The 57,367-nt window shown below is 70.3% G+C and carries 54 protein-coding genes and 1 other RNA gene (1 of these 55 cut by a window edge); 18 read left to right on the top strand and 37 right to left on the bottom strand.

Annotated elements, in window-relative coordinates; translation table 11 throughout:
- Both IT355_17630 and IT355_17625 read left to right on the top strand, forming a co-directional pair.
- Positions 1-2,315: the 3' portion of a hypothetical protein gene (locus IT355_17630; protein MCC7055098.1), read on the top strand. It extends 889 nt beyond the left edge of the window; 2,315 of the gene's 3,204 nt are visible here — the last part of the coding sequence; its start codon lies off the left edge, out of view; the stop codon is at positions 2,313-2,315.
- Between the two features lie 12 nt (positions 2,316-2,327).
- Positions 2,328-2,492 carry a hypothetical protein gene (locus tag IT355_17625; protein MCC7055097.1) on the top strand — a complete coding sequence of 55 codons (165 nt, stop codon included), beginning with the start codon at positions 2,328-2,330 and terminating at the stop codon, positions 2,490-2,492.
- Between the two features lie 103 nt (positions 2,493-2,595).
- Here IT355_17625 and IT355_17620 read toward each other — a convergent pair whose 3' ends face one another.
- Positions 2,596-3,174, bottom strand: a complete 579-nt coding sequence (locus tag IT355_17620; GenBank protein ID MCC7055096.1) for a Uma2 family endonuclease — start codon at positions 3,172-3,174, stop codon at positions 2,596-2,598.
- Between the two features lie 521 nt (positions 3,175-3,695).
- Here IT355_17620 and IT355_17615 point away from each other — a divergent pair.
- From IT355_17615 to IT355_17600, 4 genes are all read left to right on the top strand, one after another.
- On the top strand, positions 3,696-4,247 hold the full coding sequence (locus IT355_17615; protein MCC7055095.1) for a sigma-70 family RNA polymerase sigma factor: 552 nt from the start codon (positions 3,696-3,698) through the stop codon (positions 4,245-4,247).
- A gap of 13 nt (positions 4,248-4,260) precedes the next feature.
- Positions 4,261-7,452, top strand: coding sequence for a protein kinase (locus IT355_17610; GenBank protein ID MCC7055094.1), 3,192 nt, complete (start codon positions 4,261-4,263; stop codon positions 7,450-7,452).
- Between the two features lie 143 nt (positions 7,453-7,595).
- Positions 7,596-8,312 (top strand): PEP-CTERM sorting domain-containing protein, encoded by a 717-nt coding sequence (locus IT355_17605; protein ID MCC7055093.1) that lies wholly within the window; start codon positions 7,596-7,598, stop codon positions 8,310-8,312.
- A 218-nt stretch (positions 8,313-8,530) separates the two neighbouring features.
- The gene (locus tag IT355_17600; protein MCC7055092.1) at positions 8,531-9,907 is read left to right on the top strand and encodes an amidohydrolase family protein; all 1,377 of its coding nucleotides are present in this window, start codon (positions 8,531-8,533) and stop codon (positions 9,905-9,907) included.
- Here IT355_17600 and IT355_17595 read toward each other — a convergent pair.
- Together IT355_17595 and IT355_17590 are read right to left on the bottom strand one after the other, a co-directional pair.
- Positions 9,871-10,647: a response regulator transcription factor gene (locus tag IT355_17595; protein MCC7055091.1), complete on the bottom strand. Its 777-nt coding sequence runs from the start codon at positions 10,645-10,647 to the stop codon at positions 9,871-9,873. The genes IT355_17600 and IT355_17595 overlap by 37 nt on opposite strands.
- Positions 10,644-11,708, bottom strand: a complete 1,065-nt coding sequence (locus tag IT355_17590; protein MCC7055090.1) for a histidine kinase — start codon at positions 11,706-11,708, stop codon at positions 10,644-10,646. The genes IT355_17595 and IT355_17590 overlap by 4 nt, the downstream gene beginning before the upstream one ends.
- 220 nt (positions 11,709-11,928) lie before the next feature.
- Here IT355_17590 and IT355_17585 point away from each other — a divergent pair, with 220 nt between their 5' ends.
- Complete coding sequence (locus IT355_17585; GenBank protein ID MCC7055089.1) at positions 11,929-12,363, top strand: CBS domain-containing protein; 435 nt, start codon at positions 11,929-11,931, stop codon at positions 12,361-12,363.
- A gap of 33 nt (positions 12,364-12,396) precedes the next feature.
- Here IT355_17585 and IT355_17580 read toward each other — a convergent pair whose 3' ends face one another.
- The 15 genes from IT355_17580 to IT355_17510 form a co-directional block, all read right to left on the bottom strand.
- Positions 12,397-12,927 (bottom strand): HD domain-containing protein, encoded by a 531-nt coding sequence (locus IT355_17580; protein ID MCC7055088.1) that lies wholly within the window; start codon positions 12,925-12,927, stop codon positions 12,397-12,399.
- A 122-nt stretch (positions 12,928-13,049) separates the two neighbouring features.
- A complete protein-coding gene (locus IT355_17575; protein ID MCC7055087.1) occupies positions 13,050-14,192 on the bottom strand; it encodes a J domain-containing protein in 1,143 nt (380 codons plus the stop codon).
- A gap of 44 nt (positions 14,193-14,236) precedes the next feature.
- Positions 14,237-14,776, bottom strand: coding sequence for a nucleotide exchange factor GrpE (locus IT355_17570; protein MCC7055086.1), 540 nt, complete (start codon positions 14,774-14,776; stop codon positions 14,237-14,239).
- A 459-nt stretch (positions 14,777-15,235) separates the two neighbouring features.
- Positions 15,236-16,492 (bottom strand): competence/damage-inducible protein A, encoded by a 1,257-nt coding sequence (locus IT355_17565; protein ID MCC7055085.1) that lies wholly within the window; start codon positions 16,490-16,492, stop codon positions 15,236-15,238.
- A 480-nt stretch (positions 16,493-16,972) separates the two neighbouring features.
- Positions 16,973-17,662 (bottom strand): CDP-alcohol phosphatidyltransferase family protein, encoded by a 690-nt coding sequence (locus IT355_17560; GenBank protein MCC7055084.1) that lies wholly within the window; start codon positions 17,660-17,662, stop codon positions 16,973-16,975.
- Between the two features lie 19 nt (positions 17,663-17,681).
- Positions 17,682-18,368 (bottom strand): gliding-motility protein MglA, encoded by a 687-nt coding sequence (locus IT355_17555; GenBank protein ID MCC7055083.1) that lies wholly within the window; start codon positions 18,366-18,368, stop codon positions 17,682-17,684.
- 15 nt (positions 18,369-18,383) lie between these two features.
- Positions 18,384-18,866: a roadblock/LC7 domain-containing protein gene (locus IT355_17550; GenBank protein ID MCC7055082.1), complete on the bottom strand. Its 483-nt coding sequence runs from the start codon at positions 18,864-18,866 to the stop codon at positions 18,384-18,386.
- Positions 18,867-18,874: 8 nt separating this feature from the next.
- A complete protein-coding gene (locus IT355_17545; protein MCC7055081.1) occupies positions 18,875-19,174 on the bottom strand; it encodes a hypothetical protein in 300 nt (99 codons plus the stop codon).
- Entirely contained in the window at positions 19,171-19,761 is a 591-nt protein-coding gene (recR, locus tag IT355_17540; protein MCC7055080.1) for a recombination protein RecR, read from the bottom strand. Before recR ends, IT355_17545 begins: the two co-directional genes overlap by 4 nt.
- Positions 19,762-19,764: 3 nt before the next feature.
- On the bottom strand, positions 19,765-20,076 hold the full coding sequence (locus IT355_17535; protein ID MCC7055079.1) for a YbaB/EbfC family nucleoid-associated protein: 312 nt from the start codon (positions 20,074-20,076) through the stop codon (positions 19,765-19,767).
- Between the two features lie 61 nt (positions 20,077-20,137).
- The gene (dnaX, locus tag IT355_17530) at positions 20,138-21,949 is read right to left on the bottom strand and encodes a DNA polymerase III subunit gamma/tau (protein MCC7055078.1); all 1,812 of its coding nucleotides are present in this window, start codon (positions 21,947-21,949) and stop codon (positions 20,138-20,140) included.
- A 146-nt stretch (positions 21,950-22,095) separates the two neighbouring features.
- Positions 22,096-22,191: signal recognition particle sRNA small type (ffs, locus tag IT355_17525), an RNA gene on the bottom strand.
- Positions 22,192-22,578: 387 nt separating this feature from the next.
- The gene (locus IT355_17520; GenBank protein ID MCC7055077.1) at positions 22,579-23,601 is read right to left on the bottom strand and encodes a hypothetical protein; all 1,023 of its coding nucleotides are present in this window, start codon (positions 23,599-23,601) and stop codon (positions 22,579-22,581) included.
- Positions 23,598-24,566 (bottom strand): YihY/virulence factor BrkB family protein, encoded by a 969-nt coding sequence (locus tag IT355_17515; protein MCC7055076.1) that lies wholly within the window; start codon positions 24,564-24,566, stop codon positions 23,598-23,600. The genes IT355_17520 and IT355_17515 overlap by 4 nt, the downstream gene beginning before the upstream one ends.
- A gap of 34 nt (positions 24,567-24,600) precedes the next feature.
- The gene (locus tag IT355_17510) at positions 24,601-24,963 is read right to left on the bottom strand and encodes a cupin domain-containing protein (GenBank protein MCC7055075.1); all 363 of its coding nucleotides are present in this window, start codon (positions 24,961-24,963) and stop codon (positions 24,601-24,603) included.
- A gap of 177 nt (positions 24,964-25,140) precedes the next feature.
- Here IT355_17510 and IT355_17505 point away from each other — a divergent pair, with 177 nt between their 5' ends.
- The 5 genes from IT355_17505 to IT355_17485 are packed head-to-tail and all read left to right on the top strand — an operon-like array spanning position 25,141 to position 29,444.
- Positions 25,141-26,187 carry an NAD(P)-dependent alcohol dehydrogenase gene (locus tag IT355_17505; GenBank protein ID MCC7055074.1) on the top strand — a complete coding sequence of 349 codons (1,047 nt, stop codon included), beginning with the start codon at positions 25,141-25,143 and terminating at the stop codon, positions 26,185-26,187.
- A 34-nt stretch (positions 26,188-26,221) separates the two neighbouring features.
- Positions 26,222-26,599 (top strand): DoxX family protein, encoded by a 378-nt coding sequence (locus IT355_17500; GenBank protein ID MCC7055073.1) that lies wholly within the window; start codon positions 26,222-26,224, stop codon positions 26,597-26,599.
- 48 nt (positions 26,600-26,647) lie between these two features.
- Positions 26,648-27,304, top strand: a complete 657-nt coding sequence (locus tag IT355_17495; GenBank protein ID MCC7055072.1) for a thioredoxin family protein — start codon at positions 26,648-26,650, stop codon at positions 27,302-27,304.
- A gap of 39 nt (positions 27,305-27,343) precedes the next feature.
- Positions 27,344-28,273: a hypothetical protein gene (locus IT355_17490; GenBank protein MCC7055071.1), complete on the top strand. Its 930-nt coding sequence runs from the start codon at positions 27,344-27,346 to the stop codon at positions 28,271-28,273.
- 58 nt (positions 28,274-28,331) lie between these two features.
- The gene (locus IT355_17485) at positions 28,332-29,444 is read left to right on the top strand and encodes a zinc ribbon domain-containing protein (GenBank protein MCC7055070.1); all 1,113 of its coding nucleotides are present in this window, start codon (positions 28,332-28,334) and stop codon (positions 29,442-29,444) included.
- Between the two features lie 236 nt (positions 29,445-29,680).
- On the opposite strand, the gene IT355_17480 is transcribed toward IT355_17485, so the two are convergent.
- The 11 genes from IT355_17480 to IT355_17430 all read right to left on the bottom strand — a co-directional run bounded on the left by IT355_17480 (position 29,681) and on the right by IT355_17430 (position 42,408).
- A complete protein-coding gene (locus IT355_17480; protein ID MCC7055069.1) occupies positions 29,681-30,103 on the bottom strand; it encodes a YtxH domain-containing protein in 423 nt (140 codons plus the stop codon).
- A 38-nt stretch (positions 30,104-30,141) separates the two neighbouring features.
- On the bottom strand, positions 30,142-31,608 hold the full coding sequence (locus IT355_17475) for a sigma-54-dependent Fis family transcriptional regulator (GenBank protein MCC7055068.1): 1,467 nt from the start codon (positions 31,606-31,608) through the stop codon (positions 30,142-30,144).
- Positions 31,609-31,623: 15 nt separating this feature from the next.
- A complete protein-coding gene (locus IT355_17470; GenBank protein ID MCC7055067.1) occupies positions 31,624-32,265 on the bottom strand; it encodes a hypothetical protein in 642 nt (213 codons plus the stop codon).
- Positions 32,258-33,667, bottom strand: a complete 1,410-nt coding sequence (locus IT355_17465; protein ID MCC7055066.1) for a class II fructose-bisphosphate aldolase — start codon at positions 33,665-33,667, stop codon at positions 32,258-32,260. The genes IT355_17470 and IT355_17465 overlap by 8 nt, the downstream gene beginning before the upstream one ends.
- 119 nt (positions 33,668-33,786) lie before the next feature.
- Positions 33,787-35,172 (bottom strand): glucose-6-phosphate isomerase, encoded by a 1,386-nt coding sequence (locus IT355_17460; GenBank protein ID MCC7055065.1) that lies wholly within the window; start codon positions 35,170-35,172, stop codon positions 33,787-33,789.
- Positions 35,173-35,201: 29 nt separating this feature from the next.
- The gene (locus IT355_17455) at positions 35,202-35,981 is read right to left on the bottom strand and encodes an MBL fold metallo-hydrolase (GenBank protein MCC7055064.1); all 780 of its coding nucleotides are present in this window, start codon (positions 35,979-35,981) and stop codon (positions 35,202-35,204) included.
- Positions 35,978-37,393, bottom strand: a complete 1,416-nt coding sequence (gene pyk, locus IT355_17450) for a pyruvate kinase (protein ID MCC7055063.1) — start codon at positions 37,391-37,393, stop codon at positions 35,978-35,980. The genes IT355_17455 and pyk overlap by 4 nt, the downstream gene beginning before the upstream one ends.
- Positions 37,394-37,503: 110 nt before the next feature.
- Positions 37,504-37,860 (bottom strand): hypothetical protein, encoded by a 357-nt coding sequence (locus IT355_17445; GenBank protein MCC7055062.1) that lies wholly within the window; start codon positions 37,858-37,860, stop codon positions 37,504-37,506.
- Positions 37,861-37,932: 72 nt separating this feature from the next.
- The gene (locus IT355_17440) at positions 37,933-40,422 is read right to left on the bottom strand and encodes a penicillin acylase family protein (protein ID MCC7055061.1); all 2,490 of its coding nucleotides are present in this window, start codon (positions 40,420-40,422) and stop codon (positions 37,933-37,935) included.
- An 84-nt stretch (positions 40,423-40,506) separates the two neighbouring features.
- Positions 40,507-41,652, bottom strand: a complete 1,146-nt coding sequence (gene tal / locus IT355_17435) for a transaldolase (GenBank protein MCC7055060.1) — start codon at positions 41,650-41,652, stop codon at positions 40,507-40,509.
- Positions 41,653-41,811: 159 nt separating this feature from the next.
- Positions 41,812-42,408: a DUF2911 domain-containing protein gene (locus IT355_17430; GenBank protein MCC7055059.1), complete on the bottom strand. Its 597-nt coding sequence runs from the start codon at positions 42,406-42,408 to the stop codon at positions 41,812-41,814.
- Positions 42,409-42,539: 131 nt separating this feature from the next.
- Here IT355_17430 and IT355_17425 point away from each other — a divergent pair, with 131 nt between their 5' ends.
- From IT355_17425 to IT355_17415, 3 genes are read left to right on the top strand one after another with little or no spacing between them, the layout of a single operon-like run.
- Complete coding sequence (locus tag IT355_17425; GenBank protein ID MCC7055058.1) at positions 42,540-43,718, top strand: glycosyltransferase; 1,179 nt, start codon at positions 42,540-42,542, stop codon at positions 43,716-43,718.
- Complete coding sequence (locus IT355_17420; GenBank protein MCC7055057.1) at positions 43,718-44,104, top strand: CrcB family protein; 387 nt, start codon at positions 43,718-43,720, stop codon at positions 44,102-44,104. The genes IT355_17425 and IT355_17420 overlap by 1 nt, the downstream gene beginning before the upstream one ends.
- 25 nt (positions 44,105-44,129) lie before the next feature.
- Positions 44,130-44,615, top strand: coding sequence for a DUF411 domain-containing protein (locus IT355_17415; GenBank protein MCC7055056.1), 486 nt, complete (start codon positions 44,130-44,132; stop codon positions 44,613-44,615).
- Positions 44,616-44,860: 245 nt separating this feature from the next.
- On the opposite strand, the gene IT355_17410 is transcribed toward IT355_17415, so the two are convergent.
- Entirely contained in the window at positions 44,861-46,090 is a 1,230-nt protein-coding gene (locus tag IT355_17410; GenBank protein ID MCC7055055.1) for a DUF1343 domain-containing protein, read from the bottom strand.
- A 298-nt stretch (positions 46,091-46,388) separates the two neighbouring features.
- On the opposite strand from IT355_17410, the gene IT355_17405 reads away from it, so the two are divergent.
- Positions 46,389-46,832, top strand: coding sequence for a hypothetical protein (locus tag IT355_17405; protein ID MCC7055054.1), 444 nt, complete (start codon positions 46,389-46,391; stop codon positions 46,830-46,832).
- 15 nt (positions 46,833-46,847) lie between these two features.
- Here IT355_17405 and rfaD read toward each other — a convergent pair whose 3' ends face one another.
- Positions 46,848-47,846, bottom strand: coding sequence for an ADP-glyceromanno-heptose 6-epimerase (rfaD, locus tag IT355_17400; GenBank protein ID MCC7055053.1), 999 nt, complete (start codon positions 47,844-47,846; stop codon positions 46,848-46,850).
- 235 nt (positions 47,847-48,081) lie between these two features.
- Here rfaD and IT355_17395 point away from each other — a divergent pair, with 235 nt between their 5' ends.
- Entirely contained in the window at positions 48,082-49,413 is a 1,332-nt protein-coding gene (locus tag IT355_17395) for a hypothetical protein (GenBank protein MCC7055052.1), read from the top strand.
- Between the two features lie 28 nt (positions 49,414-49,441).
- Here IT355_17395 and IT355_17390 read toward each other — a convergent pair whose 3' ends face one another.
- Positions 49,442-50,089 carry a hypothetical protein gene (locus tag IT355_17390; protein ID MCC7055051.1) on the bottom strand — a complete coding sequence of 216 codons (648 nt, stop codon included), beginning with the start codon at positions 50,087-50,089 and terminating at the stop codon, positions 49,442-49,444.
- Positions 50,090-50,890, bottom strand: coding sequence for a DUF4097 family beta strand repeat protein (locus IT355_17385; protein ID MCC7055050.1), 801 nt, complete (start codon positions 50,888-50,890; stop codon positions 50,090-50,092).
- A gap of 170 nt (positions 50,891-51,060) precedes the next feature.
- On the opposite strand from IT355_17385, the gene IT355_17380 reads away from it, so the two are divergent.
- Positions 51,061-51,228 carry a hypothetical protein gene (locus tag IT355_17380; GenBank protein MCC7055049.1) on the top strand — a complete coding sequence of 56 codons (168 nt, stop codon included), beginning with the start codon at positions 51,061-51,063 and terminating at the stop codon, positions 51,226-51,228.
- Between the two features lie 40 nt (positions 51,229-51,268).
- On the opposite strand, the gene IT355_17375 is transcribed toward IT355_17380, so the two are convergent.
- From IT355_17375 to IT355_17360, 4 genes are all read right to left on the bottom strand, one after another.
- Positions 51,269-52,297 (bottom strand): hypothetical protein, encoded by a 1,029-nt coding sequence (locus IT355_17375; protein MCC7055048.1) that lies wholly within the window; start codon positions 52,295-52,297, stop codon positions 51,269-51,271.
- Positions 52,298-52,359: 62 nt separating this feature from the next.
- On the bottom strand, positions 52,360-55,107 hold the full coding sequence (locus IT355_17370; GenBank protein ID MCC7055047.1) for an amino acid adenylation domain-containing protein: 2,748 nt from the start codon (positions 55,105-55,107) through the stop codon (positions 52,360-52,362).
- A 207-nt stretch (positions 55,108-55,314) separates the two neighbouring features.
- Positions 55,315-56,601, bottom strand: coding sequence for a nucleoside permease (locus tag IT355_17365; protein ID MCC7055046.1), 1,287 nt, complete (start codon positions 56,599-56,601; stop codon positions 55,315-55,317).
- A complete protein-coding gene (locus IT355_17360; GenBank protein ID MCC7055045.1) occupies positions 56,598-57,350 on the bottom strand; it encodes a DUF1080 domain-containing protein in 753 nt (250 codons plus the stop codon). Before IT355_17360 ends, IT355_17365 begins: the two co-directional genes overlap by 4 nt.
- Positions 57,351-57,367: the final 17 nt, after the last annotated feature.

The raw sequence follows: 57,367 nt of genomic DNA, 5'->3' as shown, positions 1-57,367 counted from the left end.
TCGACCAGGCGCACAACGCCACGCGCCAACGCACCTTCGCCTTCACCGCGACCACCGCGGCCCACTTCCGCGTCGTCTTCGAACGCGCCGAGTCGCCGACACTCGGTCCACCCGCGCTCCGTGTCGCCGAGCTGGCGCTGGTGCCGGGCGCACGCGTGGACCTGTTCGAGGACCGCGCCGGCTTCGGCGTGCTGGCCGATGCCGACGCCGTCCATACGCCGCGCGTCGCCGCCGCGGACGCCGTCGCATCAGCCCGCGTGATCGACGTGAGCGACCATCTGCGCGCTGACGGCACCCTCGACTGGTCACCCCCGAGCGGCGACTGGATCATCCTGCGCACGGGCTGGTCGCTCACCGGCGAGAAGAACCATCCCGCCACGCCAGAGGGGACGGGACCCGAGGTGGACAAGTTCGACCCACTCGCGGTCCGTGCACATCTCGATGCCTACATGAAGCCGGTCACCCAGGCGCTCGATGGGCTGATTGGCGCGAAGGGGCTGCGCTACCTGCTCACCGACAGCTGGGAGGCGGGCCAGGAGAACTGGACCGCGCGCATGCTCGCCGAGTTTCGCGCGCGACGCGGCTACGACGCCACGCGCTTCCTCCCTGTGCTGGCCGGCCGCGTGGTGGACAACGCCGAGCGCAGTGACGCCTTTCTCTGGGACTTCCGTCGCACGCTCGCCGACCTCGTCGCCGAGAATCACTACGGCACGATCACCGCGTTCGCCCGCGAGCATGGGCTTGGCTACTACGGCGAGGCGACGGGAGCCGCGTGGCCGACTGTCGCGGACGGGATGCAGGCGAAGAGCCGCACCGACATCCCGATGGGGGAGTTCTGGGCGATGCCCTTCGGAGGCTTGCCTGCCGCCTTCCAGGGGGCACCGTCGATGGAGTTCCCCGCCGACATCATCGAGACGCGTTCGACGGCGCACGTGTACGGCAAGCCGCTCGTCGCCGCCGAGGCGCTGACGTCATCGCTGCCGCAATGGTCGCAGACGCCGTTGAAACTCAAGTGGGTGGTGGACAAGTACCTGGCGATGGGCGTGAACCGCCTCGTGCTGCACGCATCGCCACACCAGCCCGACGACACCCACAAGCCCGGCCTCACGCTCGGCCCCTTCTCGCAGGTGTTCACCCGGCACGAGACCTGGGGGGAGATGGCGCGCCCGTGGATCGACTACCTCGCGCGGAGCTCGTTCCTGCTGCAGCAGGGCGCGCCGGTCGCCGATGTGCTCTACTTCTATGGCGAGGGGGCGCCGTCGGGCGTGCCGTATCGCGATGCGCGCGACCCGGCCGACCTGCGCGAACACGGCTTTGACTACGTGAATGCCGACGCACTCCTTCGGCTCGCGCATGGGGAGGGAGGGCGCATCAACTTTCCCGGCGGCGCCAGCTATCGGGTGCTCGTCCTGCCGCGCGGGCTGGATCGGATGACGCTGCCGCTCATCACGAAGCTGCGCGAGCTCGTGATGGCGGGCGCGATCGTCGCAGGACCGAAGCCGCTCGCGTCGCCGTCACTCACCTCCGACAGCAAGGCGGTGCGCGCTATCGCCGATGCCATGTGGCCAAACGGCTCGGCACCGCGCGCCGTGGGACGGGGGCGTGTGTACCGCACCACCGACGTCGCCGAAGTACTACGGAGCGAACTCGTTGCCGCGGACTTCGCATACGACACCATCGCCACGCGCGCCAACCTGCGGTTCGCCCACCGACGCGTGCCGGACGGCGACATCTACTTCGTGACCAACCAGGGCGACCAGGACATCGCCACCTCGATTGCGTTCCGCACTACCGGTCGCACCCCTGAACTGTGGGATGCGGTGAGCGGTCGCACGCTCCCCACCGCGTTCCGCATGGACGGCGGCGTCACGCACGTGGAGGTCGCGTTGTCTCAGTACGCCTCGACCTTTGTGGTCTTCCGGCAGCCCACCACCGCGACGGCGTCCACGCTCGAACCCGCGCGCGAGCGTACGCTCGCCACGATCGACGGGGACTGGACGCTGCGCTTTCCGGCCGATGCCGGCACACCTGCCTCCATCACGACGACGAGCGGCTCCTGGACCGAACGCAGCGAGCCGGAGATCCGCTACTTCTCCGGTGTCGCGACGTACGAGCGCACGCTCGAAGTACCCGCCGAGTGGCTCTCGAGTGGCGAGCGGATCGTGCTCGACCTCGGGCGCATCGGCGACGTGGCCGACGTGCGTGTGAACGGCAAGGTGGCCGGCACGACGTGGGCGCCGCCGTACCGGGTGGACGTCTCGGCGGTGCTCGCGGCGGGGAGCAACCGGTTGGAAGTGGTCGTGGCCAACACCTGACAGAACCGCTTCGTGGGCGACCTGCAGCCCGGCGCGACGAAGCGTGCATGGACCAACGCGCCGAACGGTGGCGGCTTCACCTCGGCGAACGAACTCACGGCCGGGACACCGCTCTTGCCCTCCGGGCTTCTCGGGCCGGTGCGGCTGCTGTCCGTGCGTGATTCGGCGCGCCGCTGAGCGAAACAGTGCAAACCGGTGACAGTGCACTCATTGCAGCCGAATGATCCGCGGTCCAACCGAATCAGTGCAATGCGTGCACTGTCACCGAAACCCCACCGCGTCACCCGTCCGGACTGTCCCGCAATCCACCCGGCCGAGCCAGGAGACGTTGCAGCGACACGCTGAACCCCGGCAGCACGTCCTCGCCGTGGAATGCGTCTCCCTCGGTGAGCACCGTCACGGATCCATCAGCCCGGTGCACCGCCCCCGCCCGCCGCCGCGGATCGATCAGCCACACGAGGCGCGTCCCGGCCCGCAGCCAGTCGGCCACCTTTGCCTGCACCATCCGCGTCCGATCGCCGGGTGAGAGCACCTCGACCACCAGGTCGGGCGCAACTTCGTCGAAGCCGACGCACTCCTCCGTCGGTATGCGATCGGTCCGCAGGTACGCGGCATCCGGGGCGCGCACGGTGTCAGGGTGCCGGAACAGCGTGAAGCCCGTCTCCGCACCGTACACCTCGCCGATGGGGTTGGTCTCGAGGTAGGTGCCGATGGCGGTCAGCACCCGCGCCGCCACCGCCCCGTGCCGCCGCTTCGCAGGTTCCCGCACCACCAATCGCCCGCGCACCAGTTCCGTGCGCTTGTGCGGCACTGGATGCAGCGCGAGCTGCTCTGACGTCATGTACACGAATCGCGCCATGGCTCCGCTCCACGGGGTGACGTGCATCGCGCTCGCCACGAGCGCCGAGGTCCGTCGGCCCGAACGTACGTCCGCGGCCCCCTGGATGCGTCACCATTTTCACGCACGCCGGGCAAATCTGTGACAGTGTACGCATTGCATACAAATCGGTGACAGTGCACTCATTGCAGCTGAAGGATCAGGTCGGTGCCAGTCGTCGCCGCAGCCCGCGTCAGTTGCCACTGACGACACCGCACCGACGACGCGGCGTCCGCGCCCGGATGTGCGGCAGTTCCACACCTGTCCCGGCTGTCACCGGTCGAATCAAATCAGAGCAATGAGTGCAGTGTCACCGAAAGCCCGCGATGCCGGCGTGGTGGGACCTACCTGCCCTGGCAAGCGCCGGGCGCCTGCGCTCCAAAACGTACCAGTTCTCGTGAACGGCCCCGGTGTGGTTGCGCCCCCCGATTCCGCGCAGCCAATTTGACCCACCCCGCCCATAGCCCCCGCGCTGGCCCCCGACCCGAGCCGCCCCCGCCGCCATGGACGACGAGGCAATCACCGACCTGCTCCTGAAGGCCAACGCCGGCGACGCCGCCGCCGCCGCCCGCGTCATGCCCCTGGTCTACGACGCCCTCCACCGCATCGCCGCACGCCGCGTCCGACCCGAGCACGCCCAGATCGGCGCCACCTCGCTCGTCCACGAGATGTACCTCAAGCTCTTCCACGAGGGCGGTCTCGACGTCACCAGCCGCAGCCACTTCTACGCGCTGGCCTCCGCCGCCATGCGCCAGATCATGCTCGACAAGGCCCGCGCACACCTGCGCGACAAGCGCGGCGGCGCGGCACTGCAGGTCACACTCGACGACGAGATGGCGTCCGTGGACGCCCAGTGCGAGATGGCGATCGCGCTCGATGACGCTATCGACCGGCTCGAGCGCTTCGACCCGCGCCTCGAGCGCGTGGTCGTCTGCCGGTTCTTCGGCGGACTGACCGAGGAGGAGACGGCGCTCGCACTCGGCGTCACGTCGCGCACCATCCGGTCGGACTGGGTGAAGGCGCGGGCACTGCTGCGCACCTGGCTGACCCACTGACCGGAGGCCCGACATGATTGCGAGTGATGGCTCAGGCGCGTCGATCACCCCGGAACGCTGGCGGCTCGCGGCCCCGATCCTGGAGGCGGTGCTCGACCTGCCGCCCCACGCGCGCGACGCCTACATCGCACAGCAGTGCAGTGACCAGCCGGAACTGGCGGCCGACGTGAACGCCCTGCTGGCGCACGCCCTGTCCAGCGGTGACCTGCTGGACTCGACCGCGGCCGAGCAGTTCCCTGCCCTGCTCCCGGACGCGCGGCCGGTGCCTCCCAGCATCGGGGCGCGGTACGTCATGCACGAAGCGCTGGGGGCGGGCGGCGCCGCGACCGTGTACCGCGCGCACGACCCGACCACGCGACGCGACGTCGCCGTGAAGGTGCTGCACAGCCACCTGGCGTCCGCGTCGGGCCGCGACCGCTTCCTGCGCGAAGTGCGCATCGCGGCGAACCTGTCGCACCCCAACATCATTCCGCTGTATGACGCGGGGCAGGCTGACGGCCACGCGTACTACGTGATGCCGCTGGTGTCCGGCGGATCGCTGCGACGGAAACTCGAGGCGGGCGGGCCGCCGGCGCCCGAGGTGTCCCACCGCATCCTGCAGGAAGTCGCGAGCGCCCTCGCGTTCGCCCATGCACAGGGTGTGGTGCATCGCGACATCAAGCCGGACAACGTCCTGCTGGCCGACGACGGCCGCGCGATGGTGGCCGACTTCGGCATCGCGAAGGCGCTCTCCGCCTCGACGCCGGAGCTGCCCGAGACGGTGCACACTGTCACCGGCATCGCCATCGGCACTCCCGCGTACATGGCGCCCGAGCAGGTACTCGGCGACGCCAACGTGGCTGCTGGCGCGGACGTGTACGCGTTCGGCATCCTGGCCTACGAACTGCTCGCCGGGCGCCCACCGTTCACCGGAGGCTCCGGGCCCGAGATCGTGGCGCGCCATCTCCACGAGACGCCCGTTCCGCTCCTGTCGAAGGCGCCGCATGCTGACCCGCTGCTCGCCGATCTCGTCATGCGCTGCCTGCGGAAGGTGAGCGCGGATCGGCCGACGGCGGCGGAACTGGTGGATGCGCTGACAAATCGCACGCCGCTTCCGACACCGATGGTCACGGCTGCCGCGTCAACGCCCGCCGCTACGACGACGTCCGCGTCGACGACCGCCGCGTCAACCGCCGCCGAACCAGCCCCTGCACCCGGCGCGGCACAGCCGCCTGTCACTCCACCGTCGTGGTACCGGCGCTCGCAGCTGGCGCTGGCGTCATGCATCATGATCGCGAGCGCGACGCTGTGGTACCGGACGACGTCCGCTGCCCCGGACGCCGTACCGGCTGCACCGCGCACCACGGTGGTGCTCGCTGACTTCGATGCGCCGGCCGGCGACAGCGTGCTGGCGATGATGTTCACGGACGCCATCCGCGCGGCGATGGCGCAGTCGCCGGCCATGGGCATCCTCACCGACCGTCGCGTGATGAACGCGATGCGGCGGATGGCCGTGATGCCGGGCACGCCCCTCGACGTGGCCAGGGCGCGGGAGCTCGCGCAGCGCGAGGGGATCGCCACCGTGATCAGCGGCGACATCATCGGCAGCACGGCCACGGGCTACCAGCTCTCCCTGCGCGCCGTGACGGCCGATTCAGGACGCGAGCTGGCCCGTGTGCAGCACGCGCTGAGGGAACCGACGGCGCTGCTCAGCGTCGCCGACACGATGGTGCGACAGCTTCGCGTCGCACTCGGCGAGCGCCAGGACCTGGTGTCAGGAACGCCGTCGCTCCCGCGGGTGACGACGACTTCGCCCGAGGCGCTGCGGAAGTACTCCGAGGCGCGCGGAATTCTGCAGCGTGGCGAGCGGAGCCCCCGCCCGATGCAGCTGCTGCAGGAGGCCATCGCGCTCGACAGCAACTTCGCGATGGCGTACGTCCTGCTGTCAGAGGTGTACGCCGAGGGTGCGCCTCGGAGCGTCATGGCCCAGACGCTCGCGCAGGCCTACCGGCTGCGCGACAAGCTGCCGCCGGCAGAAGCCGCGTTCGTGGCCGCACAGCACTTCGGCATCGGCGCCGGCGCCGATCCGGCGGCCGCAGAGCGGTACTATCGGCAGGCGATGATCTACGGCGACACCGGCAGCGTGCGCGGCCCGCTCGCGATGCTCCGGATGTTCGTGGACGACCACGCCGGCGCCGTGCAGCTGCTGCAGGCGTCGGAAGCACGCGACTCGCTCGATGCCGACGAGACCGCGACACTGATCGCGGCGCTCGCCATGCAGGGGCGCGATGCGGAGGCGGAGGGCCGGCTGGCGCAGGCGATGCGCGCCGGCATGCTCTCGCCCCGCCTGCTCACGCTGCAGCCGATGCTGCCGTGGCTGCGCGGTGACTACGCGGCGGCGGAACGCGTCGCGCAGCAGCAGCTCGAGGACCGGAATCCCGCGGCACAGTTCATGGGACTGATCAACGGCAATGCGATCGCATCCACGCGCGGCAAGCTGGCGCTCGCATCGTCGCTCGGCGCGAAGTCTGCCGCCATGAGCGGGAGCCCCCCGGCGCAGCTCGCGCTCGAGGACGCAACCTCCGAGGCCATCGTGCTGGCGCGTGTGCTCGACCAGCCCGACTCGGCGCTCGCCGTGATCGAGCGCGCGAGGCGGCGGTATGCGCTGGACCAGGTGCCTGAGATGGATCGTCCGTACTACCCGCTTGCCCTCGGATACGCGTTTGCCAAGCGACCGGTCCTTGCCGGGGCGATGGTGGACTCGATGGAACGGCTGCGCGACACCGTGGCGCGTCGGAGCTTCGCAGGCCTGATCCGGCCGCTGCGGGCGATCATCGCGACGGTCGCGGGGCACCCGGACAGTGCGCTCACGCTGCTGCGGCAACAGCAGGCCGGCGGCAGCGGCCTGTCGGCCGACCGGCTCGACGCCATTGCCGCGGACGCACACTTCGCAGCCGCGCGGTTCGATTCCGCGGCGACGTACTACGAGCGGTACCGGCGCTACCGGACCGTGGACAAGATGTATGGCACGAGCGACCCGGTCTGGCTCGCGCATGTGCTCTGGCGACTGGGCGAGAGCCATGAGACTCGTGGGGACCGGCCGGCTGCGATCGCGGCCTACGGGCAGCTGCTGCGCCTGTGGGACGGCGCCGATCCGCCGGTCGCGGCGCGAGCCGCCGAGGTGCGCTCGCGCGTCGCCCGGCTGCAGGCCGCAGGAGCGCGCTGAGAGTCGGGACGTCGGGCTCGCGCTTGCCATAGTCGAGCCCGCTCGGGCCAGCGCGCCGGGCATTTCCGCTTCCGGACGGATTCGGCGAGAGAGAGGGAGCATCCAGCGCTCGCCACTCTCCCTCTCTCCCCCGAGGTCGATCCATGCACCCGAAGATCGCCGGCATTCGCAGCGCAGTCGTCCATGCCGCACTCGCACTGGTGGCCGTTGCACCGGTTGCCGCCGCACAGGCATCCACGCCTGCACCACCGGTGCCGCCCGCCGCGCTGGCCACCACCACGGACTTCGTCCTCGACGTGAGCGGCATCCAGAGCTGGGGATTGTTCAGTGACCCGATGAACGTCCGCCGGACGCTGAACGTGGGTGCCAACGCCCGCGTCGTTGGACTGGGCTGGAGCTTCACGCAGACCGCGACGGCGCCGAGCTTCCTCGCGCACATGAACGTGGCGATCGGATCGTCGGCCACGGCATTGCTCGGCCTCGTGGGTGATGAACTGGACACCTTCTCCGGGACGAAGAGCTACGATTCCGGCGGTGTGCTCGACCTGGTGCTGGCCGGCGCCGACTTCTCCGTGCTGGGCGATGGCCTGCTGCAGTTCGAGTTCTTCGAGACACTGGACGACTTCACGAACGCGCCGGACGGCACGTGGGGGAGCGGGACGCTGACGATCCGCGTCGAGTCGATGGACGTCGTCCCTGAACCGTCGACGTACGCACTGCTGGGAACCGGATTGGGGCTGCTCGGCGTGGTGCGGCTGCGCCGGCGTCGGGGCACGTCGGTGCCGGCGCCGACGTGTCGCTGTCGTTCGGTGGCGACGCGACGCACACCCACGTCGTGCCGGTGCTGTCCGAGCAGGTGATGGCGATCAAGGCGGGCACCCGCACCGTCGTGACGTCGTCACTGGCGAACAGCCATACACATTCCGTCACGTTCCGTTGAGTCAGTGCGGTCTGCACGCGCGTCATGGGGCCAGAGATGGTCCAATGCGATGCCCACCCACCGGACCAACTGGCCCCCTGACCGGCGCCGGCCACCGCCCCCACCGGCGCCGGACCGCGCGCGCGTCCAGCTTCCGGCATGCCCTCGCACACCCTCGCCCGACGCCTGCGCCTGCGCCTGCGACTGCTCCTGCTGCTCGCCCTCCTGGCCCTCCCGGCCCTCCCGGCACTCCCCGCCGGCGCGCAGGCCGCACCTGACACCACCCGCACCACCCGCACCACCGAATACCGCAACGCCCGCTGGTTCGACGGTGTGACGTTCACCACAGGCTCCCGCTTCGTCCGCAACGGACTGTTCGTCACCCGACCCCGACAGCCCGCCGACAGCGTCGTCCCCATGCAGGGCCGCTTCGTGGTGCCGCCCTACGCTGACGCGCACACGCACAGCCCAGACGCCCGCTTCAACTTCGCCACCATCCGCGACATGTACCTCCGTGGTGGCGTCTTCTACGTGCAGGTGCTTGGCAACAGCCGCGCCGGACGACGCGAGATCCTGGCCGAGGTGAACACGCCGGCCGGTCTGGATGCGGTGTTCGCGAATACGCCCATCACCGCGTACGGCGGGCACCCGCAGCTGCTCTACGAATCGCTCGGTCTCTTCCGCATGCCCTTCCCGGCCGAGCCGGCCCAGCGGCTGCAGGCGGCGCGGAGCCGCGCGCGGGAAGGTGACGTCTACCTCACCCTCGACAGCCTGCCGCAGTTGCCGGCGCTCGTGCGACGGCTGCGACGCGACACGGTGCCGATCCTCAAGCTGATGCTGCTCGACACCGAACATCGTCGCACCATCGCCACCGACTCCACCGCAGCGGGCAGCTACGGCCTCGCCACCGAAGTCGTGCGCCCGCTGGTCGATTCCGCCCACGCCATGGGGCGCCGGGTCTGGGCCCACGTCGAGACGGCGTACGATGCGCAGCTCGCGATGGACGGCGGCATCGACGGACTCGCACACGTGCCGGGCTACGGCGCGGGCAGCGCGGCGGACAGCACGCTCGATCGCTACCGGCTCTCGGAGGCGCTGGCCCGCCGCATCGGCCGTTCAGGCATCCCTGTCGTGACCACCATCGGGCTCGCCCGCGGCGGCGCGCGCGACACGGCAGCGCAACGGCGCGTGCGCACGGTGTTCGAGGCGAACATCCGCCTGCTGCAGCGCTTCGGGGCGCGGCTCATCACCGGGTCCGACACGTACTCCGACGCCGACATCATCGTGCGTGACGCGACGGCGTTGAACGAGGTGCTGCGAGGCGACGCGGCGAGCCTGCTCCGGCTGCGCGCCGTGACCACGCCGCAGGCCATCTTCCCCGGCCGGCGCATCGGTGTGCTGCGCCCGGGCTACGAGGCGAGCTTCCTGATCCTCGGCTGCAATCCCCTGGCACGCGAGTCATGCCTGCTGGACATCCAGGAACGTTTCAAGCAGGGCGTTCAACTACGCGTGCCACCGGCACCACCACCCGGCTGATCCGCGCCGCCACGGCCCGCCGCACTGCGCGACCACGCGCGCAGCACTGCCGTGCCACGACGGCTGGCGACGACACGCTTGCCGTTGGGCAGTTCAATTGCGAGCCGGTGCGCATCGTGCGGCACCAGCGCCCGGATCGCGCCGGTGTTCACGAGGTGCCGGCGGTGGATACGCAGGAAACCCTCCGACGCCAGCGCGCGCTCGAGTTCGTGCAGCGTGGTCGAATGCAGCAAGGTGCGATCGGCCGTCACCACGCGCACACAGTCATCCGCCCCCTCGAAGCGCCACACACTCGCCAGCCGCACCGGCACGTCACGCACACCCACGCGCACGAGCAGGTGTCCACCCGCCTCGGTGCGCGCCGGTATCGACTGGCGCCGCCGCCGGATCCGCTCGAGCGCCTCGTGCACGCGCCGTGCCCCGAAGGGCTTGCGCAGGTAGTCCACCGCATCGAGGTCGAACGCGGTTGCCGCATGCTCCGCGTGCGCCGTCGTGAACACCACGAGGATGTCGGGCGAAAGCAGCGGCAGGCAGTCGAACACCGTCCCGCCAGGCATGCGGACGTCCGCGAACAACACGTCGAGTGCCGGCGTCGTCCGCAGCAGCGCCGCAAGCGCCGGCACGTCGTGCACTTCCGCCACCAGTGTGACGGCGGGATCCTCCTGCAGCATCCGGCGCAGGGCGCGTCGCGCCAGCGGCTCGTCCTCGGCGATCGCCACACGCAACACGTCGGCCGTCATGTCGTCGTGACCGGCAAGCGCAGCGACACCTGCCACCCCAGCCCACCCGCGGCCGGCCCCCAGCGCAGGCTGCCGAGCGTGCCGAAGTACGCCCGCAACCGCGCCTGCACCAGCGACAGGCCGCTCCCCGATCCCGGCGTCGCGGGGACCGTCGTGCCCACCCCGTCGTCGGCCACCGTGATGCGCAGGTCGCGGCCGTCCTGCGTCGCATGCACCGACACACATCCAGGGCCGGGACGCGGCCCGATCCCGTGGACGATGGCGTTCTCCACCAGCGGTTGCAGCGAGCCGGCGGGAATCCGCACGCCGGACACCGCGTCGTCGAGCCGCAGCACGACCTGCAGCCGGTCACCGAGTCGCAGCTGCTCGAGGTGCAGGTAGTCTTCGAGGTGCGACCACTCGTCCTGCAGCGGCACGAGGTCACCGGCCGCGTCGCGCGGCGCACTCACGTAGCGCACCACGCGCCCGAACCGCTCGATCGCCTCCTCGGCCGCCGCATCGTCACTGCGCAGCAGTTCGACCAGCGAATGCAGCGTGTTCAGGAGCACGTGCGGATCGAGGCGTGCGCGCAGGCGGGCCAGTTCCGCCTCCTGTCGCAGGCTTCGGGCGTCATGCGCGTCAGCCGCCACCTGCAGCGCATAGCAGCTCCCCGCCACGGCGGCGTAGCCGAACACCACGGTGAACAACTGCCAGTGCAGCCCGCGCCCGCCGAGCCAGGTGGGCGTGAACTGCGACGTCTGCACCCAGGTGGCGAGGCCGAGCGCGGTCGCGGTGGCCCAGACGGAGAGCTGCGCGGCCGCGAGGGCCGCGAGAACATGCACGGGCAGGAACCACCACGCACCCGCCCGTGACCACGGCACCCGATCCGTGAACCAGCGCACACCCAGCGCCACCAGTGCGAGCGCCAGCGTGTTGGCCACGGCATCGAGGACGATGCTCACGGTGACCTGGTGCGCGTCGGCGGTGAACACCGAGAGGTAGGCCGTGCACACCATGACGGCCACCACGACCACGAAGCGGACGGACGGTCGCGCCGCCTGCACAGGGGGAATTGTCGCCATCAACGGAATCTGGTGCCGGCGAGCCACGATGCCTGCCGCGGCCTTCTCGCGGCGGTCAACCAGCCGTCCTGGCCGGTGAACACCGCGACGCCCCGGTCGCGGCCGGCTCGGCCGGCACCCGTGTGCGCCCTCTCATGTTCGCGCCCTCCCCGGTTCTGGCTATGGCGGCCCGCCGTACCCGCGGGTATGCTCCCCCCTCACTCGCTCACGAGGACTTGGCATGCCCATCGTTCGGGATCTGCTCGCGAGGAAAGGCACCGGGGTCGTCTCCGTCACGCCGGCCAACACCGTGCTCGACGCCGCCAACCTGATGAACGAACGGGGGATCGGCGGCGTGGTGGTGATGGACGGTGACCGGCTCGCCGGCATCTTCACCGAGCGCGACATCATGCGTCGCGTGGTGGCGGCCCAGCGCGATCCGGCCTCGACGCTGGTGGGTGACGTGATGACCACCGAATGCCTGACGATCACGGCCGACATGCAGATCCCGGAATGCCGCGCCATGATGAGCGTCCGGCGCATCCGGCACCTCCCGGTGCTCCATGAAGGCGGGCTGGTCGGCATGGTCACCTCGGGCGACATCCTCGCCTTCGAGGTCACCGCAGCCGAGGCGCAGATCGAGCAGCTCGAGAAGTACGTCTTCAACGTGCGCTGACGCGGCCGTCCGCCGGCCACGGCGCCGTCGCAGTCAGATCTCGCGGCGCAACGCGTCCAGCCACTGCTGCATGACGGCCGTGCGCCGGTCCGCCTCGCGCCGGCCGGACGCCGTCTGCATCGTGCCTGCGAGCGTGAGCAGCTTGGTGTAGAAATGGTCGAGGCTCGACACGGCATCACTCGCCACGCGGTGCTCGGCGAACGGGTCGGCCGGGTCATACAACACGCGGCCCATCTGCCCACCCAGCATCAGGCAGCGTGCGATGCCGATCGCGCCGATGGCATCGAGCCGGTCAGCGTCCTGCACCACCCGCGCCTCGGCGGTGAGTGGTGCGATCCGCGCGCTGAAGCTGTGCGCCGCGATCGCATGGTGCACACGGTTCAGCAGCGCGACGTCACCGTAGCCGATGTCGCGAAGGAAGGTGACGGCCATGTCTCCCGCCATCACCGACGCGCGCGGCCGATCGGGCGAGGTGACGGCGACGTGCACGCAGTCATGCAGCCACGCCGCGGGCATCACGACATCGAGGTCGGCGCCCTCCTCGGTGGCGATGGACCGCGCCATGGCGACCACACGTGCCAAGTGCGCCGCATCGTGCGCGGCGTCGGCCCGCAGGCCGGTCTCGTGTGCGAACGCCTCGATCGCAGCCGCGTGCGCCTGCCACGCCGACGGGGTGTCGCTCCGGCTCAGAACTTCAGCCCACCGGCTTCGGCAAACTCGCGCATCAGCTTCTCCTGCTCCTCGGTCAGCGTCTCGGGGACGGTGATCGCCACGTCCACGAGCAGGTCGCCGCGCTTCCCTTCCTTCTCGATCCCCTGCCCACGCACGCGGAACCGCTTGCCACTCGGCGTGCCGCCGGGGATGCGCAGGGCGACCTTGGTGCCGTGCAGCGTCTTGAGCTGGATCTTCGAGCCGAGCGTGGCCTGCGCGATGTTGATCGGCACGCCGAGGACCAGGTCGAGGCCCTCGCGCGTGTAGCTGCGGTCGGGCAGGACCTGGAAGGTGATGATCAGGTCACCCGTCGGCGCGCCGGCCTGGCCGCGCGCCCCCTGTTCCTTGAGGCGGACGCGGGTGCCGTTCTCGGCGCCGCCGGGCACGGTGATGTTCACCTTGCGACGCGAGCGGACCTGGCCGGCGCCGTTGCAGCTCCCACACTTCTCGCTCGGGATGGTGCCACGGCCAAGGCAGGCAGGGCACGGCCGCTGCACGGCGAAGCCACCCTGTCCGAAACTCACGGTGCCGCGCCCCTTGCACTCGTCGCAGATCTTGACCTGTGCGCCCGGCGCGGCCCCGTTGCCCTTGCAGGCGGGGCATTCCTCGACCAGGTCCAGCTCCACCGGCACCTTGCCGCCTGTGGCCGCGGTGCGGAACGGGATCTCGACGGTGAGCTCCACGTCCCGTCCCCGTTCCGGTGCGCGCGGGCCCTTGCGGGTGCCGAAGACGCTGCCGAACAGGTCACCCAGGCCACCGATGCCGCCGATGTCGAAGTCCTCGTAGCGCTGCTGTCCCTGCTGCGCGCCGGGCTGGCTGGAGTAGCCCGCGCCGGGATCACGGCGCGCACTGGACGAGGCGTTGCGCCAGGCATCGGTGAAGCTCGACGCCGCGCCGTACTTCCGCATGTCGTCGTACTGCTTGCGCTTCGCGTCGTCGCCGAGGACGGTGTACGCCTCGGAGATCTCCTTGAAGCGCTCGGCCGCCTTGGGGTCGGACTTGTTGGAGTCCGGATGATACTTTTTCGCCAGGCGGCGGTACTGCTTCTTGATCTCGTCGCCGGTGGCGGTGGACGAGACGCCGAGGGTGGCGTAGAAGTCGGAGTTCGGGGCGGCCATGGGCGCGCGTCAGCGCGAAGGGGTGGACACGCTGGTGCGGCGGCTCAGCCGTTCCACTGCCGCACGACGACGCGCGCCGGGCGGAGCAGCATGCCGTTGTACATGTAGCCCACCTGGTAGACGGCGCCGACGGTGTGGTCCTGCTCGGGCGAGGCGGCGGGCTGGGTGGTGACGGCCTCGTGCATCGCCGGGTCGAAGGCCTGGTCGGCGGGGTCGATGACCGTCAGGCCGCCGGCGTTGAGTTCCTTGAAGACCTTGCGCGCGACGAGGGCGGCGCCCTCGACCATCATCGGCACGTTGGCGCTGGTGACGTCGACGTTGGCGAAGCGCGTGAGGTCGTCGAGCGGATCCATGAGGAGCTTGACCAGGTCGGCCTGGGCGCGGCCCCGCTCGTCCATCCGCTCCTTCATCGTCCGCTTGCGGTAGTTGTCGTACTCGGCCGCCAGGCGCAGGTACTTGTCATTGGCGGTGTCGAGTTGCGCCCGCAGCGCCTCGATCTCGGCCGCCTGGAGGGGCGTCTCGACGGCGGAGTGGTCGGTCAGCCCGTCGTGCATCGGCTCGGAGGCGGCGGTGTGTTCTTCCATCAGGAGACTCCTAAGGGTCAGGCGCGCGACGGTCGGCGCAGGCAGGCTCTGGCGAGTGTGATCCCACTCAGTGCAACCGGCGTTCCGCCAGACCCTGCCGCTCTGGCAGGACGGGGGAGCGCCGGCGGTGCCGGGCTGTCAAATGTACGCAGCCCGGTTCGCGATGTGTCATTCGGCGCCGAGGCACATCGGTGCGAGCGGCGGAGGAGCGGGCCCGGGTCACGATCCCCGTCCCGTTGAACGGGCCCCCGTTCAAGATCCCCGTCCCCTTGAACTCGAGATCCCCGTCCCCTTGAACGGGCTCCCGTTCAAGATCCCCGTCCCCTTGAACTCGAGATCCCCGTCCCCTTGAAGGGCTCCCGCTCAAGATCCCCGTCCCCTTGAACGCGGGATCCCCGTCCCCTTGAACGGGCTCCCGTTCAAGATCCCCGTCCCCTTGAACCCCGTGCCCCCGGCGGCTCACCCCGCCGCCAGCAACGCCCGCCGCACGAGGTCCATGGCGGCCTGACTCGCCCGGTGCCGGACCTCAGCGCGGTCCCCGATGTAGACGGCCCGGTTCGTCATGACCTCCCCACGCACGTCGATCGCGATCCAGACCGTCCCCACGGGCTTGTCGGCCGTGCCGCCGTCCGGGCCCGCGACGCCCGTGATGCCGACACCGATCGTGGCACCGGTCACCCCGCGCGCGCCGCGCGCCATCTGGATCGCCACCGGCTCGCTCACGGCGCCATGCACGTCGATGTCCTCGGCCGACACCAGCAGCTCCTGCTCCTTCACCTGGTTCGAGTACGCGATCACGCCACCGAGCACCACCCGGCTGGATCCGGGAATCTCGGTCAGCCGGGCCCCGAGCAGCCCGCCGGTGCAGCTCTCAGCCACCGCGATCGTGTCCCCATGCGCCTCGCAGAGGTCGAGCACGACCTTCGCCATCGGCATGCCGTCGGTGGCGTAGGCATGGACGCCGACCATCTCGCGGATGGACGCCACCGCGGCATCCAGGCGCTGCGCCGCCTCGTCGGCTGCGAGCCCGCGCGCAGTGACCCGCAGCTCCACGCCATCGTGGCCGGGCAGGAACGCCAGCGGCAGTCCCTCCACCTCGCGGCGCAGCGGGCCGAGCTTCTCGGCCAGCGCACTCTCCGAGATGCTGGTGGTGCGCACGGTGCGCGAGCGCAGCACGGTGCCTGTGCCGCGCGCGGCGAGCCAGGGCACGATGTGCGTGGTGGTCATGTGCCGCAGCTCGCGCGGGACGCCGGGCAGCATGATCACCCATCGCCCCGCAGCATCGGTGAGCTTCAGGCCCGGCGCGGTGCCCTGCGCATTGTGGAGCACCTCGGCGCCATAGGGCACGAGCGCCTGCTGCAGGTTGGACGGCGGGAGCTGTCCGCCCCGTCCGCGCGAGGCCCACAGTGCGTGCAGCGCCTCGACGATCGCCGGATCCTCGCGCAGTTCCCGGCCGAACAGCTTCGCGAGCACGGGGCGCGTGAGGTCGTCGGCCGTGGGTCCGAGCCCGCCGGTGGTGATCACCCCGCCGGTGCGCTCGAGCGCCTGGCGCACCGCGTCGGTGATCTCGTCCGGATCATCCCCAACCGTGGCGCGGCGCGCGATCGGCACGCCGATCTCGCCCAGGGCGCGCGCCAGGAAGACGGCGTTGGTGTCGACGGTCGTACCGAGCAAGAGCTCATCACCGATGGTGACGATCTCGACGGATTGGCTCATTGCGGTGTGACGATGGTGTGATGCGCGCGGGCGCGGAGATCCCCGTTCCGTTGAACGGATTGGACGCTTGGTGCGGTGGATCGATGCGTCGGTGAGGCCCCTGTGATCGCTCGTTCCCACGGAGGCACGGCGCTCACGGAGGACACGGAGAACGCCGACAGAGAAGGAATGGAACAGCCCGGGCGCGCCGCGATCACTGCCATGGACGCGCAGTTCCCGAAAAAACTGTCGCTGTTCCTCCGTGTCCTCCGTGGGCGCCGTGCCTCCGTGAGAACCAGCAATCACACGAGCCGCACCGCTCCACCGCTCCGTTCAAGATCTCCGTCCCCTTGAACTCGAGATCCCCGTCCCCTTGAACGCACGCCGGTTCAAGATCCCCGTCCCCTTGAACTCAAGATCCCCGTCCCCTTGAACGCACGCCGGTTCAAGATCCCCGTCCCCTTGAACTCAAGATCCCCGTCCCCTTGAACGGAGGCCCGGTCAGCCCGCGTGACTCCGCGTCGGCGCCGCGATGACGCTGCCGTAGCGCTGGACGTAGAGGCCCAGCGACCAGAGCGTGAGGCCCACCGCCGCGACCATGCTGAGCGCGATGACCGCGCCGTTGAACTGCGCGAAGGCGGCCCACCAGTCGCCGCCCCACCCCTGCTCCTTCGCCAGCGTGGCGGCGAAGAACCAGCAGTAGGCGGCGCCGATCCAGATGCTCTGGAAGGTGGTCTTCCACTTGGCGGGGCCGATGGCGGAGATGACCACGCCGCGGCGCTTGGCGACCTCGCGGAAGGCGGTCATGAACGCCTCGCGGCCGAGGACCACGATCACGACCCAGAGTGGCAGTGACACCCACATCGAGGCCAGCAGCGACGGAAACCGGCCATCCGGGGGAATCGAGTGGCCGGCAGGCTGCAGGATCGGTGCGCCGCGCATGAGCCAGTACATCGGCGCGAAGGTGCCGACGAGGAGCAGCTTGTCGGCGAGGGGATCGAGCCACTTGCCGAGGGTCGTGATCTGGTTGTCGCGGCGCGCGAGGTAGCCGTCGACATAATCGGTGACGGCCGCGACGACGAAGAGCAGGAACGCAATCGCCCGCACGGTGGATCCATTCACGAACGGCAGCACCGCCACCAGGGGAGTGATGGCGATCCTGCCGACGGTGAGTGCGTTCGGGAGGTTCACGGCGGAGGGGCCCGGGGGGTCAGCTCGAGGACGCGAGACTCTTGAGCACCAGCTTGCTCACAGCCTTCAACGTATCGAAGACCCCGTCCCCCGCCACTGCCACCGCCTCGACGCTCGGCACCCGCTCGATCCACTCCCCCGTCGGGAGCTGCTCGATCAGCAGCCGGGACGGGTTGTTGGGGTCGGCCATCTGGCGCTGCCGGGCCGGGTCGACGATCTCGAACCCGGGATTGAGCAGCCCGTCGAGGTCATCGATCGGCGCGGCGTTGGGGAGGTCGCGCTTGTTGTACTGGATCACGAACGGCATGCGGGTGATGTCGTACCCGTACTCCGCCATGTTGTCGTACAGGTTCTGCATCGCCTCGATGTTCGCCTCCTGCCGCTCGACCTGCGAGTCGGCCACGAAGACGACGCCATCCACGCCCTTGAGGATCAGCTTGCGGCTGGCGTTGTAGTAGACCTGGCCGGGCACCGTGTAGAGGTGGAACCGCGTCTTGAAGCCGCGGATCGTGCCGAGATCCACCGGGAGGAAGTCGAAGAACAGGGTGCGTTCATTCTCGGTGGCCAGCGAGATCAGCTTGCCGCGCGTGTCGGGGGCGACGCGTGCATACACGTGTTCGAGGTTCGTGGTCTTGCCGCCGAGCCCGGGACCGTAGTAGACGATCTTGCAGTTGATCTCGCGTGACGCGTAGTTGATGACCGACATGTTCTGGTGGGCTGATTAGCTGAAGAGCCGGTCGATGTCGTCTTCGGCACCGGCAAGCAGGTGTGACGCGCCGAGATCGGCAGGCTGGATCTCCGCCGGCCGCGTGAACACCTGGTTCAGGTCGGTGATGGCGGCCTTCAGGCGGAGGCGCACCAGTCCAAGTGTCGTCCGCTGGTCGAACAGGACGACGAGGATCAGCCGACGGGCGACGTCGGCCACGTACATCGAGTCACGCTCCCCCTGGTGGAAGAGCGTCGTGAAGTCCGTCTCACCGATGAGCTTGGCGAGCTGGTCGTTGGCACTGAAATCGGCAGCGGCGAGCGTGGCAAAGGCGGTGGCGTCGAACTGCGGCTGTTCCCCCACGGTCGTGACCAGCTGCCCCGACCGGTCGACGAGCAGCGCACTGCGGCTGTTCGTCTCCTGGAGGAAGTTGAGCAGGATGCGCGTGATCGCGTCAGCGTCGTCCTGGGTGAAAGACCAATGCGATGCGCGGGACATATCGGCGCTCACGACTCGAGAGCGAGGAGAAGTCGGTCCAGCGCGAGTTCCCCGCGCCGGCGGAGCGTCGGGCGACGCTCCCAACGAATGTAGTCGCGCAGCAGTCGCGCGTTCTCGACCGACGGGGTCCGGGACAGCCACCCGAGGGCGGCCGCGCGCTGCACCGCCGAGGCGGCGAAGAGCTGGTCGTGTGCACTGGCCTGCTGCCGGCGCCACGCCACTGCACCCACCACCAGCCCACCGGCGAAACCGGCGAGCACGTACGGCATGGCGTCCCGCGTGCGGCTGCGACGGAGCAGGCGGGTCATGCCATCTCCCGTCGGGCCGACAGCGCCTGTGCGATCGTGACACCGTCCGCGTACTCCAGGTCACCGCCCACCGGCAGCCCCCGCGCGATGCGCGTGATGCGCACCCCGGTGGCCGCCAGCTGGCGCTGCAGGTGGATCGCGGTGGCTTCGCCTTCCATGCTGGGATTGGTCGCGAGGATCACTTCAGTGACTGAGCCGGTCCGCACCCGGTCCACGAGTGCGGCAATCGTGAGGTCGCCGGGGCCGACGCCGTCGAGGGGCGAGATGCGCCCCCCGAGGACGTGGTAGACCCCCCGGAATTCGGCAGCCCGCTCGATTGCGCCGATATCGGCTGCCTCTTCGACTGCGCAGATGGTGTTTCCGTCACGTCGGGGGTCGGAGCAGATGGGGCAACGAGGGGATTCGGTCAGGTTGTAGCAGACTTCACAGGTCCGGACCCGCTCGGTGAGGCCGACCAGCGCCTCGGCCAGCCGGCGGCATTGGGCCGGCGGCTGCTTGAGCAGGTGATACGTCAGTCGCATCGCCGTCTTGCGGCCGATGCCGGGAAGTCGGGCGAGTTCGCTCGCCAGCTCGTCGATTGCAGCCACAGCTCACATGAACGGCAGCTTGAGCCCGGGAATGCCGAGCCCGCCGGCAAGCCGGCCCATCTCTTCCTGGCCGAGCGCCGCCGCCTTCTGCTGCGCATCCGCGATCGCCACCGTCACCAGGTCCTCGAGCAGCTCCACATCACCCCCGGTCACCAGGCTGGGATCGATCTTCACCCGGCGCACGGTGCCCTTCCCGTCCGCGTCGACCGTGACCATGCCACCGCCGGCCATGCCGGTGACGGTGCGCTTCGCGAGCTCTTCCTGCAGTTCCGCCAGCTTGCCCTGCATCTGCTGGGCCTGCTGGAACATCTTCATGATATCCATCGTCAGGTGGGGCGAGGGAAATAAGTCTGGAAAGCTACTGGTGCTGCCGCGCCTACTCCAGCAGTTCGAGGTCGAGCGCCTCGACGGCCGCGCCGAGCAGGGGATCCTGTTTCGACAGCGCCGCCACGCGCTCCTGCTTCACCCCTTCGGTGGTGAGCCGCTCCCGCGTCACGGGCACCCCGTCGGCCGGCGGCCGGACCTGGACGCGGGTGATCGACGGCAGCACCTCGCGCAACGCGTCCGTGACCTGCGGCAGCCCATCGGCCACGACCGGAAAGTCGCCGGCGTCATCACACTCGAGGGTGAGCAGGCCGCCGGCGGTCACGGCGATGGGCTGCACACGTTCCAGCAGCGCCGCCAGCATGCCCCGTTTCCGCTCCCGGAGCGCGGCGATCACCGCGTCCCACTCGTCCACGATGCGATGAAGGTCCGGGACCACCGCCCCGGTTTCCGGCGCGGATGCGACCCGGGGAGCCGCGGTCTTCGCGGTGGCGGCTGCAGCAACCGGTGCCGACGGCTGCGCCGCGGCGCCGGTGGCCACGGGCGCCGCGACGGGCGCCGATGGAGCAGGATCGGCCTTGACCGCACGCGCCGCCGCCGGTGCGCCTGGCGCTGGCTGCGACCACTTGTCGGGCGCGGGGGCAGAACGGACGGGCTCGGCAACGACGGCACGGGCGGCGACCGGGGGCGCACTGCGGGGCGCCGCGACGGCACGTGGCCCGGCATCACCAAGCCCCGCCAGCACCTCCTCCAGCGAGACGGTCCGGTCCAGCAGGGCCAGCCGCACCAGCAGCGTCTCGAACACGAGCTGGGGCTGTCCGCTCCGCTTCAGGCGCAGCTCCACGTCCGCCATCTGCTGCAGCACACGCAGCAGGTCGCCGGCGCGCCATTGCGGCGCCATGGCGGTGAGCCGCTCGCGCACCGCCGTCGACACCGCCCCCGGATCGCCGCCGAGGACGATGGCCAGCTGCGCCCGGACCAGGTCACCCAGGCCGCTCAGCAGCAGCTGGAGGTCCACGCCCAGGTTCGTGAGCCGCTCGATGGCCTCGAACACGTCGCCGGCGCGGCGCTCGGCGATGATCGCCAGCAGCGCCAGGAGCTCGTCTTCCGGGACCAGCCCGAGGGCGTCGCGCACCCGGGCCGAGGTGAGCATGCCGTCGTCACCGAAGGCGAGCACCTGGTCGGTGAGCGAGAGGGCGTCGCGCAGGCCGCCATCGGCCGCCCGCGCCAGCATCTGGAGCGCGTCGGGTTCGTAGCGCACCCCTTCGCTGTCCAGCACCGCCGCCAGCCGGTCGCGGATCTCCGCCGGGTTGATGCGACGGAGGTCGAAGCGCTGGAGCCGGCTGAGCACCGGTGCTGCGGTCTGCGCGATCTTCTGCGGCTCGGTGGTGGCGAAGACGAACACCACCCGCGGCGGCGGCTCCTCGAGGATCTTGAGGAGTGCATTCCACGCCTCACGCGTGAGCATGTGCGCCTCGTCCACGATGTAGACCTTGTACCCGTCGCTGGTGGACGGGGCGTACATCGCGCGCTCACGCAGCTCGCGGGCGTCGTCCACGCCGCGGTTGGAGGCGGCGTCGATCTCGATCACGTCGAGGGAGGCGCTCCCGCTCCAGATGCGGGTGCAGGCCCCGCAGGTGCCACAGGGCTCGCCGTCGTCCCGCGTCGCGCGGTTCTCGCAGTTGAGCGCCATCGCGAGCACGCGCGCGAGCGTGGTCTTGCCGGTGCCGCGGGGCCCGCACAGCAGGTAGCCGTGGGCGACCCGGTCGCGGGCGATCGCACCCTTCAGCGTGTTCGACACGTGCGTCTGCACGGCGACCTGCGCGAAGTTTCGGGGGCGGTACTTGCGGGCGAGCGCGATCACGGGCTGGGAGTCCTCCCGGGGGGCGCAAGGGCCGGCCGGCGTGGCGGTGACCGGGGCACGGGTGGCGCGACGCGACGCGCCGCATCACCACAAACGACTCGCGCGGCGTCGCCGTCCGGCTCCCGGACGTTCGAACGGCCGCGCGATACTCCAGGCCTGACGGAGCAACGCAAGACACCACACGGCGCTGCTACCTCTCGGTCCTGACGCGGTTAGCGGGCTGGCGCCCTCCGGGACCTGGAGCAACAGAGAATCTAGTCCGTGTACCCGGCCGCGTCGAGTCCGTTCGTGGAGCCGGATCCGGGGACCGTGGCGCGGGACGGCTGATCGGGCGCTGGCGGGGGATCGTCAACAGGGTTCACGCGGAAAACGCGGAAAGGAACTGCGAGGAAAAGCAACAGCAACGGCAACCGCTATCGATGGGAACGACTCGCTCGCTGCGGCGATCTCTGCCATGCGAGGGCAGTTCCCATGAAACGCTGTTGCAGTGGCTTTTCCTCTCTCTTCTTTCCGCGTTTTCCGCGTGAACCCTGTTGACGATCGCTGCCCACCACCGACGCCCAGCACCCGACGCCAACCTCCGACGCCAACCTCCGACACCCAGCCGAGCACGCGAAACGGCTGACCGCTCAGGCCGACGCCAGCGCCCGTGCGACAACCGCACCTGCCGCCGCAGCATCGGCCGACGAGACGTCGAGGTGGAACACGGCGCGCACCCGTGTGGCGGACCAGCCGCTGAGTGCCACGCCATCCCGGAGTGCGGCGGCGACCACATCCGCCGACCGCTGGCCCGAGCGCAGGTCGATCATCACGATGTTCGTGTCGGGCGCCACCGGCCGGGCCCCTCCCGCACCGGCCACCGCCGCAGCGAACGTCGCCGCATTGGCATGATCCTCCTGCAGCCGCTGCAGGTGATGCTGCACCCCGTGGAGTGCGCCGGCCGCGATGATGCCGGCCTGCCGCATGCCACCGCCAAGGCGCTTCCGGACTTCCCACCCCGCGCGCATCAGCGCCGCCGTTCCCACGAGCGCGGCACCCACCGGTGCTCCGAGCCCCTTCGAGAAGCTCACCATCACCGTGTCCGCCACCCGCGCGAAGTCGGCGAGGGGCGTGCCGGTCGCGATGTGGGCGTTCCACAGCCGTGCACCATCCAGGTGCACCTTCAGGCCGGCGGCACGGCCGCACTCGCCGAGCGCCAGCAGGTCGGGGAGCGGCGTCACGGCGCCCCCTGCACCGTTGTGCGTGTTCTCGAGGCAGAGCAGCGTGGCGCGAGGCGCGTAGCGTGACGGAGCACGCAGGCCGCGCTCGACATCGGCGGCACGGATCGTCTCACCGGCGGCGGTGACGGGACGCAGCTGCACGCCGCGCAGCACAGCGGCGCCGGCGCCCTCCCAGTCGTAGACGTGGGCGCGCGCGTCGCAGAGCGCCTCGGTGCCCGGCTCGGCATGCAGCCAGATCGCGGTCTGGTTCGCCATCGTCCCGCTCGGGAAGTAGAGCGCCGATTCCATGCCGAGCCGCCGCGCGACGTCCTCCTCCAGCGCGCGGACCGTCGGGTCGCCCTCGAGCACGTCGTCGCCCACCTCCGCATTCGCCATGGCCGCGCGCATCGCCGCGGTGGGACGGGAGACGGTGTCGCTGCGGAGGTCGATCATGGCGGGGCGGGCGGCGGGAGGCGGCGAAGCTCCACCACCTGCGCCACCTCGGCACCGATGATGAAGATGAGCGAGGCGTAGTACGTCCAGAGCGTCACGACGACCAGCGTCGCGATGGCGCCGGTGTAGAGGGAACTCGGCGTGAAGGCACGCACGTAGAGGCCGAACACCGTGCGCGCGAGCTCGAACAGCAGGCTGGTGGTGACGGAGCCGACCCAGGCCGTGTGCGACGGAATCGGGCGGTTGGGCACCAGCCGGTACGCGGCGAAGCAGAGCAGCACCACGAGGAGGAAGGCAACCAGGCGGCCGAACAGGTACTCGATCGGGCCCATCACGTCCTCGCGCACGCCGAGATGCATCAGCACCGCCGCACCACGGGTGGAGGCGGCGAGCATGTAGGCGGTGAGCGAGCCGTAGGCCGTGATGCCGATGGCGGCGATCAGCGAGCAGACGACGTCGAACAGCTTGCCGTGCAGGATGCCGCGCTCACGCGGCACGTCGAAGGTGCGCTGGAACACGCTGCGCATGGAGCTGAAGACGCGCGTCGAGAACCAGAGGAAGCCGATGGCGGAGTAGAGCGTGACGGAGCCGCTGACGCGCGCGATCTCGCGGACGGTGTTGCGCACCGCGTCTCCCTCGCCCCAGTTCTGCGACGGCAGCAGGCGATCGAGGAAGCCGAGCGCCGTGTCGGCTGCACTTTCCGGCGTGCTGCCGAGGAAGAGGATCGAGACCGAGGCCAGCAGCAGCACGAACGGCACCACGGCGAGCAGCAGGTTGAACGACACGCCGGACGCGAGGAACATCACGTCGTCGTCGCCGAGTGCCTTCCACACCTGTCCGCTGAAGGCACGGACCACCTGCATGGGTGACTGGGGCGGGCGCGCCGGGGCGGAGGCCACCGGGGTGCCGGAGCGCCGTGGCGTGGGGCCGGACTTGCGGCGGTCACGCGGACGTGGACCGGTCATGAGGGCCGGGGGCAGGCGTGTGCTGCGGCAGCGATCAGATCGGCTCCAGGGTCGATCGCGTCCGTTCGGACACGACGTTGCCGGTGTTGACCGTGCCGGCCGGCTCGAACAGCACGACCTCACATTCCGTGTGCGCAACGGGACGATGTTCCACGCGCCGCGGCACGAGGATCATCTCACCGGCCGCGATCGTGACGGTCCGGTCGCGGAACTGCATGTCGAAGGTGCCGCGATGCACGAGGACGAGCTCGTCCTCGTGCTCGTGCGAGTGCCAGTCGAACTCGCCAAGGATCTTCACCAGCCGCACCTGCTGCCCATTGAGTTCCGCCGCGACACGCGGATACCAGTGCTGGTCGATCTTTGCGAAACCGGCGTCGAGTGAGATGAGTTCGCTCATGCGTCTGGTGACGTGTGATGAAGGTGGGAGCCCCGGTGCACGACCGACCGGGAACGATCGCCGTCCGGCGGCACCGGCACAATCACGCCGGCGGGTCGGGCACGAGCGGCCGCGGGGCTGGCAGGGTAATTTACCCGGACACCGCGCACGAAGACCCACGACACGGACCGGGACGAGATGACTGCCTCACGAGGATATGCGGCGCTGCAGGCCAAAGCGCCGCTGACGCCATTCACGTTCGAGCGCCGTGTGCCCGGCCCGACCGACATCCGCATCGAGATCGCCTATTGCGGCGTGTGCCACAGCGACCTGCACCAGGTGCGCGACGAATGGGGCGGCGCGCTGTTCCCGATGGTGCCCGGCCACGAGATCGTGGGCACCGTGACGGCCGTCGGCGCCGCGGTGTCGAAGTTCAAGGTCGGTGATCGTGCCGGCGTGGGCTGCCTGGTGGATTCGTGCGGCACCTGCCCGAGCTGCCAGGAGCACGAGGAGCAGTACTGCACCGCCGGCGCCACCTTCACGTACAACAGCAAGGACACGCAGGGCGCCCTCACCTTCGGCGGCTACGCCAACGACATCGTGGTGGACGAGGCCTTCGCGCTCACGATCCCCGCCGGCCTGGACCTCGCCGCGGTGGCGCCGCTGCTCTGTGCCGGCATCACGACCTACTCCCCGCTCCGCCACTGGAAGGTGGGCGCGGGCATGACGGTCGGCGTCGTCGGGCTGGGGGGACTGGGGCACATGGGGCTCAAGTTCGCGAAGGCCTTCGGTGCGCACGTGGTGCAGTTCACCACCTCGCTGTCGAAGGTGGAGGATGCCCGGCGCCTCGGGGCCGACGAGGTGGTGGTGAGCACCGATCGCGAGCAGATGAAGGCGCAGGCGGGACGCTTCGACTTCATCCTCGACACCGTCTCGGCGCCCCACGACATCAACCAGTTCCTGGGCCTGCTGACGCGCAACGGCACCATGACGCTGGTGGGCGTGCCCGACGCACCGCCGACGGTGCACCCCTTCGTGCTGATCGGCGGGCGCCGCTCACTGGCCGGCTCGCTGATCGGCGGCCTGAAGGAGACCCAGGAGATGCTCGACTTCTGCGGCGAGCATGGCATCACGTCGGACATCGAGCTGATCCCGATCCAGTCGATCGAGACGGCCTATGCGCGGATGCTGAAGGGTGACGTGAAGTACCGGTTCGTCATCGACCTCGCGACGCTCGGCGCGTGAGCGTCCCGACGGCGCCGGTCGCCGGGCGCCCCTGATGCCCATGTCGCTGCTGGTGACGGGGCTCGTGTTCATCCTGGCGGGGGCGCTGCACTTCGTGATGCCGCGCTTCTACCTCGCGATGATGCCTGCGTACCTGCCGAGCCCGCTGGCTCTCGTGTATGTCAGCGGGGTATTCGAGATGCTCGGCGGGGCGGGCCTGCTGGTGCCGGCCGCGCGGACGGCGGCGGCGATCGGACTCATCGCCCTGCTGGTGGCGGTGCTCCCGGCGAACATCGAGATGTTGCGGGCGGCGCACGAGCGGGGCGCCGGCACTCCCTTCCTGGCCGTGCTCTGGCTGCGGTTGCCCATGCAGCCGCTCCTGATGTGGTGGGTGTGGCGCGTGAGCCGGTCCGGCCGCGATCTTGTGGCGTAGGGCCCGCCGCGCCCGCGGGCTGGTGTGTCCCCTTCCGATGATCCGGTCATGATCGCAGCCGTCCTGTTCGCCTCCCTCGTTGCCTGCCAGCCCGTGGCGCGCCCCACGCTGCCTGCGCTGCGTCAGGTGCCGCAGGTGGACAGCACCCTCCCGGCGCTCTTCGCCCGTGGACAGACCTTCGCCGAGTTCGTGGATCGCGCGACGGCGCGCCGCGACGGGTGGGTGCGGCTCCAGGCGGAGGCGACGGTGCGGCCGGAGTTGCTGGCGCGGGCACGCGCCGTCGGCGGCAGCTGGCAGCTGCTGGTGGTGGCGGTGGATGCGTGCGGCGACTCGATGAACTCGGTGCCGTATGCGGCGCGACTGGCCGACTCGGTGCCGGGGCTCTCGATGCGGATCGTGCTGCCATCAGCCGGCGGGCGCGCGGTGCAGCAGGCACACCGTTCGCTGGACGGCCGCGCGGCGACACCGACGCTCGTCCTGCTCGATGCCACCGGCGCCGAGGCCGGCTGCATCGTCGAGCTGCCCGCCCCGTTGCGCCACTGGACCGACAAGGCGCGGTCCTCCGTCAGCGGTGATTCGCTGCACGGCTACCGGTCGGCGTTCTACGCCAAAGACAAAGGCGTGAGCATCACGACCGAGCTGGTGGAACTGCTGGAAGCGGCCAAGGCGGGCACGCCGCGCTGTGAACGACAGGTGACACGCTGACGTGCGCCGCCCCTGCCCTCTCCCAACCGGATCCGCCCGATGAACCCAACCGATGCAGCCACCATCATCGCGATCGCCGCACAGGCGGCCGTGGTGGATGGCACCCGCGACGCCACCGAGCTGGCGCAGATCAGCGCCGCCGCGACGCGGATGGGCATGCCCGATGCCGACGTCGTGGTGGCACGGGCCGCCAGCGACCCGGCCGACGTGCGTGCGCTCGCGGCGTCCCTGAGCAGCGATGCGGCGCGTCGTGCCGCGTACGAGATCGCGGTGGCCGTCTGCAACGCCGACGGCGTCGCCGGCGCGAAGGAGATCGCGTTCCTGCAGGAGCTGTCCTCCGTGCTTGGCACCGGCATGGACACCGGCGAGATGTCGGCCGTGGCCTCGGTGGCCACGCTGAGTGGTGCCGTGCTGCCGCCGCCGGTGCCCGGCACTGCGGCCGGCCCGGTGCCGGCGCCCGGTGAGCTGGACGCGATGATCCTCGACCAGGCGATCCTGACCGCCGCGCTCGAGGTGCTGCCGGACCGGCTGTCGAACATGGCGATCCTGCCGCTGCAGCTGCGCATGGTCTACACGATCGGGCAGCGGTATGGGCAGCAGCTCGATGCCGCGCAGGTGAAGGACCTGGCGGCGACGTTCGGCCTGGGCGCGACCGCGCAGTTCATGGAGAGCATCGTGCGGAAGACACTCGGGCGCCTGGCCGGCGGGCTGCTTGGCTCGATGGTCGGCGGCGTGGGTGGCGTGGCGGCGGGGGCGACGGTGAGCTTCGCGGCCACCTACGCCCTCGGGCACGCGGCCGCGCAGTATTACGCGCAGGGGCGCTCGCTCTCGACCGCCGACATGAAGACGCTGTTCACGCGGTTCCAGCAGGAAGCCCAGACCCTGTTTCCCAAGGTGCAGGAGCGCGTCGAGACGGTGGCACGCGGCACCAACCTGCAGTCGGTCCTCGGCACGCTGCGCGGCCGCTGAGCCCTGACGTTCGCGGTGCGGCGGCGTCTGCCGCGCACCGCGGCGTCGCGGCGTCGCGATGTCCGCGACGCTCTCCCCCCCGCCCCACGACATGTTCAAGTTCCTGCGCGTCCCCGAGCGACTGTTCTCGATCGCGATGTGGGCCGTCTCCCTGGTGTTCGCGAGTTTCCTGACCGGGCTCGGTGGCAAGATCGTCGGCGAGCTGCCGGGGGTGGACCAGTCCCTCTCGCTCGACCAGTTCGTCTCTCCCGCGCTGCTGCAGCCGATCCGCGTGCGTCGCAACGGGCTGCAGGAGGAGGCGCGCTCGGTGAACGACCGCCGCAACACGGCGCAGCTGGTGTTCGACTCCACCGCCAGCAGCTACGACACGCGCAAGGCGGCATACGACACCTGGATCTCCACCCGCACCGCAACGAGCGACCCGCGGCAGGACCCCGAGGTGCTGACGCGGACGGCGGAGCTGGAGTCGCTGGGCACGCGCCAGCGCGAGGCGAAGCGGACCCTCGAGTCGCTCGATGCGCGGCGCCTGCAGGTCGACCAGGCGGTGGACTCGCTGGCCATGGCGGAGGAGCGCCTGCTGGATGCGGCACGCCCGCAGTATGCCGCGGCGCAGTTCCGGCAGGAGATGCGCGTGTTCGGCATTCGCCTGGCGCTCACGCTGCCGCTGCTGCTGATCGGCATCTGGCTGCTGGCGCGGAAGCGGAAGAGCCAGTACTGGCCGCTGGCGCGCGGCTTCGTGCTCTTCGCACTGATCGCGTTCTTCGTGGAGCTGGTGCCGTACCTGCCGAGCTACGGCGGCTACGTGCGCTACGTGGTGGGGATCGTGCTCACGCTGGTGGCGGGCCACTACGTGATCCGTGCGATGCAGCGTTACCTGGCGAAGCGCCAGGTGGTGGAGCAGCAGACGGAGACCGAGCGCCGGCAGTCGCTGGGCTACGAGGAGGCGCTGAAGAAGATGGGCGCGAACATGTGCCCCGGGTGCGAGCGCGCGATCGCCGGCGGCCCGAACGCGACGACGAACTTCTGCGTGCACTGCGGCATGAAGCTCTTCGACACGTGCGGCAGCTGTGACACGCGCAAGAACGCGTTCTTCCAGTACTGCCCGTCGTGTGGTGTCAACGCCGTGCCGCCTGTCGCGCCGGCATCGTCAGCCGCACCGGGAACTGCCTGACGCCAAGGCGCAAAGGGCGCGAAGGACGCAAGAAAGGGCTGGCCCTGCGCATCATGCGACGCTCGGCCTGCACGACTGCCGACGAAATCGAGGGGAACGGCAACAGCCACCGCAGTTCCCCTCCATTCCCCTGCTTCCCGTACGGAGCGACGCCCGCGGTGGTGTGGTGCTCCTTTGCGTCCCTTGCGCGCTTTGCGCCATTGCGTCACGCCGTTGGCGTTCGACGCACAGAGGGCCTAGGACGCCGAGCCGTTGTCGTGCTCGCGGAGGCGATCGGGGGCGGTGCGCTGCTCGGCCATGCGGCGCTCGAGGTCCTCGCGGGCGGTGCGGGCGGCCTCGCGGCCGGCGTCGACGGCGCGAGACACCTGCACCTTCTTCAGGTCGATGGACGACTTGGCCGAGTCGATGCGTGACTCGAGGTCGGCCTTGGCCTGTGCCAGCGCGTCGGTGACCTTCTCGCCAGCGCGCTTCGTGGCCTCGCCGGCCTTGCGTGCGCCGCGACGGATGGACTGGCGGGTTTCGACGCCGGACTGCGGCGCGAAGATCAGGGCCAGCCCGGCACCGATGGCGGCGCCGAGGATGAAGGCGGACAGCCCGGAGCTTTCGTTGCCCTCGACGATGATGACCTGCTCGTCATCGTCCCAGTTGCGGCGAGACATGTGCTGGATGCGTTGGAGTTCTGGCGCGGCGCCGGGCCTCAGCGCCCGGGCGCCGCCTTGCCCTCATCGGAACGTACGAGGCGCACCGCGGCGCGGTCACTCCCCTCCTCCCCCTCATCCGGGCCGTCTCCTGACGGAACGGGCAGGGCCAGCAGGGCCAGCAGCTCCTCGCGAAGTTGCGACTCCTTCATGCCCAGCATCGCGGCCGCCTTGGGCACGTCGCCGCCGAGCTGGGCGAAGGTGCGGAGGGCCAGCTGCCGGCGCGCATCGGCCATCGACGAGCCCACCGACAGGGTGACCGGTCCCATGCTCTCGATGCTGCCCCGCAGGTGGCGCGGCAGCAGGTCGCTGGCGCTGACCTCGCTGGTGCGCGAGAGGATCACCGCCCGCTCGATGGCGTTCTTCAGCTCGCGGACGTTGCCCGGCCACGGGTACATGGCCATCCACTCGCGGGCGCCGTCGGCGAAGCCGGTCAGGCGCTTGCCGTTCTGCTTCGCGAAGCGGGACAGGAACGCCTCGGCGAGGATCAGGATGTCGGTGCCGCGCTCGCGCAGCGGCGGGAGCACGAACTCCACCACCGCGAGCCGGTAGTAGAGGTCCTCGCGCAGCTCGTTCTCCGCGATCGCCTTCTGGATGTCCTTGTTGGTCGCCGCCACGATGCGGATGTCGACCGGGATCTCCTTCTTGCCGCCGAGGCGGCGGATCGAGCGTGTCTCGAGGGCGCGCAGCAGCTTGACCTGGATGTCGGTCGGCATCTCGGCCAGCTCGTCGAGGAAGAGCGTGCCGCCAGATGCGTTCTCGAACGCACCGGTCTTCTCGTTGACGGAGCCGGTGAAGGCGCCCTTCTCGTGGCCGAACAGCTCGTTCTCGAGGATCTCCTTCGGCAGCGCGGCGCAGTTGAGCGCGTAGAACGGACCCTTGGCGCGGTCGCTCTTCTGGTGCACCGCGCGGGCGACCAGCTCCTTGCCCGTGCCGCTCTCACCCAGCACCAGCACGCTGGCGTTCGTCGGGGCCACGGCCTCGATCAGGCCGTACACCTCGCGCATCGGCTCCGACTGGCCGATCAGCTCGCCGAAGCTCGTGAGCCCCTCCAGCCGCGAGGCCAGCTCGCGGTTCTTGCGGCGGGTGGCCTCCTTCTCGATCGCCTTCGGGATGAGGGCCTTGAGGCGCGTGAGCTTCTGCTTGGTGAGCGGCTTCTCGATGTAGTCGTAGGCGCCGAACCGCATCGCCTCGACGGCGGTGTCGACCGAGGCCTCGCCGGTGATGATGATGCACTCCACCAGCAGCTCGCGGGTCCGGATCGCCTCGAGCAGCGCCATGCCGTCCAGGCCCGGCATCTTGAGGTCGGTGAGCACGAGGGCGATGTCGTCCTGCTCCAGCCGCTCGAGCGCGGCAGTGCCGTCACTCACGACGACGACGTCGTAGCCGTCGGCGCTCAGCACGGCCTCGAGCGGGGTGGTGACGGCAGGCTCGTCGTCGGCGATCAGGATCGTGGCGTTGGGCATGGCGGTGCTCATGTGTCAGGCGATCGGCGGGAAGCGGAGACGGAGGCCGTCGCCGGTGGCATCGAGGTGTCCGCCAAGCTTCCGGAACTGCACAACCCATTCCAGCGACTCGTCGGGCACCAACGCACGGCCGGCGGTGAGCTCGACGATGCCACCCGACGCATCGGCGAGGATGCGGAAGGCGGGAGCCGCGGGCGAGCCGAGGGCGAGGATGAGGACCTCGAGGATGGCGGTGCGCGTGAGGAGCGGATCGACGCCGACGCTGGCGGCCGTGACCTGCTCGACCGTGACGGGGCGCAGCGGCACCAGCGCCGCCGCCTCGCGAACGATCACGGTGAGGTCGCTGGAGGTGCGCCCGCGCGCGAAGGCGATCAGCGCGTTGGTCATGTCGGCCAGGCGCTCGATGTGCTCGCCGGCGACGCCCGCATGGCCATGGATCGCCCGCAGGTCGCCGGCGGGGACGCTGGAGCGCGCGGCGATGGCCTCCACCTGCATCGCGACCACGCCGAGGGAGTTGCGGAGGTCGTGCGCGAGGGCCGCGATCGCACGGGAGAGGGCCGCGTCGAGCAGCGGGCGCAGCCCCCGAGACGACGCGGCGGCCGCATCCTCCGGGGAGGGTGCGGCCGCCGCGGGCGCCGGAACGGCTGGCTCAGTCACTCAGGTCCGCGTCATCCGGCGCCGCCACGACGCCGGGCGCACCGAAGACCTTGTGCAGGCGCGGTGCCTTCACGAACGCCTTCACCGGGGCCTTGGTGCCGTTGATCTTCAGCTGCGTGAACAGGAAGGTGAACTTGGCATCGTACGCCGCGGCGAGCGTCGCCTTCACGTCGGCCGGCAGCGCCCACATCTGCCGCTTGAACGGCCCGATCGCCTTCTTGCGGGTCTTGTAGAAGAACTGCTCGTCGGTGTCGGTCGCCTTCCGCTCGTCCTTCGCGTTCACCAGCAGCCAGTCGTAGATCTCCTTGCGGAGCGCGTCGGGCAGGTGGTCGAACATCATGTTCTGGAAGTTCGTGGCGAGGTGGATCTCCGCCGTCTCCGCCGCCGGGAACAGGTTGAACTTGTTGTCGGGCAGCGTGCTGGCGCCGTGCTGCACCGCGCCTGACATGCCGTAGCTGTCGCGGGCGATCTCGCCGAGCTTCTGCAGCGTGTCGATGTCGAGCGCGACGTCGGCGATGCTGCCGTCGGGCAGCACCGTGCCGCCGTGGCTGGTGCCGCTCTGCACGCTGATCTTGGACAGGCCGGCCATGCCCGGCGCCTGCTCGGCCAGCGTCCGCGTGAAGCCCGACATGAAGGCGTGGAGCTCCTCGGGCGTGGAGTTCTCGGTGCCCACCTCGCCGATCTCGCCACCGAGCGAGATCGTCACGCCCTGCGGCTCGCTGGCGCGCACGAAGCGGCAGATGTCCACCGCGGTGACGTAGTTCGGCTGCTGCTGCTCGTCGAGCGTCGGCCTGGAGAGGTCCACCAGCGTGGAGGTATCGACGTCGATGTTGTAGAAGCCGGCGGCGACGGCCTCGGTCACGAGCTGCTTCACCGAGTTGACCTCGAGCACCGGGTCGACCGCGAACTTCTTGTGGTTGACCTGGAAGTGGTCGCCCTGCACGAACAGCGGGCCGCGGTACCCTTCACGCAGCGCCGCGGCAAGGATCACCGCCACGTACTCCGTGGGGCGCTGGTCGGTGTAGGCGATCTCGGAGCGCGCGATCTCGAGGATGAAGGCGCCGGCATCGAGCGCGATCGCGGTGCGGAAGATCGAGCGCATCGTGTCGTACGACGCGGCGCGGATGTTCATCGCGGGGACGGTGTACCCGCCGGTCTTCCCCGCCCCGCGCGCCGTGTACAGGTCGTGGATCGAGGCGGGACGCGTGCCCACGTGCTGCCCGACTTCCCAGAGCAGCCAGCGCGCGTACTCCTTCTCCTCGTCGGTGCCGAAGACGGCGGCAGTGACCACCGCGTCCATGCGGTCGGTCGCCAGCAGCTCGGGATGCGTGACGGTCACGGTCGACCCGGACACGGTGACGCAGTCAGCGAGCAGGGCCGACGAGATGGCGGGAGCGGACATCAAGACCTCAGTGGGGAGAAAAGTTGGGACAGCGAGCCCGGGCACAGCACCTTCACTGGGAGCCCCGAAAGCTCCCTATGGCCGGCACGGGACACAAGTGACACGGGAACGGCTGGTCGTCAGACGCTGCACGACGGGTCGGGCTGGGCCAGCTGGTTGAAGCGGTCACGGTCGGCCTCGAATCCGGGGCGGCCGAAGATGCCGTACGTGAACTGCTTGCCCAGCTCCACCCCGGGCTGGTCGTAGGCGTCGATGCCGTAGAGCGCCCCGGCGAAGGCGGTCGCGAACTCGAACAGCATGATCAGCTCACCCAGGTGCGCGGCATCCACGCGCGGGATCTGGAGCACGCCGTTCGGCCGCCCGCTGCTGGCCAGTGCCCCGGCCGTCGCGCGACGCTCGGCGTCGAGGAGCGCCCCGATGGTGTTCCCGCCGAGGTAGGCCAGCTCGGGGAAGTCGGCGTGGAGCGCGGGGATCGTGATGTCGCGATCGAGCGCGCCGACGCTGATGAACGTCACCGTCTTGTCGTGCGGCCCTTCCATGAAGTTCTGCACCTGCGCGTGCTGGTCGGTGGCCCCGAGGGCCGGCAGCGGCGTGGGCCCGACGTTGCCACCACCCGGCAGCACCTTGCCGAGGCTCTCGGCCCAGAGCTGCACGAACCAGTTGGCGACGTCGCGCAGGGCATCCGCGTACGGCATCAGCACGTGGATGCTGCGGCCACCGGTGCGATCGTGCGCATGCTGCAGCACGGCGAACACGCCGGCCGGGTTCTTCGCCAGCTCGGGGTGCTCGCAGCGCACGCGCATGGCGGCAGCACCGGCGCAGAGCGCGTCGATGTCGATGCCGATGAACGCGGCCGGGGCCAGCCCGACCGCCGAGAGCACGCTGAACCGGCCGCCGACGCTGGACGGGATGTCGTAGGTGATGATGCCGTCGCTCTTCGCGATCGCACGCAGCACGCCCTTCGCCGGGTCGGTGATGAAGCGCAGGACTTTCGCCGGCCACTCCGGGCCGAGGGCCTGCAGCTTCTCGCGCACCACGAGGTACTGCGACATCGTCTCGGCGGTGCCGCCGGACTTGGAGATCACCAGCACGCGCGTGCGCGTCAGGTCCACGCGGTCGAACAGCGCGCCCATGGTGACGGGATCGACGTTGTCCATCACGTGCAGCCGCGGCCAGCCGCCGCGGCCGGCCCGGTCGAGCTCATTCCAGCGCGGCGGGCAGAGCGCGCTCCGCAACATGTTCGGGCCGAGGGCCGATCCGCCGATGCCGAAAAGCACGACGTCGTCGATCTCGTCGCGCGAGGCGAGGGCATCGGCCTCGAGCGCGACACGCAGCGCCGCGTCCTCGGGCAGCACCGGGAAGCCGAGGGTGCCGGCCGACCGCCGCGCATTCACGTCGGCGACGGCAGCAGTGAAGGCCGCCTGTGACGCGGACAGCGTGTCGGCCGGGAGGGCGCCCGGGCAGGCCGGCGCCAGCATGTTGGTGAAGTCGAACTGCGTTGCCACGGACAGGTCTCCGGAAACGGAACGGCGCGCTACTCGACGCGCACGGTGAGGCCATCGAATGCCGGCGCGATGCCGGCGGGGAGCTCGGCCTCGAGGTCGGCGTGGAAGTTCTCGTGCGTCAGGTGGGTGAGGTACGTGCGCTCGGCGCCGACCTCGCGCGACACCTGGATCGCCTCGGGAATGCTGAGGTGCGTGGGGTGCGCGGTGCGCAGCAGCGCGTTCAGCACCAGCACCTTCACACCGCGCAGGATGCCGATCCCCTGCGCCGGCAGCGACTTGGCGTCGGTGACGTAGCCGAGCGGCCCGATGCGGAACGCGGTGACGTCGAAGCGGCCGTGCGGCACGGTGAACGGATGCACCTGCATGTCGCCGATGGTGAGCGGGATGCCGGGCTCGATGATGCACGTCTGCCCTTCCGGCTTGGCCGTGCCGGGCATCGGCCGCATCGTCTCGTCGAACACGTAGCGGAACTTCTCGTGCAGGCTCCGCATGGTGGCGGCCGAGCCGTACAGCGGCAGCGGGCCATCGCGGCGCACGGAGAATGCGCGGATGTCGTCCAGCCCGTGGGTGTGGTCGGCGTGGTCGTGCGTGAAGAGCACGGCGTCCACCCGGTCGATGCCGTTGGCGATGAGCTGGATCCGCAACTCGGGCGGGGTGTCGAGCAGGAGGCGGGTGCCCCCCGCCGACTCGACCACGGCCCCGACCCGCGTGCGCTTGTCGCGCGGATCGGGGGAACGACAGACGGCACAGTGGCAACCAACCTGCGGCACGCCGAAACTCGTTCCGGTGCCGAGGAAGGTCAGTCTCACACCGTCTCCACGCGCATGAAGTTGGTGGTGCCGGGCGTGTCGAACGGCACGCCGGCGGTGACCACGATGTGGTCGCCCGGGTCGGCGAGGTTGAGGCGGCGGACCGCCGAGATACCCTCGACGATGAGCGCATCGTAGTTGTCGTGGCGCGGCACGAGTTCCGGCTGCACGCCCCAGACGAGGGCGAGCTGGCGATACGTCTTCTCGAGGTCCGTGCAGGCAACGACCGTGACCGCCGGCCGCATGCTGGAGACGACGCGTGCCGTGGAGCCGCTCTTGGTGAAGCAGACGATGGCGGGTGCCTGCAGCATCTTCACCGCCGCCGCGACGGCGGAAGCGATGGCCTCGGCCACCTCGTGCTTGTGCTCCGGCAGGCGGCGCTGCTCCTTCTTCGCCACCTCGAGCTTGGCACGCTGCTCGATCTCGACGATGATGCGCTGCATCGCCTCGACGGCGAGGCGCGGGTAGGCGCCGGCGGCCGTCTCGGCCGAGAGCATCACGGCGTCGGTGCCATCGAGGATCGCGTTCGCGACATCGGAGGCCTCGGCGCGGGTGGGGCGCGGGTGCGTGATCATCGACTCGAGCATCTGCGTGGCCGTGATCACCGGGCGGCCCATGCGGTTGCAGAGGGCGATGATCTGCTTCTGGGCAACGGGGACACGCTCGAACGGCAACTCGACACCGAGGTCACCGCGGGCGACCATGATGGCGTCGGCGGCCTCGACGATCGTCTCGATGTTGTTGAGCGCAACGTCCTTCTCGACCTTGGCGACGATCATCATGTCGCTCGGCACCAGGCCGCGGAGCTGCCAGAGATCCTCGGCGCGCCGCACGAAGCTGAGCGCGATGTAGTCCAGGTCCTGCTCGACCGCGAATGCGACGTCGGCGCGGTCCTTCTCGGTGATGGACGGGGCCGAGACGGCGATGCCGGGGAGGTTGATGCCCTTGTTGCTCTTCAGCTCCCCGCCGAAAACGACCTCGCAGCGGACGCGCTTGCCGAGGACCTGGATGACGCGCAGCTCGAGGAGGCCGTCGTTGATCAGGATGCGGCTGCCCGGGCCGACGTCGTGCGAGAGCTGGGTGTAGGTGACCGGGATGTCACCGGCCTCCTCTTCCCCTTCGTGCGCGAGGACGACTTCGCGCCCGGGGACGAGCTGCATCGGCTGGGAGAGCATGCCGATGCGGATGCGGGGGCCCTGCAGGTCGCCGAGGATGGCGACGGGGCGGCGCATCTCGTGGGCCAGGTCGCGGACGAGCGCGATCGTCTGGGCGTGCTGCTCGTGCGTGCCGTGGGAGAAGTTGATGCGGGCCACGTTCAGGCCGGCTTCGATCAGGGCGCCGATGCTCTCGCGGGTGGCGGAGGCGGGGCCGAGCGTACAGACGATCTTCGTCTTCGGGGCAGTGACGGACACGGGATCGGCGTCGAGATGGGAACGGCGCCGCGAGGGGACCCGGAGCCGCCGGCACAGCCGGCGCGCCCACGCGCCGGTGTCCGAGCCGTCAACATAGCGAGACTAACCGGTCAATGCGGGCTCGTCTGGGTTGTTTCGGGCAGGTTCGGGCGCAATCCGGCACCGAGCCGGGCTGCCGGCGTGGCCAGCAGTGCCGGGATGGCAGCGATGGCGGTGACGAGCTGCGTCGGCTTGAGCTTCATGCTGCTGGCGAGCGCAACCATGAAATCGGGCAGGTGGCTGCCGGCGAGGGCGCTCCAGCCGAAGAGGATGAGCCAGGCGGTGAGACCGGCAGCGCCGACGATGAGGCTGATGCCCTTCCGGCGCGCCCCTACGAGACCGAGCACCAGCCCGACCACGGGGAGCGCCCACCAGCCGATGACGAACTCGGCCGCGATGAAGAGGATGACTGCGATGGCGTAGAACATGTGTCGTTGGTGGGAACGGAAGGGCGATGCGTCAGCGACGGCGAGTCTGCCGCCGCGGCGCCACCGCGCCGGTCAGGGCTTGAGCTGCAACGTGGACATCACCCGCGCCTTCGGGAACGCACCCTCGCTCTCCGGCACCACCAGCGAGTCGAGCTGCCCGGTGCGCCACTTCTCCAGCCGGTCGTCGTACCGCGCGCTGGCCGGGTTGCCGCTCTGGCCGCCCGGATAGATCGACCAGGCGGTGCGCCGGTCCTTCGTCAGCTCGACGACCATCCGCCAGCTCGCGCCGTGGCTGCCGTTCGCGCCACTCGCGGGGGCCACGGTGCCGTAGCCGGAGGTGACGGGGAGGTGGTCACGCGAGAAGCCGGGGAGGTTCAGCAGGTGGTGCACGTTGATCCCGCCGGTGCGACTCCAGTCCCAGCGCGGGCTCACCGGTCCGAGCGTGACGCTGAGGGAATCGAAGGCATCGCCGAGTGACTGCGCGAGCAGCATGTCACGCGTCTCGACGCTGCCAGCGGTGCGATGGTCGTCCCACCACGCATTGGTCGAGTCGCGCATCAGCTCGAGGAACACCACCGTGGCCGGCGTCGCCACGGGCGCCCTGCCCTTCTCGGCAATCAACTCGTCCCAGGTGTTGCGCACCGCGCGCCGCATCGCCGCCTCGAACAGCACCGGCACCTTCGAGTCGAGCACGTAGCGGTAGTCCCAGTCGCGGAGCATCGCCGCCGCTGCGCCGAGTTTCGCGTTGCCGCTTCGCTCGGCCGCGCGCACGAAGTACGGGGCGAGCAGGCGCGCCCGCACGTTCAGCGGGTCCATGTGCATCTGCTCGATGCGCTTCGGCGTGACCTTGTCATCCGCGCGCAGCAGCTCGTTGATGCGCAGCGCCCGCCACGGGTCGGGCCAGTTGCCACCGATGTAACGCGACACGGCCGCGGGGTCGAACGGCTGCTGGTTGGCGCTCACGATGAAGCCCTGCGCCGGGTTCGTGACCTGCGGCATGCTGTCCACCGGGAGCATCCCGGTCCAGTCGGTGGCGCGGGTGCGGCCATCGCGGATGTAGGCACCCTCGCCACCATTCGGGCGCATCGGGTATTCCCCGTAGGCGCGCAGCGCGATGGTGCCGGCGCGGTCGGCCACGAGCATGTTCTGCGTGGGCGACTTGTACGGCAGCATCCCCGCCTGCCACTCGGCCACCGTCCGCGCGCGGGAGGCCGCGGTGAAGCCGTCGAGCTCATTCGACGGGTCGTGCGCCGTCCAGCGGAAGCTCAGGAAGCGCCCGTTCTCACGCGTCATCGGGCCGCGGTGCGAGTAGTACACCGTGTCGGTGGCGACCACGGCCCCGCCGGCGGTGCGGAACTGCTCGATGCGCGGCGTGAGCTTCTGCCACGCGCCGTCGAGGCGGTATTGCGTGGGGTGCGTCGCGTTGTCGACCTCCTCGAGGAACCAGTCCGCGACATCGCCACCGGTGTTCGTGAACGTCCAAGCGACGTCCCGGTTGAAGCCGATCACGATGGTGGGCGAGCCGGGGAAGGTCACGCCATAGACGTCCAGCGAGTCCCGCACGACCATGTGCGCCTCGTACCAGATCGACGGGAGCGAGAGGTCGAGGTGCGGGTCACCCGAGAGCAGCGCACCGCCGCTGGCCGTGCGCGTCGGCGCGATTGCCCAGTTGTTGCTGCCAAGCGCGTCGCCGGTCTGCTCGCTTCCGGGCATCGCGAGTGCGGTGTGCTCGAGCATGCTGGCGGCCTTCGCGGGCACGAGCATCGACGTGTCCGGCGCACCCGGCGCGGGAATCACCGACCAGGCCTCGCGTGGGGCGGTGCGTCCGGGCACCGGCTGGATCGGCTCCTGGATGGGCATGTTGCGCGGAAAGAGCACATCCGCCGCCGCACGCCCGACGAGGGCCGCGGCGCGCGTGCGGCGCAGGTCCTCGGGATCGTAGGCCAGCGTCATGGCCATGCGCATGAGCAGGTACACCGAGTACTTCGGCTCCCACGTCGCCATCGGGGCCGCGCCGAGCAGCTTGTACTCCACCGGCGTGCTCGCCGGCGTCATCGTCGCACGCCACGCATTCACGCCCTCGGCGAACGCCTCCATCGCGCGTCGTCCCTCGCTCTTCGCATCGAGCGCCGCCCATTTCCGCTCCGCGGCCCACCCCAGCCCGATCCCGCGTGCCTCGCGGTCGAGCGGGAGGGCGCGTGCACCGGCCAGCTCGGTCAGCGTGCCCGAGGCGGCACGATAGGTGAGCTCCATCTGGAAGAAACGATCGCGCGCCACAGCGTAGCCGAGCGCCCGGTAGGCGTCGGTGCTGCTGGCGGCGTAGATGTGCGGCACGCCACGCGTATCGAAGAGCACCGTGGTGCCGGCACCGAGGCCGGCGATGTGCGCCTCCTCGGTGGCCGGCAGGTCGGCGTAGCGCGCGCTGGCCGCCGCACCCTGCACCGGATCGAGGAGTGGCCCGAGCGGCGGGATGCCGGCGGAGGGGATGCCGCGGGCGGTGGCGAACAACACGGCACCGAGGGTGGCGGCGCTGGCGATGGTTCCGACGAGTCCTTTCTGCATTCCGGTCGATGGGCTGAAAGCGCCGGAGGCTGCCTGCAGGTCGCGGGCAGCCTCACTGGGGCGTTGGCACGGCAGGCACAGGGGTCAGACGGTGGCCACCGGGGTGCGGCCGAGCGCGCGCAGCTTCGTCTCGAGGCCGGCGAGCAGGGTGTCGAACGACTTCTGGAAGCTGGCGAGTCCCTCGGCCAGCAGCTTGTCGGTGACGGCCTGCATGCTGATGCCCTCACTGGCCAGCGCCTGCAGCAACTCACGTGCCTCGTCCACGCCGGCATCGACGGTGCGGGCAGTGATGCCATGATCCTGAAACGCGGTGATCGTGGCGGGCGGCATCGTGTTGACCGTGTCGGGGCCGATGAGCTGCTCGACGTACATCACGTCGCGGTAGGCGGGGTTCTTGGCACTGGTGCTGGCCCACAGCGGGCGCTGCACGCGTGCGACGTGGGCGCGGAGCGCCTCCCAGCGTGCGCCGGAGAACTTCTGCTGGAAGAGCGCGTAGGCGAGCTTCGCGTTCGCGACCGCGGCCTTGCCCTTGAGCGCGCCGAGGCGGGAGCGTGCCGCGTCGTCGGCGCCGGCGATGAGCGCATCGAGGCGGGCGTCGATCTCGCTGTCCACGCGGCTGATGAAGAAGCTGGCCACGCTGGCCACGCGGCGCAGGTCACCGCCGGCCTTCACGCGGTCCTCGAGGCCGGCCAGGTAGGCCTCGATCACGCGGGCGTAGGCATCCACGGCGAAAAGCAGCGTGACGTTCACGTTCAGGCCATCGGCGATCAGGCGACGGAGCGCCTTCGAGCCTTCCTCGGTGCCCGGCACCTTGATCATCACGTTGGGACGGTTCACCAGCTTCCAGAGCCGGTGCGCCTCCTCGACCGTGGCATCGGCGTCATGCGCCACGTTCGGCGAGACCTCGATGGACACGTATCCGTCGGTGCCGCCGGACTGCTCGTAGACGGCGCGGAACTGGTCGCAGGCGGTGCGCACGTCATCGCTCTCGACGAGCTCGAAGAGCTGCCAGGGGGTGAGCTGCTCCGGTGCGGCGGCGAGCTGCGCGTCGTAGGCGGTACCGGTGGCGAGCGCCTTCTCGAAGATGGTGGGGTTCGACGTCATGCCGGTGAGGGCATCGTCGGCGATCTGGCGGGTGAGGCCGCCTTCGGACAGGATGGTCCGGTCGATATAGTCGAGCCACACGCTCTGGCCGGCAGCGTGGAGCTTGTGCAGTCGTGAATTCGACATGGCTGTGGGTGCGGCGGAGAATGCGAAGACCTGTGCCAACGGCGCGGAAGATAGCGTCGCGGCACAGGTCCGGGGCACTCGCGCCGGCACGGTCAGGCCGGCTCGGCAGACAGCGGAGTGTCAGGTCCCGCCACGTGGGGCGGGACCGCGGTCAGCCGGTCAGGGAACGGCGGTCACCGGCACCGAGAACTCGGTCCGGCCCCACGTCAGGCGAAGCACGCCCGCTGCCGGACCAGCGGTGGCCGGCGTCGGCTCGAGCACGATCGTGAAGGCATCACGGGCGTCGGCGAGGGTCTTCGCCGTCATCGGCGCGCGGCCGAGGTCCATGTCCGGCTTGTACTCGGTGCCCCACTGGCCAGTCTGCTTGTTCACGATGAGCTGCATGCCGGCCGCCGGCGTCCACAGCGTGAACAGCGTGTACGACCCCTTCGGCACAGTGAGGGTGCCGATGCGGAGCGTCACGTCGGTGGTGAGCGAGGTGGCGGAGTTGGCACCCGTGCGCCAGACCTCGCCGTTCGGGATCAGTCCGCCCTCGACGGCACGGCCGCGCGCAAACGGCTGGCCGTAGTCGATCGTGACCTTCAGCGGCGCCGCACCGCGGACGCCGGTGGAGATGTCCATGACCGCACGACCGCGGGCCGACGGCGCGACGGACATCCGGCCGCCGGCCGGTGCCGCCATGGTCATGCCACCCTGGGCGAGCGCCGGAGCGGCAGTGGTGAGGAGAACGGCCGAAAGCGTGAGGAGACGACGCATGGAATCCGAACCTGTGTGAATGGGGTGAGCCGCACGGCGCGGGCAGGCGCTGGCGCAGCGACAAAGGTATGCCGGACGCGGCGCGGAAGTTCCCCCTGCCAATCGCCGGCGGGATCGACCACATTCGCCCTGTGACCCTTGCCTCCGCTGTGCTCGCCTCCCTGGTCGTCCTGCAGGGGTGCGCCACCCTGCTGCTGGTGCTCCGCCTGCTGCCGGGCCGGACCCGCCGGCCGCCGATCCCGCCGCTGACCGGCAACGCCCACGCCGGCCGCGTCACGGTGGTGGTCACCAGCCTGGACGAGGTGCACCGCATCGGCCCCTGCCTGGACGGCCTGCGCGCGCAGGGGCCCGCGATGCTGGAGGCGCTGATCGTCGACAGCCGCTCCACCGACGGGACCTGGGCGCTGATCCAGGCCGCCGCCGCGCAGGACCCGCGCATCGTGCCGATGCACGACGACCCGCTCCCGCCGGAGTGGGTGGGCAAGGTCTGGGCGCTGGAGCACGGCCTGCGGCACGCGAAGGGGGAGTGGGTGCTGGGTATCGATGCCGACACCACGCCGCAGCCGGGCCTGGTGGCGGCGGCCGTGGACGCCGCGGATGCGATGGGATACGACGCGGTCAGCTTCGCGCCGCGATTCAACCAGATGACGGTGGCGGAGCAGTGGTTGCAGCCGGCGATGCTGGTGACGCTGGTGTACCGCTTCGGCGCTGCCGGCGAGCGCGCGCCGGCGCCGGACCGCGTGATGGCCAACGGCCAGTGCTTCCTCGCGAAGCGGGCCACGCTGCTGGCCAACGGCGGGTACAGCAGCGCGCGGCGGAGCTGGTGCGACGACGTCACGCTGGCGCGGCACATGGCGCGCAACGGCGCCCGCGTGGGCTTCCTGGATGGCGCCCGCATCATCGGGGTGCGCGCCTACAACGGTATCGGGCAGATGTGGCGCGAATGGGGCCGCTCGATCGACCTGAAGGACGGCACCACGCCGCTGGTGCAGTTCGGCGATGTCTGCTTCGTGCTGCTGACGCAGTTCCTGCCGCTGCCGTCGGTGCTCCTCGGGCTCCTGGCGCACGTGCCGGAGTGGCGCGCCGGCGGTGTCGGCGCCGCATGGTTCTGGACCAACGTGGCATTGCTGACGATCCGCGTGCTGCTGACGTTCGGGCTGAAGGGCTCGTACGCCGAGCGGCACTGGACGTTCTGGCTGTCGTTCACAGCCGATCCGCTGGCGGCGATCCGCATCGTGCTGTCGTCGCTGAAGCGTCCGCGCCAGTGGCGCACGCGGCAATACGAGCAGGACACCGTGGTGCCGGCCTGATGCCGCCGCTGCAGTCGATCCTGGTCGTGGCCGCGGGCAGCGCGGTTGGTGGTGCGCTGCGCGCGATCCTCGTCTCGCTCACGGCCCGGCACGTGACCGCGGGGTTTCCGCTGGGCGTGCTGCTGGTGAACGTCGTGGGCTCGTTCGTGTTCGGCATCGCGATGCGCATGGGCCTGCAGGGCGCGATGAGCGACCAGACGCGGCTGCTGATCACCACCGGCCTGTGCGGGGGCTTCACGACCTTCTCGGCCTTCTCGATGGACATCGTCGAGGGGCTGGAGCAGGGGCGCACGACGATGGTCACGACGTACGCGACGCTGAGCATCGTGCTGGGGGTCGGGGCGATGCTGGCCGGCCTCGCGCTCGGCAGGACGCTGTCGAGGTAGCCGGGCGGGCGCGCTATGTTCCGGCATGCCTGACTCCATCAGCCGACGCGCCTTCGTGACGCGGGCCGCCCTGCTGGCCGGTGCCGCCTCCCTGCTCCCGTCCCACCTCGCGGCGCAGCCGCCAGCGACGCGGGTGACGGTCTACAAGGATCCCTCGTGCGGCTGCTGCACGGCGTGGAACCGCGCCATGCAGCGGGCCGGCTTCGCGGTCGACGTGCGTGACACGCCGAACCTGGCCGCCGTGAAGTCGTCACTCGGCGTGCCCGACGCGCTCGCGTCCTGCCACACCGGTGTGGTGGGGGGCTACCTGTTCGAAGGGCACGTGCCGCCGGACCTGGTGCGGAAGGTGCTCACCGAACGACCGGCGCTGGTGGGGCTGTTCGTGCCCGGCATGCCGTCCGGGTCGCCGGGCATGGAGGGGCCCGATCCCGTGCGCTACGACGTGATCGCCCTGGGGCGTGACCGTCGGACGTCGGTGTACGCGACGCGCATGGGCCGATCGCAGGCCTGAGCGGGGTCGCATCGCCGGAGCCGTCGGGCTCGATCGGTCGGACTCTGGATCGGTCGGACTCTGAGTCAGGCACCCGCCCGCGACTCTGAGTCATTCACCCGGCCCGGGGACAGAGTCGCGGGAGCGATCCACCCCCAAACGACTCTGAGTCATGCACCCGGCCCGGGGACAGAGTCGCGGCAGCGATCCACCCGCAAACGACTCTGAGTCGCGCACCCGGCCGGGGGACAGAGTCGCGGCAGCGATCAGCGGTACAACAGGTCGGGCTGTGACGAGGTCGCGAACCGCGCGGCCTGCGCGCGCCAGCTCGCGAGCAAGGCCGTTCGCGCCCGCGGCGTACCCGGAATGGCGCGCCGCAACGCCGTGGTGCCGGCCAGCTTGGCCAGGAACGCATCGCGCCAGGTGAGGTCCCGTGGATGGCGGCGCTGGATGCTCGCCAGCAGTTCCACGCCCACGCGCACGGGATCGATGGCGTTCCGGTCGGTCACCGCCACGTACACCATCGGGATCGTGAGCTCGCCGTGCTTCTGCCCCTTGGCGATGGCGCGCGTGACGGAATCGAAGCGCACGCCCGGCAGGCGCAGTGCGTTCAGCTCCGACGCGATCCGGCCGGCATCGGTGAGCCAGGGCGCGCCCACGAGCTGGAACGGCGCATCGGTGCCGCGTCCTTCGCTCATGTTCGTGCCCTCCACGAACACCGTGCCGGTGTAGAGCAGCGCGGCGTCGAGTGACTTCAGGTTCGGCGACGGCGCAATCCAGGGCAGGCCGGTCTCGTCGTACCACATGCTGCGGCGCCAGCCCTGGAGCGGCGCGACCTGCACGGTGGCGTGCACCTGTCCCGTGCGCACGAGGTGCCGGAGCAGCTCGGCGGGCGTCAGCGCGTACCGCAGCGCCACCGGATACTGGCCGATGAAGGACCGGTATGCGGTGTCGAGGATCGCGCCGGCGGTGACATCGCCACGCACGGGCACGGGGCGGTCGCAGACGATGAACGGGATGCCGCGCTTCCCCGCCGCGTCGGCCGACAGCGCCATGGTCCACGGGTAGGTGTAGGTGCGCGAACCCACATCCTGGATGTCGTAGACGAGCACGTCGATGCCGGCGAGCATCTCCGCCGTGGGCGCGCGCGTCGCACCGTACAGCGAGAAGACCTGCACCCCGGTGGCGCTGTCCACCGACGAGGCGACGTGCTCCCCCGCCTCGGCCACGCCGCGCAATCCGTGCTCGGGACCGTAGAGCGCGGTGAGCCGCACCCCCGGCGCGCGGGCCAGCAGGTCGATGCTGCTGACGCCGGCTGCGTCACGCCCGGTGTGATTGGTGATGAGTCCGACGCGCTTGCCGCGGATCAGGTGGATCGAGTCGGTGACCAGTACCGTGATGCCGGGCCGGACGGCGGGCGCGGTCGACTGCGCGGGCAGCCGGGCGGCAAGCAGCACCAGGCCGATGAGGAGGGCACGCGTCAATGAGGTGGGCATGATGGAGGGACGGTGCCGCACGCACTGGTCCGGCGCAAGGCGGCGGGCCGGCACAGGCCTCCCGCGCAGATTCACGCTCATCCGTCGCAGCGCCGTGATGTCTCGGCAGCACCTCCCGCACTGTACGGCAATCGACTACATCCCATAAGTGCAAGGTACGAAACAGTTTACGGCAGTCTCATCGGCGCGTCTTCCTTCCAACTTCACGAAACCTGTACACGCGTGCCCGTAACCGTCCCTATTGCACGTTGGTGGTACACAATGGAGTATCGGGTTGCATCCCAACCCAATCCCTCCGATGTGGCCACTCGACGAACTCAGTGACGAGAGCACGGACGTGCGGTTGACGTTCGCCCGGCGGTATGGATGGCACCTGCGGGAAGCGGCCGACGCGCTCTTCCGCAGCGATGGCGACCACGGCCGGCTGGCCGCGCTGTGGGTGCAGCAGATGCTGCACCGGGGGCAGCTCTTCCAGGACTGCGATTCCGACCGGGTCCTGATCCGGCTCACGATCGGCCCCTGGACGTTCGACTTCGAGATCTACGCGGACCGCGCCGGCGCGCGGCAGCCGGTCCGCGCGGGGCTCCCCGACACGCTGTTCCGCGACTGCTTCGCGATCACGTCCCGCGACTACAGCGAGTGCGAGCTGACCGTGCTGCGACAGGTCGTGGCGGCCGCGGGATTCGATCAGGCGACCACGCTCACGCCGTTCCTGCTCCCGCTGGACACCCAGGGACACTGAGCCGGGCCGGCGGGCTCAGCTCCCCACGACGCCAAGGGTGGCCTCGTCCCGGGCGAGGTAGTTCGTGACGTAGTCGGCGACGGCGTCCTCGAGCGGGGTGAACTTCACCGGGCAGCCGGCCGCCGCGAGCCGCGCCATCGACGCCTGCGTGAAGTACTGGTAGCGGTCCCGGATGGACTCGGGCATCGGCACGTACCGGATCTGCGGCGTGCGCTGCATGGCGGCAAAGACGGCGTGTGCGAGCGCATTCCAGGTGCGCGCCCTGCCGGTGCCGAGGTTGAAGAGGCCGTGCACGTGCGGTGCGGCAACCAGCCAGGCGACGACCGCCGTGAGGTCCTTCACGTAGACGAAGTCGCGCTGCTGCTCGCCATCACCGATGCCGCTGCGGTGCGACTGGAAGAGCTGCAACTCGCCGCTCTCGCTGATCTGCCGGTGCGCCTTGCAGACCACGCTCATCATGTCGCCCTTGTGGTACTCGTTGGGGCCGAAGACGTTGAAGAACTTGAGTCCCACCACCTGCTGCAGCAGCCCCGTGCGCGCCGCCTGCAGGTCGAACAGGTGCTTCGAGAAGCCGTACATGTTGAGCGGCACGAGCGTCTCGAGGCGCGCCGGGTCGTCGTCGAAGCCGCCGGCGGCCTCGCCGTAGGTCGCCCCGCTGCTGGCATAGATGAAGCGCGCGTCGCGGGCCAGCGACCACTCGCACAGCTCGCTGGTGTAGTGCGTGTTGTTCGCGAGCAGGTAGTCGGCGTCCCGCTCGGTGGTGGCGCTGCAGGCGCCGAAGTGGATCACCGTGTCGGCCTGGAACGCCCCCGAGTTGCGGCGCAGCGTGGCGAGGAACTCGTCCTTGTGGAGCGCGTCCGTGATGCGCAGCCCCACCAGGTTCCGCCACTTGTCACCGCTGCGCAGGGCATCGACGCAGATGATGTCGTCGTACCCCAGCTTGTTGAGCTGCCAGATGGTGGCACTGCCGATGAAGCCGGCGCCTCCGGTGACGATCAGGCGATGACGGGACACGGACGGCGGGTCGGGAGTGGGACGGGTGCAGGGGGCGCGGCGGGAGCCGCAATCTAGTGGCGTGCAATCGAAGTTCGGGGTGCAGTCGATCGCCGCGACTTCCCACCGGCCGGCGCGCTGCACTTCGCGCGCCCTACCGCCCGTGCGTCCGCGGCGAAACCTTTGCCGGGCCTGGTGTGTCAAAGCACCGGCAGGCCCAACGCCGCTGCATCGCCACCGCCCGCCTCCCCGCCGCATGCCGGTCACTCGCGCAGGTCACCTCCTCCGGCGCGTCGCGCTGGCGCTCACGCTCCTCCCCGCGGCGATGCACGCGCAGGGCACCCCGCCCGACTCCACCCGGCCACCGGCCGCCGCCAGCGAGGCGCTGAAGGTCTTCCTCGACTGCCGGGGCGACACCACGCTCGGCTGCGCGACGGACTTCTTCGTCGTGGACGTCCCGTTCGTGAGCTGGATCCGCGACCGCCTCTTCGCGGACGTGCAGTTCCTGGTGACGACGATCCAGACCGGCAGCGGCGCCTTCCAGTACACCGTCACCGCCATCGGGCGCGGGCGATACGACGGGCGCGCGGACACCACGGTGGTGAACACGGTGCCCAACGAGTCGGAGGACGGTGTGCGTCGCCGGCTCTCGTCGGCCTTCTCGCTGCTGCTGGTGCCATACGTGCGCACTTCCGCAGTGGCCCAGCGGCTGCGCGTGGTCTACGACGCGCCGCCGGCCGGCCGCACCGCCGCGGGCCCGCCGGTGCGCGACCGCTGGAACTACGTCGTGCTGCAGGTGCAGTCCAGCGGCTTCATGAGCACCGAGTCGCGCCAGACCTTCGCCAACGTGGATGCCGACATCCGCGTGCGCCGCGTGACGGAGCGGAACGCCCTGCGCTTCGGCTGGAACCAGAGCATGCGCTACAACAAGTTCGAGATCGACGATTCGACGATCGTCACCAACACCATCCGCAACGGCGTGTTCTTCGCGCGCGCCGTGAAGGCGCTCGGCCCGCGCCTCTCGGCCGGCCTGCTGACCAACATCGGCTTCAGTGAGTTCACCAACACCGCGCTGGCGTGGCGCGCGGCGCCGGTCATCGAGTACAACCTCTTCCCGTGGAAGCAGGCCACCAGCCGGCAGGTCGCGATCTCCTATGGCGTCGGGCCCCGCTACTTCCGCTGGAAGGACTCGACCATCTTCGGGCGACTCAGCGAGTGGCGGATGCAGCAGGAGCTGGTGGTGGGATCCGACGTGCGCCAGAGCTGGGGCAGCGTGAACGTCAGCGTCCGCTATGCGAGCTACCTGCCGGAGCTGCGCAAGTGGAACCTCGGCACCAACGGCTCGGTGAACCTCAACCTGGTCAAGGGGCTCTCGCTCAACCTCGGCGGCGGCGCCTCGCTGATCCGGGACCAGATCTTCCTCGCGGCCGAGGGGCAGACACCGGAGCAGATCCTGACGCAGCAGCGGGCGCTGGCCAGCAACTACAACGTCTTCGTGTTCACCGGCCTGTCGTACAGCTTCGGCTCGATCTACAACAACGTGGTGAACCCGCGCCTCGACTTCTTCAACCTCGGCGGCGGCAACTGAGCCGCGGGCACCGGGCGCGCCGGTCCGGTCAGGCCAGCAGTGCCACCAGGTTCCGCTGCCACGCCGCCTCGAGGTCGGCCATCCGCGCACCCTTGCCGCGATCGGGGGCCGAGGTGAGCAGCCCCTGTGCGCTGGGGTGCGGCACCGCATGCACGGCAACCGGCAGCGCCAGCAGTTCGACCACGGCGGTGGCGACCTTGCCCAGGCAGCAGACGCGATCGGCCCCCCGGGCCATCGCACGCTCGATGTCGTGCCGCAGCCGCGCCAGATTCTCGACACTCTCGCGCTCGGCCCGCGACGGCGCGCGGAAGTGCTCGCCGTCGTCGGTGGGACAGCGATCGAAGGCGTTCGTGAGCAGCACCCCCGAGACGACCGGCGTGACACCGGCCGCCGCCAGTGCGGCACCGTCCCAGCGCACGCCCTGCGGATCGCCGTCCCACGTGAGCACCCCGGCCGCCTCGAGGGCGGCGTACAGCGGACGGCCGGCGCGATCGCCGAAGAACGGAATGCCCGACTGGTCGGCACCCCGCGGACCGGGAGCCTCACCCACCAGCACGGCACGCAACGGTGCCGCCGTGTCGCGTGGCTCCAGCGGCGGCACGGCACTGCCGCGGATGCGCGCCGCCGGCGTCACACCGGCGCGGGAACCCGCCCGTTGCGGCGCGCGTGGTGCCACTCAGATGCCGTTGCGTCGGAGCGCGACGTCGCCGTTGGTGGAGCGCAGCGTGAGCTGCCGCCCCCCCTGCCCGATCGTGGCGCGGAGCGAGTTGCGCGCCACGCGACCGCTCACGAGCACCGGGAGCTCCGTGCTGACACCGCCGTTGGTGGTGGACATCTCCAGCTCGGCCGACAGCGTGACCGGTGCATACACGGTGACGGAGCCGTTCGTGGACGCGAAGTGCATCGGCGCCGTGCCTTCCACGCGACCAAGGCGCGCCACCACACTGCCGTTGGTGGTGCGGGCATTCACGATGGTGCCGCTGGTCCGCACGTTCACGTTGCCGTTGGTGGTGGCGGCATCCACCTCCGCCGTCAGGCCCTCGAGCACGACGTCTCCGTTGGTGTTCCGGGCGTACGCCTTCACGCCGTCGGGCACGCGGACGCGCATGGTGACACTCACCTGGTCGCCACCGCGCCAGCTGCCGGACCGGTAGCTGCCGCGCACGCCGTCGTCCGTGCAGCGCTGGTCGTCACCCCAGAGCGCGCAGACCACCGCATCACCGTCACCCCGTGCACGCGCCTCGAAATGCACCACGCGGCCATTGCCCCGGTTCACGCGACGCTCGGCGACCACCTCCACCTGGCTGCCGTCGCCGCGCTCCACGCGGATGTCGCCGTTCATGTTGTGCAGGCGGATGGTGTGCCCGGGTGCGACGGCACCCGACCAGCGGAAGGTGGTACCATCGTCGGACTGCGCGGCGAGCGCGCCGAGCGGGGCGGCAAGACTGATGACGAGGGCGGCGAGATGGTGACGCATGGCGGCTCCGGGAAGGCTATGGATGTGTGCAGGTACGCGCACCGGCGAGTGGCGGTTTCGCACCGCCCCGCTCCTGCCGCCGGCCTGGCGTCTGACCCGGTGCGCGCCCGCCGGGTTGCCATCGCACCCTCCCGACGGTGACCTGCCACGCCCCTGCACGTCCACCACACATGAGCCTGCGGAAACTTCTCGCCCTCGTCGGCAGTGTGGTGGTCAGCAGCATCCTCGGCTGGGCCGGCTCGAAGGCCGGCATGATGACCGGGTTCATGCTGGGCATGGTCGGCACCGGGCTTGGCATGTACGCCGGCTACAAGCTGGCGGAGCGGCTCGAGTCCTGAGCGCGGGCGTCGATTCCGGGATCCACCGGTTCGACCGGTGTCAGTGCCACTCGATCCGGACGACGCGGCCTTTCGGGCCAACCATCCAGCCTGCGCCGTCAGGGCCGAATCCGACGCTCCAGTAGGCCTCGCCGTCCAGCGGCTGCCAGGTCTGGCCGTCGTCGCGGGTGAACGCGGCACCACCGGGGCCGACGGCCACGGCCACCGACCCGGATGGCAGCGTCGCGTACGCGACACCGTAGATGGCGCCGGCAAACGACGGCTCCGCCACCACGGTCCAGGACCGTCCGCCATCGGCCGTGCGGGCGACGCGTGGCCCCGAGCCGGTGCCGCCGATCACGCCGCCCACGGCCAGGCCGTGCATCCGGTCGCGGAAAGCGACGCCGGTGGCCCCCGCCCCGCTGCCCGCGGCAAGCGGCAGGGTCGCCGCGGTCCAGCTGCCGCCCTGATCCACGCTGTGCAGCACGCGCGGCGCGGCGCCCGAGCCGGTCGCGATCCACGCATCACCGGCCGTGGAGGTGACTGCACAGGTGCCGCTGGCCGCGAATCCGCCCTCACCCGCCTGGCCCTCGATGGTGGTCGGCGTCCACGTGCGGCCGTTGGCGGTGCGCACGACGGGAATCCGCCCGTCCACCGCATCGCTGAACGCGAAACCGCGCCGGTCATCCCAGAAGGCCATGCAGTCGTAGAAGGCCGCCGTGTCGCGGTTCACGAAGACGGGGGCCCACGTGGTCCCGCCGTCCGTCGTCTGGAAGATGCCGGACTTCTCCCCGTTGCCGGCGGCCATGAGCCAGGCACGCCGCGCATCGATGGCGTGCAGGTCGCGGAACTGCAGGCTGTCGCGGCCCGGCACGACATGCGCCTGCCAGGTGGCACCGGCATCGGTGGTGATGGCGTACGAGCCGCGATGGCCGCTGATCCACGCCACCTTCGGGTCGCGGGCGCTCACGCTCACGGCCTGGAACAGCGCGGTGGAGCCGGACTGCTGCACGATCAGCGACGGCGCCTGTGCCCGCAGCGCCGCCACCGGGCCGAGTGTGAGGAGCAGGAGTGGGACGAGACGCGCCATGGTCGCAACCGGTGATGGGGGAGCCCCGCTGCGCACGTCGCGCGGACGCCATCGCGCGACGATCACCGGCCGGGTGCCGCCGCGCAAGCGGAGGCGCCGAGAATGCCCGCCAGGCGAACGGCGTGCTCGGCCCGGAGCATCGCGAAATGGTCGCACGGCAGTTCCGCGACACGCACCGGGCCGCAGAGCAACGGCCCCCAGCCAAGCAGCCGGTCGGTGTCGATCACGCCGACGAGGCGACGCCGGATCGCGGCGCGGATGAGCAGCACCCGTCCGGCGTACGGCCGCGGTTCGTAGCGCAGCCACGCCTCGACCACCGGCGCGAGGGCCCGCTCGACAGCCTGGACCGCGTGCAGCGGCACCTCGCCGTCGGGGTCCTCATCCAGGTACAGGGCCCGCTCCGCCCGTCCCGCACCGACGGCGCCCCGCGCCACGTTCCACACGCGCATGCCGAGATAGGCCGGCATGCCCGCTGCGCCCAGCGAGAGCGCGTGCCGCAGGTGTCTCCAGGCGCGCACCGGCGCCGGCTGCAGCAGCGGGTAGCCCGGTCCATCACAATCGAGGAGCGCCAGTTCCGACACGCACTCACCGGCGGCAACGAGCTGCTGCGCCATCTCGTACACGACGTTCCCGCCCAGCGAATAGCCGGCGAGCCGATAGGGCCCATGCGGCTGCACCACGCGCATGTCGGCGACGATGCGCGCCGCGATCTCGTGCAGCGTCCGCGGCACCCGGCCACCAACGCCGGCACCGGGCTGCTCCGCCCCGAACGCGTAGAGGTCCAGCACGTGCAGGGGCTGCCCCGGGCCGAGGGCGCGCGCCAGCGCGTCGAGCACCAGCAGCTCGCCACCGCCACCGGGGGCGAAGAAGACCGGCATGGCCTCTCCGCGCGGCTGCACGGCGATCACGGTCGACGCCGTCCCGGTGGCCGGCGCCCGGAGGCGTGCCGCCTGCTGGCGGATCGTGGGTGCGGTGAAGAACGCCGAGGCGCGCAGCGACACGCCGTGCGCCGCCTCGACGGCGGCGAGCAGCCGGAGCGCCTTGATGGAGTGGCCACCGAGTGCGAAGAAGTCGTCATCGGGGCCGATCGGGCGGACGCCGAGTGTGGACTCCCAGATCGCCTGCAGGCTGCGCTCGATCGGGTCGTCGAGCGGTGGTGCAGCGGCGCCGGGATCACCGTCGTCCTCGATCGCCGGCGCCGGCAGCGCGGCCCGATCCACCTTGCCGTTGATGGTGAGCGGCAACGCCTCCAGCACACAGATCGACGACGGCACCATCCAGACCGGAAGCCGCTCGCGCAGCCGCTCACGGAGCACCCGGGGGCAGACACCGCCAGGCTCCGTCGGCACGACGTAGGCGACGAGCGCCGGTTCGCCCGGCGTGTCCTCGCGCAGCACAACCACGGCCTGCCGCACGCGGGGATCGGCCAGCAGCGGCGCCTCCACCTCGCCGAGCTCGATGCGGTACCCGCGCAGCTTCACCTGCGCGTCGCTGCGACCGAGGTACTCGATCACGCCATCGGGCCGGCGGCGCACCATGTCACCGGTCCGGTACATCAGCGCATCGGGAGCATCCGGATCGGCGACGAAGCGCGCCGCCGTCCGTTCCGGCAGGTTGAGGTAACCGCGAGCGACGCCGGCGCCGCCGATGTACAGCTCTCCCTCGGCGCCAGGGAGAACGGGGCGGCCCAGGCCATCGAGGATGTGGCACGACACGTTGGCGATCGGACGGCCGATCGGCACCGGACGCGCCTCGTCGATCACGCCCGTGATCTCGTGCCATGTCGCATCGACGGCGGCCTCCGTCGGGCCGTAGAAATTCCCGATCCGCAACTGCGGCAACTCGCGCCGGCACCGGGCCGCCAGCGCCCCGTCGAGCGCCTCGCCTCCGCTGACGAGGTACCGCAACTGCCGGCAGTCGGAAAAGCCAGGCGCAGCCGCGATCACCTGCAGCGCGGAGGGCACGACCTGGACCAGCGTGATGCGCTCGCGCCGGAACAGCGCCGGCATCGACGTCAGGTCGCGTTGCGCCCCCGGCTCGGCCAGCACGACCGTCGCACCGGCCACCAGCGGCGCGAACAGCTCCGCGATGGCGGCGTCGAAGCTGATCGACGCGTACTGGAGCATGCGGTCGGCAGGCGTGATGTCGAGTGCGCCGGCGAACCACGCCGCATGGTTGGCCACGGCGCGATGCGGCACCAGCACACCCTTCGGCCGCCCGGTGGAGCCCGAGGTGTACATCACGTACGCCAGGTGCGACGGGCCGGCGGTCGCAGGTGGTGATGCGGGCACGTGCGACGCGTCATCGGGTGCGACGGCCGCGCTGGCATCGACGGCCAGACACCGCACCGGCATGCCCTCCGCGACGTCGCGGGCACGGGCGATGAGCTGCCCGTGCACGAGCAGGATCCGGCAGGCGCTGTCCTCGAGCTTGAAGCGCACACGATCGCGCGGGAGCTCCGGATCGATGGGCAGGAACGCGCCGCCGGCCTTGTGGATGGCGAGCAGCACCACCGGCAACTCGAGTGACCGCTCCATGCAGACCGCGACGACGCCGTCGGGCCCGACGCCGCCGTCCACGAGCAGGCGGGCGAGGCGATTCGCGCAGGCGTCGAGCGCTGCGTACGTCAACGTCCTTCCCGCCATCTCGACGGCCGGAGCAGCAGGAGTGCGTGCGACCTGCGCCTCGATCAAGTGATGCAGCAACGGCGCACCGGCGGGGGGTACCGCCACGGCGGTGCCCTGCGTTGTGTCATCGCTCCCGGACGTGCCAGGGACCTGCGCATCGACCTGCCGTCCGATCCCTGCCATGCGGTTCTCCCTGGTGCGCCATCGGCTTCCGTACCGATCCCGGCCGGAGGGGAAAATGGCGTACTCATGGAGAACCGACACACAAAACGCGCCGTCGGTGTAACGACGGCGCGCCGTGGACCTTCACCGGGGACTCATGGCCGGCCGCGTGGGTTCACGCCCCCACGGATCCCGGCAGGCGCGCGAGCCTGCCGGGGCCGGGGACCGTCAGGCGTGGGCGGGCATGGGCGCACCCGGCGCGGCCTTCACCTTGAACAGCGCGGCGAAGATCAGCAGCACGCCCAGCGCGCCGATGGCCGGCACGAACCAGATCTTCGTCCAGTCGTGGGTCACGGCGCCGCCGGCGGTGGTGGCGGCGATCACGTTGGCGTCCACCACCATGCCCGAGAGCTTCGATCCGATCAACTGGCCGGCGCCGAGCGTGACGAGGGCGATGAAGCCCTGCGCCGCGGCGCGGATGCTGATGTCGGCCTGCTGGTCCACGTAGATCTGCCCGGTGACGAAGAAGAAGTCGTAGCAGACGCCGTGCACGAGCAGCGCCAGGTACAGCATCCACATGCCGCTGCCGGCGTTGCCGTACGCGAACAGCAGGTAACGGAACGTCCACGTCGCCATGCCGATCAGCAGCAGCTTCTTGATGCCGAGCCGGGCGAAGAAGAACGGCATCAGCAGCATGAAGCCGATCTCCGACATCTGGCCGATGGTCATCTTCGCGGCCGCGTTCTGGACGCCGATCTCGTTCAGGAAGGGGTTCGCGAAGGCGTAGTAGAACTGCAGCGGGATGCAGAGCAGGAAGGAGCCGAGCACGAACACGGCGAACGAGCGGTCTTTCATGAGGGCCAGCGCATCGAGCCCGAGGATGTCGCGCACCGACAGCTTCTTGCCGGCGTTGTGCGGCGGGGTGTGGGGCAGCGTGAGGCAGAACAGGCCCATCACCAGCGAGGCGCCGGCGCCGAGCAGCAGCGGCAGCGCGGTCTTCTCGGCGCTCACCATCGCGGCCTCGCCGGCCACCGCCTGCTCGGGCAGGAAGCCGATGGCCCAGCCGGCGGCGATGAAGCCGATGGTGCCGAGCACGCGGATGCGCGGGAACTCCGCCGCGGGATCGGACATGTGGTCGAACGCGAGCGCGTTGGTCAGCGCCAGCGTCGGCATGTAGCAGAGCACGTAGACCAGGAACAGCGGCCAGAAGGTCGCGAAGGTGGACTGGGTGGCGGCGAAGTACAGCACCGCGGCGCCGGCCACGTGCAGGAAGGCGAGCACCTTCTCGGTGGAGAAGAAGCGGTCGGCGATCATGCCCACCAGGAACGGTGAGAGGATCGCGGCGATGGCCGGCAGCGAGTACGCCGTGCCGATGTCGCCGCCGCTGGCCTGCAGCGCATTGCCAAGGAACGTGCCAAGCGTCACGAGCCACGAGCCGTAGATGAAGTACTGGATGAACATCATCGCGGAGAGGCGGAGTCGGATCGAGCCGGAGCCCGAGGCGGCAGTCGTCATGGCAGTTCCTGGATGCGCATCCCGCGGATGCTGAGCTGGCCTTCGTGGTCGCCCTGGATGGAGATGTACCCGCGGCTGGCGAGGCCATAGTTGGGGTACTCGTTGAACTTGCTGGCCTTCACCTTGGCGCTCCAATCAGCGCCCTTCAACTCGTAGTCCACGACCTTGGTGCCGTTGAGCCAGTGCTCGACGTGGGTGCCGGTGACGACCAGCCGCGACGTGTTCCACTCGCCGCCCGGCTTCGACACCTTCGCGCTCGGCGCGTAGATCGCATACGCCGACGCGGCCGTGCGCGTCGAGTCCTTGCCGTCGGGGTGCTTCGCATCATCGAGCAGCTGGTACTCCGGGCCGCTCCAGTACGGCTTGTTGTATTCCTCCGTCACGCGGTAGAACACGCCGGCGTTGCCGCCCGGCTCGAGCATCCACTCCCACTCGAGCACGAAGTTGGCGTACTGCTGCATGGACTGCAGGTCGCTGGCGTTGCCGGTCTTCGACAGCACGCCGTCCTTGAAGGTCCAGCCCTTCTGGCCCGACGGCGTCTTGTATTCACGCCACTGGCTGACGGTGGAGTCGAGCAAGGGCGTGAACGAGGCGATGACCACCTTCTCCGCGTTCGGCTTCTCCAGTGACATGTCGTCAGCGGGCTTCGGGGCGCATGCGGCGAGCGAAGCGCCGGCCAGCAGCGCGGTGATCACATGCCGTTGCGTCGTGAGCATCAGAGCCGCCCCGCGATGAGTGTGTCGAGTCATGGCAGTTCCCGGATCCG

Source organism: Gemmatimonadaceae bacterium (genome assembly GCA_020851035.1).
In the GTDB taxonomy this organism is placed as follows: domain Bacteria; phylum Gemmatimonadota; class Gemmatimonadetes; order Gemmatimonadales; family Gemmatimonadaceae; genus JACMLX01.
The sequence above is the reverse complement of the archived record's forward strand: the minus strand, read 5'-3'. Positions and strand labels throughout refer to the sequence as shown.

Coding starts and splice junctions, on each gene's coding strand:
- IT355_17620 (MCC7055096.1), bottom strand. CDS start 3,174: ATGGCGCGATTCGTGTACATGACGTCAGAGCAGCTCGCGCTGCATCCA.
- IT355_17615 (MCC7055095.1), top strand. CDS start 3,696: ATGGACGACGAGGCAATCACCGACCTGCTCCTGAAGGCCAACGCCGGC.
- IT355_17610 (MCC7055094.1), top strand. CDS start 4,261: ATGATTGCGAGTGATGGCTCAGGCGCGTCGATCACCCCGGAACGCTGG.
- IT355_17605 (MCC7055093.1), top strand. CDS start 7,596: ATGCACCCGAAGATCGCCGGCATTCGCAGCGCAGTCGTCCATGCCGCA.
- IT355_17600 (MCC7055092.1), top strand. CDS start 8,531: ATGCCCTCGCACACCCTCGCCCGACGCCTGCGCCTGCGCCTGCGACTG.
- IT355_17595 (MCC7055091.1), bottom strand. CDS start 10,647: ATGACGGCCGACGTGTTGCGTGTGGCGATCGCCGAGGACGAGCCGCTG.
- IT355_17590 (MCC7055090.1), bottom strand. CDS start 11,708: ATGGCGACAATTCCCCCTGTGCAGGCGGCGCGACCGTCCGTCCGCTTC.
- IT355_17585 (MCC7055089.1), top strand. CDS start 11,929: ATGCCCATCGTTCGGGATCTGCTCGCGAGGAAAGGCACCGGGGTCGTC.
- IT355_17580 (MCC7055088.1), bottom strand. CDS start 12,927: ATGGCGCGGTCCATCGCCACCGAGGAGGGCGCCGACCTCGATGTCGTG.
- IT355_17575 (MCC7055087.1), bottom strand. CDS start 14,192: ATGGCCGCCCCGAACTCCGACTTCTACGCCACCCTCGGCGTCTCGTCC.
- IT355_17570 (MCC7055086.1), bottom strand. CDS start 14,776: ATGGAAGAACACACCGCCGCCTCCGAGCCGATGCACGACGGGCTGACC.
- IT355_17565 (MCC7055085.1), bottom strand. CDS start 16,492: ATGAGCCAATCCGTCGAGATCGTCACCATCGGTGATGAGCTCTTGCTC.
- IT355_17555 (MCC7055083.1), bottom strand. CDS start 18,368: ATGTCGGTCATCAACTACGCGTCACGCGAGATCAACTGCAAGATCGTC.
- IT355_17550 (MCC7055082.1), bottom strand. CDS start 18,866: ATGTCCCGCGCATCGCATTGGTCTTTCACCCAGGACGACGCTGACGCG.
- IT355_17545 (MCC7055081.1), bottom strand. CDS start 19,174: ATGACCCGCCTGCTCCGTCGCAGCCGCACGCGGGACGCCATGCCGTAC.
- IT355_17535 (MCC7055079.1), bottom strand. CDS start 20,076: ATGAAGATGTTCCAGCAGGCCCAGCAGATGCAGGGCAAGCTGGCGGAA.
- IT355_17520 (MCC7055077.1), bottom strand. CDS start 23,601: ATGATCGACCTCCGCAGCGACACCGTCTCCCGTCCCACCGCGGCGATG.
- IT355_17515 (MCC7055076.1), bottom strand. CDS start 24,566: ATGACCGGTCCACGTCCGCGTGACCGCCGCAAGTCCGGCCCCACGCCA.
- IT355_17510 (MCC7055075.1), bottom strand. CDS start 24,963: ATGAGCGAACTCATCTCACTCGACGCCGGTTTCGCAAAGATCGACCAG.
- IT355_17505 (MCC7055074.1), top strand. CDS start 25,141: ATGACTGCCTCACGAGGATATGCGGCGCTGCAGGCCAAAGCGCCGCTG.
- IT355_17500 (MCC7055073.1), top strand. CDS start 26,222: ATGCCCATGTCGCTGCTGGTGACGGGGCTCGTGTTCATCCTGGCGGGG.
- IT355_17495 (MCC7055072.1), top strand. CDS start 26,648: ATGATCGCAGCCGTCCTGTTCGCCTCCCTCGTTGCCTGCCAGCCCGTG.
- IT355_17490 (MCC7055071.1), top strand. CDS start 27,344: ATGAACCCAACCGATGCAGCCACCATCATCGCGATCGCCGCACAGGCG.
- IT355_17485 (MCC7055070.1), top strand. CDS start 28,332: ATGTCCGCGACGCTCTCCCCCCCGCCCCACGACATGTTCAAGTTCCTG.
- IT355_17480 (MCC7055069.1), bottom strand. CDS start 30,103: ATGTCTCGCCGCAACTGGGACGATGACGAGCAGGTCATCATCGTCGAG.
- IT355_17475 (MCC7055068.1), bottom strand. CDS start 31,608: ATGCCCAACGCCACGATCCTGATCGCCGACGACGAGCCTGCCGTCACC.
- IT355_17465 (MCC7055066.1), bottom strand. CDS start 33,667: ATGTCCGCTCCCGCCATCTCGTCGGCCCTGCTCGCTGACTGCGTCACC.
- IT355_17445 (MCC7055062.1), bottom strand. CDS start 37,860: ATGTTCTACGCCATCGCAGTCATCCTCTTCATCGCGGCCGAGTTCGTC.
- IT355_17440 (MCC7055061.1), bottom strand. CDS start 40,422: ATGCAGAAAGGACTCGTCGGAACCATCGCCAGCGCCGCCACCCTCGGT.
- tal (MCC7055060.1), bottom strand. CDS start 41,652: ATGTCGAATTCACGACTGCACAAGCTCCACGCTGCCGGCCAGAGCGTG.
- IT355_17430 (MCC7055059.1), bottom strand. CDS start 42,408: ATGCGTCGTCTCCTCACGCTTTCGGCCGTTCTCCTCACCACTGCCGCT.
- IT355_17420 (MCC7055057.1), top strand. CDS start 43,718: ATGCCGCCGCTGCAGTCGATCCTGGTCGTGGCCGCGGGCAGCGCGGTT.
- IT355_17415 (MCC7055056.1), top strand. CDS start 44,130: ATGCCTGACTCCATCAGCCGACGCGCCTTCGTGACGCGGGCCGCCCTG.
- IT355_17410 (MCC7055055.1), bottom strand. CDS start 46,090: ATGCCCACCTCATTGACGCGTGCCCTCCTCATCGGCCTGGTGCTGCTT.
- IT355_17405 (MCC7055054.1), top strand. CDS start 46,389: ATGTGGCCACTCGACGAACTCAGTGACGAGAGCACGGACGTGCGGTTG.
- IT355_17395 (MCC7055052.1), top strand. CDS start 48,082: ATGCCGGTCACTCGCGCAGGTCACCTCCTCCGGCGCGTCGCGCTGGCG.
- IT355_17385 (MCC7055050.1), bottom strand. CDS start 50,890: ATGCGTCACCATCTCGCCGCCCTCGTCATCAGTCTTGCCGCCCCGCTC.
- IT355_17380 (MCC7055049.1), top strand. CDS start 51,061: ATGAGCCTGCGGAAACTTCTCGCCCTCGTCGGCAGTGTGGTGGTCAGC.
- IT355_17375 (MCC7055048.1), bottom strand. CDS start 52,297: ATGGCGCGTCTCGTCCCACTCCTGCTCCTCACACTCGGCCCGGTGGCG.
- IT355_17370 (MCC7055047.1), bottom strand. CDS start 55,107: ATGGCAGGGATCGGACGGCAGGTCGATGCGCAGGTCCCTGGCACGTCC.
- IT355_17365 (MCC7055046.1), bottom strand. CDS start 56,601: ATGACGACTGCCGCCTCGGGCTCCGGCTCGATCCGACTCCGCCTCTCC.
- IT355_17360 (MCC7055045.1), bottom strand. CDS start 57,350: ATGACTCGACACACTCATCGCGGGGCGGCTCTGATGCTCACGACGCAA.